The organism is Mycolicibacter sinensis, assembly GCF_001673565.1.
In the GTDB taxonomy this organism is placed as follows: Bacteria; Actinomycetota; Actinomycetes; order Mycobacteriales; family Mycobacteriaceae; genus Mycobacterium; species Mycobacterium sinense_C.
In genome coordinates this window covers 1-52,973 of record NZ_LZMF01000128.1, presented here as the reverse complement: position 1 = coordinate 52,973, position 52,973 = coordinate 1, and the positions used below count along the sequence as shown (strand labels likewise).

Sequence of the window (52,973 nt, the reverse complement as noted above, 5' to 3'; positions counted from 1 at the left end):
ATCGGCCGGGAGAACCACAAGATGGCGCTCGCCCACTACCAGCAGACCAAGAACCTGCTGGTGTCCTACTCCCAGACCGCCACCGGCCTGTTCTGAAACTGGCCGCGTAACCCGCCTCCCGAACTTCGCCAAGAAAGGAACGAAACGATGACCGACACCGTCGACACCTCAGACGTCGTCACCGAAGTCATGCAGGCCGCCGTTGTTACCGAATTCGGTGCACCCCTGCAGATTTCCACGTTGACTCTGCCCAAACCCGGCAATCGCCAGGCACTGGTAAAGCTGGAGACCACCGGCGTGTGCCACACCGACCTGCATGCGGCACACGGTGATTGGCCCGTCAAACCACAGCCCCCTTTCATTCCGGGCCATGAGGGCTGCGGCACGGTCGTGGCACTCGGCGACGGTGTCGATGATATTCAGGTCGGCGATAGGATCGGCAACGTCTGGCTGTGGTCGGCGTGCGGTGAGTGCGAGTTCTGCCGCACTGGTTGGGAGACACTGTGCGAGAGTCAGCGCAACGGCGGTTACAGCGTCAATGGCAGCTTCGGTACCTACATGCTGGTCGACACCGCCTACGCGGCACGCATCCCGGAGGGTGCCGACCCGCTGGAGGTGGCGCCGATCTTGTGCGCCGGTGTCACCGTGTACAAGGGATTGAAAGAAACGGAAGCCGGCCCCGGTGAGTGGGTGGCGATCTCGGGTATCGGTGGCCTCGGTCATATTGCCGTGCAGTACGCGTTGGCGATGGGATTGCGTGTGCTGGCCGTCGATGTGGATGACTCCAAATTGGCGCTGGCCATCGAGTTGGGTGCTGAGATCGCCCTGAACGCACGCAACGTCGATCTGGCCGTCGAGGCACGCGAGGCTACCGGCGGAGTGCACGGCGTTCTGGTCACCGCCGTGCACCCGGAGGCATTCGGTCAGGCGGTGGGACTGGTGCGGCGCGGCGGGACGATCGTCTTCAACGGTCTACCACCCGGAGACTTCCCGGCACCGATCTTTGACATTGTGCTGAATCGCTTGACCATCCGGGGCTCAATTGTCGGAACCCGACAGGACTTGGCGGAGGCCCTGGACTTTTACGCCCGGGGCCTGATCAAGCCGAAGGTGACACCCGCAAGACTCGACGATGTCAATGACATCTTCGAGCGCATGAAACGTGGTCAAATAGACGGCCGCATGGTCATCGACTTCCGAGAGGACTCATAGGTCTACAGCTCCGCTGCGTCGGCTCAGCCCGAGACAGGACCCTTTGCCCTGCGTCTGGCGGGCTTTGGCGCGGGACTGAGGCTGTGCCGAATGAACACCTGCGCGTTGGACACCAACGTGTCAACCGAGTTCCGGCGGGGATCCCACCACTCGGCACTCCAGTTGAGGGCACCGAGAATAAGCGGGTGCGCGAGTTTGGGATCGACGTCGTCGCGGATCTGGCCCTCGGCTGCCGCGGCGGTCATCAGCCGCTTCCAGATGCGGTTGTAGGCGGTGAGCTCCTTCTGCTGACGGGCTCGCAGCCGATCAGGGATCTGACCGGAGTTCCGGATGGAGGCGCGGGCATAATCGGAGAGTTCTAGTCCGTGCCGAAGGTGTATTTCGGCCGCGGTGAGGATTTGGTCCATCGGCGAGGTACCGGGCGGCAATCCATCCAGGGCTCGTTTCAGGTGGTTTCGCAGGTCATGGATGCCGCGGAACACCGTCTCCTCGATGAGATCCTCACGTGATTTGAAGTAGTAATAGATTGCGGGCGCCTGCAATTGCGCGTGTTCGGCCACATCGGTCAGCCGGGTTCCGGCGAAGCCCTTGGTGCATAGGAGGTGGGCGGTGGCGTCCAGGATGCGTGACCGGGTGCGGTCCGATTTCGACTGGTCCTTGGTGGGGGCCTTCGGCTCGCTGGGCACTGTTCGATCATATCGAGCAACGTGCGTGTTCGTGATCGCGGAAGGGCTGGCGCCGACGAATATGCGGATAGCCGCGTCATCGGGCGTCGTCTCGCTGCCCGTTCGCGAGCGGCAGCACAACCCCCTCGTGCACCACGTGGAAAGGCACGGTCGCGGTACCGATTCATCGGCATCGACTCACCAACCCGGCATATTTTTTATGATAGATTAACCAACGTGTGGCGCATCGGCGAGGACGGTTCTCGCGACATCGACCTTCGCGGTAGCGCACGAATGGAAATCAAGGGCGCCTGCGGCGGCCTTGGGCCGGCTGGGCCGCGCTTATCATCGCTCTGTGGTTCAGAGTCGACGGCGCACCGTAGCGATCAGCGAGCCCGCGGGCGAGGGCGAATCATCTTCTGAATCGATGTCGACACGCGAGCGAATTCTCGACGCGGCAGCTCATGTGCTGTCCGAAAACGGCTATGCCGGGCTTCGTCTGACCGACGTTGCTGCTGAAGCCCAGCTGCAGGCCCCTGCCATCTACCACTACTACGCCTCGCGCGACGAGTTGGTCGAGGAGGTGATGTGGTCGGGCATCGTGGGTATGCGCGAGTATGTCGCTACGGTTCTCGACGGCTTGCCCGACGGAACGCCGCCGCTGACGCGATTGCTGACCAGCGCTGAGGCGCATCTACGCCACGTGCTGCAGGCCTCGGACTACGCCAGGGCGTGGATCCGCAATGCCGGTCAGGTGCCACTGGCGATTCGTAAGCGGCAGATCGTCGAAGAGGAACGGTATGGCGAAATCTGGCGCCGACTCATCAACGATGTGGCCCGGGCGGGTCTACTGCGACCCGAGCTGGATCTGTACATCGCGCAGATGCTGGTCCTCGGCGCCCTGAACTGGGCGGTGGAATGGTGGGCACCCAGCGTCGGATCGGTCGAATCGGTTGTGGGGAACGCGAAATCCTTGATTCGCCAAGGCCTTACGAACGATTCATGACGCCAACGGTGTGCTCGGTGGCCGGTCAGCGCAGAATCAGATCTCGCACCGCCGAACTGGTGTGCGGCTGCCACAGCGCCTGCAGGGGTACCAGCAGCGGTTCCGCGAGATCGATCACCGTGACGGCGCCGTCGACGGCCGACCCCGGCGGGGCGGTGACGAACGCGGCGGCGTCCTCGGTGATCGCGGCAACCTCGGGCGGACAGCCCTGCACCCGGCTGACCCGGTACTGCGGTTCGAAGCCGGCGCGCCGGCAGGCGTTGACCAAAAAGTCGCTGTAGTACGACGCCCCGGGCGGTGCCCACAGTGCAATGAGTTCACCGGCCAGGTCGGCCATGTCGAGGTGGGTGCGCCCGGCCAGCGGATGGTCGCTGCGCACCGCGACACGCAGTGTGTCGTAACGGATCACCGTTGTGGCGAGTCGCTCCTGCGGCACTACGCCGCGACGCAGTCCCAGGTGCACGGCGCCGTCGCGGACCCCGCTGACCAACTGGTCGGGGAACATCTGCCGGACGGTGAACGAGGTGCTGGGCGCGTCGGCGATCGCGGGTTCGATCAGCGCGTAGACGTCATGGTTGGTGATCGCAGGGGAGTGGCCCACCACGAACACATCCCGTTCGGCGCTGGCCGCGGCCCGGGTGTGCTGGGTGATCGTTCGGGCCGCCGCCAACAGGGTGCGCCCCTCATCGAGCAGCGTCTGGCCCGCGGGGGTGAGCGTGATGCGCCGACCGGAGCGCATCAGCAGCGTCGCTCCGAGGTCCTTCTCGAGCTGGCGGACGGAGCTGGACAGCGCCTGCTGGGACAGATGCAGCTGGGCGGCGGCCCGGGTGAAGCCGGCGGCGTCCACGACGGCGATGAAGTGGCTCAGCCGGCGCAGATCCGGGACGGTGGACACCGACACCACCCTAGCCACAAGGAATGGTTGTCGAAAGCTCACATATCAATGTTTCCCATTTGTGGTCCCCCCGACTAACTTCGGAATCCGAGACAGGAGGGACAACCCAATGAGCAACCTTGCGGGCAAATCGGCGGTGGTCGCGGCCGGGGCCAAGAACCTGGGCGGGCTGATCAGCACCACCCTGGCGAACAGCGGCGTCAACGTCGCGGTGCACTACAACAGCGACGGCTCCGAACCCGACGCCGACAAGACCGTCGCCGCGGTGCAGGCCGCCGGCGCCAAGGCGATCAAGGTCCAGGGCGACCTGACCCGCCCGGCCAATGTCACCGCGCTGTTCGACGCCGCGGTGGACGCCTTCGGCGGGGTGGACTTCGCGGTCAACACCGTCGGCAAGGTGTTACGCAAGCCCATGCTGGAAACCACTGAGGCCGAATACGACTCGATGTTCGACATCAACTCCAAATCGGCGTATTTCTTCCTGCAGCAGGCCGGTAAGCGCCTCAACGACAACGGTTCGGTGGTGACGATCGTGACCGCGCTGCTGGGCGCGTTCACCGACGGCTACTCCACTTATGCGGGCTCCAAGAGCCCGGTGGAGCACTTCACCCGGGCGGCGGCCAAGGAGTTCGGCGCTCGGGGCATCAACGTCAACAGCGTCGCCCCCGGCCCGATGGACACGCCGTTCTTCTATCCGCAAGAGACCCCGGAGCGGGTGGAGTTCCACAAGTCGCAGGGGATGGGCAACCGGCTGACCCGGATCGAGGACATCGCGCCGTTGGTGGCGTTCCTACTCGACGGCGGGCACTGGATCACTGGCCAGACCATCTTCGCCAACGGCGGGTACACCACGCGATGACCCCGTCGAGCGGGCACAGCCCTCCGGCCCCACCTGGGGTTTTGGCGGACAACTCTGCACGCTCGCGGCAAGAAAAAATTACAGCGGGATGTTCTTGTGGCGCCCGCGCCGGGCCGGAGCCTCGGCCAGCGCCTGGGTGATCTTGCTGCGGGTGTGCGAGGGATCGATCTTCTCGTCGACGACGCCGATGTCGATGGCCGAATCCACCCCGCCGGCGATCCGCTCGTGCTCCAGGGCGAGCTCCTCGTGCAGGGCCTCGCGCTCGTGATCGGGGGCGGCGGCCAGCTTCTTCTTGTGCAGGATGCCGACCGCGGCCTTGGCGCCCATCACCGCGACCTCGGCGTCCGGCCAGGCGAACACCTTGGTGGCGCCCAGTGAGCGGGAGTTCATCGCGATGTAGGCCCCGCCGTAGGTTTTCCGGGTGACCAGCGTGACCCGCGGAACGGTGGCCTCGCCGAAGGCGTGCAGCAGCTTGGCGCCGCGGCGTACCACGCCACCCCACTCCTGGCCGACACCGGGCAGGTAGCCCGGCACGTCGACGATCACGATCAGCGGAATCCCGAACGCGTCGCACAACCGCACGAAACGGGCTGCCTTCTCAGCGCTTTCGGAGTTCAGGCAGCCGCCGAGCCGCAGCGGGTTGTTGGCCAGCACCCCGACGGTGCGCCCCGACAACCGGCCCAGCCCGACCACCATCGACGGCGCCCACTTGGCCTGGAACTCGTCGAAGGGTGCGTCTGAATCGAGCAACCTGTGCACCAGCGGGTGCACGTCGTAGGCGCGCCGCGCCGACTCCGGCAGCAGCGCGTGCAGGTCGATCTCTTCCGCCTCGGCCTTGTTGCGGTCGAAATGACCCTGCTGGCAGAACAATCCGACCAGGCGGCGGCCGCGCTCGTAGGCGTCGAGTTCGTCGTCGGCGACGATGTGGCACACACCGGACTTCTTGTGGTGGGTGTCAGGGCCGCCGAGCGCGGCCATGTCGACGTCCTCACCGGTGACGCTGCGCACCACGTCGGGGCCGGTGACGAATACCCGGCCCTCCGGGGCCATCACGATGACGTCGGTCAGCGCCGGGCCGTAGGCGGCGCCGCCGGCGGCGAAGCCCACCACCACCGAGATCTGCGGGACGTAGCCCGACGCCCGGATCATCGCCTCGAAGACCCGCCCCACCGCGTGCAGGGCGCGCACCCCCTCGGCCAACCGGGCGCCACCGGAGTGCCACAGGCCCACGATCGGGCTCTGCTCGGCGATCGCGGTGTCGTAGGCGTTGACGATGTGGTCGCAGCCCTCGATACCCATCGCACCGCCCATCACGGTGCCGTCGGTGCAGAACGCGATGGTGCGCACGCCGTTGACGGTGCCGCCGGCCGCCAGCACTCCGGAGCGGTCACGCTCGTGCAGCAGTTCCACCGTGCCGTCGTCGAAGAACGTCGACAGACGCAGCAGCGGGTCGCGCGGGTCGAGTGATTCGCCCACCGTCTCGGGAGCCATGGTCGTCATCGCGCGTCTCCTTAATTGATTCTTGTCACGCTGGGGCGACCGTTAGTACCGGCCGAAGGCGAGCGCCACGTTGTGCCCGCCGAATCCGAACGAATTGTTGATCGCGTACTGGTAGTCACCGGCGCGCGGCTTGTCGGCCACCACATCCAGGTCGATCTCGGGGTCGAGATTGGCCAGGTTGAGCGTCGGCGGGATGATCTGGTCGCGCAGGGCCAGCACGGTGAGGATGGATTCCACCGCGCCGACCGCGCCGACGGAGTGGCCCAGCGCGCTCTTCGGCGCATACACGGCCGCGTCGCCGCCGTGGGGGCCCAGCGCGTTGTTGATGGCGTGGCCCTCGGCCACGTCGCCCACCGAGGTTCCGGTGGCATGCGCGTTGACGTGGCTGATGTCGCCGGGAGTGAGGCCGGCGAGCTCGATAGCCCGCGTCATCGCCCGGCCAGCGCTCGCGCCGTCGGGGTCGGGCGCCACGATGTGGTAGCCGTCGGAGGTGATCGAGGCGCCCATGATGCGGGCGATGATGTTGGCGCCGCGGGCTTTCGCGTGCTCCTCGGTCTCGATGATCATCACCGCGGCGCCCTCGCCGAACACGAACCCGTTGCGGTCCCGGTCGAACGGGCGGCAGGCACCCGGTGGGTCGTCGTTGGTGGTCGACAGCACGATGCGCATCTGGGCGAACCCGGCGATCGGCACCGCCTCGATCCGGGTCTCCACCCCGCCGCAGATCGCGATGTCGGCCTCGCCGAGGACGATCTGCTGCCAGGCGTGCGCGATGCCCTCCGAGCCCGACGCACACGCCGAAACGGGGGTGATCACCCCGGCCTTGGCGTGCTGATCCAGCCCGACCGCCGCGGCCGCACCATTGGGCATGTACTTCTGCACGGTCAGCGGGGAGACCGCCCGCAGGCCGCGTTCCCGCATGCCGTCGTAGGCCCAGATGAGCTCTTCGGAAGAGCCCATCCCGGTGCCGATCGACACCAGCAGCCGGCGCTTGTCGACCTCGGGTGAACCGGCGTGCTCCCAAGCCCGCCGGCTGATCACGGTGGACAGCTTCTGCAGGTAGGACAGCCGACGCAGCTCGGTTCGGCTCAGTCCCTCATCGAATGCCTCGGGCGTCTCGATCAGGCGCCCACCGATGCGGACCGGCAGGTCGTATTCCTCGACGAACGGGTCGGTGAGCTCTCGAATCCCGCTCTGGCCGTCGAGCAAAGCCTTCCAAGTGGACTCTGCATCGGCGGCCAGAGCGGTCGTCATGGCAAAACCGGTGACGACGACGTTGGGTAAACCGTTGCCAGTAGCCAGTGTTGACATGGGTGTTCCGAACTCCTCTTGTGACGGGAAGTGTCAGTACCGCCCGAAGGCGAGTGCCACGTTGTGACCACCGAACCCGAATGAGTTGTTGATCGCGTACTGGTACTCGCCGTAGCGGGGCGCCCCCGCTACCACGTCCAGGCCGATCTCCGGGTCCGGCGTCTCGTAGTTCAGCGTCGGCGGGATGACCCCGTCGCGCAGCGAGAGCACCGTCAGCACCGATTCGAGCGCACCGACCGCGCCGATGGAGTGGCCCAGCGCCGACTTCGGTGCGTAGACCGCGGCGTGCTCACAGCCGGCTTCCCGGATCGCGTTCGCCTCGGCGGTGTCACCGATCGGGGTCGCCGTGCCATGGGCGTTGACGTGGTCGACGTCCTTGGCGGTCAGGCCCGCCAACTCCAGCGATCGCTTCATGGCCTGTCCAGCCCGCTTGCCGTCGGGGCCGGGAGCCACCATGTGGAAGGCGTCGGAGGTGATTCCGGCGCCCATTAACCGGGCCAGCGGCTTGGCGCCCCGGGCCTTGGCGTGCTCCTCGGTCTCGATGATCATCAGCGCACCGGCTTCGCCGAACACGAATCCGTCACGGTCCTTGTCGAACGGCCTTGACGCCTTCTCGGGCTCGTCGTTGCGGGTCGACATCGCGCGCATCATCGAGAACGCCGCGATCGGCAGCGCCTCGATCATGCCTTCCACGCCGCCGCAGACGACCATGTCGGCGTCACCCATGACGATGTGCCGCCAGGCGTGGGCGATGGCCTCAGAGCCCGACGAACACGCCGAGACCGGCGTGACCACCCCGGCGCGGGCGCCGAGGGCCAGCCCGGCGACTGCGGCCGCGCCGTTGGGCATGACCATCTGCACGGCGAGCGGCGACACCTTGCGGGGGCCGCCCTCATTCATCAGGTCATAGGTCTCGACGATCTTCTCGCCGCCGCCCAGCCCGGTGCCGATGACGACCGCCAGGCGGTCCTTGTCGACGTCCGGAGTGCCGGCGTTCGACCAGAGCCGCTCGCTGAGCAGTTTGGACATTCGCTGGACGTAGGACATGCGGCGCAGGTCCAGGCGGCCCATATGGTCGTCGACTGGGTCCTTGAGCTGACCGCCGATCTTGACCTGCAGGTCCCATTTCTCGGTGAAGTCACCGGTGAGGGTACGGATGCCGCTCTCGCCGGCCAGCAGACCCTTCCACGTGCCGTCGATGTCCGCCGCGATTGAGGTGGTGGCCTCAACGGCGGTTACCACCACATTGGGGTAACCGCCGTTGGCCGTGGAGGGCTTGGTCACTTAGCTCTCCGAACCGAACTTCTCGCGCAGGGCCGCGGCGGCCTCGGGGTTCTCGGCCTCGAGCTTCTGGATGTAGCCCACCACGTCACCCACGGTGCGCAGACCGGCCAGGTCCTCGTCGGGGATCTTCACGCCGTACTTGTCCTCGGTCTGCACGGCGATCTCCACCATGGACAGCGAGTCGATGTCCAGGTCGTCGACGAACGACTTCTCGACGGTGACCTCGCTCGGCTCGATACCGGTCACCTCTTCGATGATCTCGGCAAGACCGGCGATGATTTCTTCCTGACTAGCAGGCACTGTGATTCCCTTCGGTTGGATCCGCACGGGGTGTGCGGGGTGATTACTGCGTATCTGGTTGTGCAGGTTGGAGCGGGCTTGAAAAGGGCTAGAACTCAGGCAGCCCGTCCAGATCTGCGGGGGATTTGACGGCGTGCGTCGGGGTCCCCCGAAGTTCGCGTTTGGCGATGCCGGCCAATGTCCCCGCGGGCGGGAACTCCACGATCGCGCTGATGTCCCGGGCGCGAAGCGTCTCGGTGCACAGATCCCAGCGCACCGGCCGGGTCAGCTGTGCGACCAGGTTCTCCATTGCGGCGGCCGCCGAGGTGACGGGCTGCCCGTAGCGGTTAGACAACAGTGTAGCGGCGGGATCGGATGCTGCGACCTGCTCCGCGGCGGCGGAGTAGGCCTCCAGCGCGGGCGCCATGAACTGGGTGTGGAACGCGCCGGCGGTGGCCAGCTTACGCACCCGGGCCTTGGCGGGCGGGTCTTCGGCGAGCTTGTCCAGCGCGGTCACCGGGCCCGCCGCGACGATCTGGCCGACGGCGTTGCGGTTGGCCGGGACCAGGTCGAGCTGCTCGAGGCGGGTCAGCACCTCGGTCTCGTCGCCGCCGAGCACCGCAGCCATACCGGTGGGCTCGAGCGCGCAGGCCTTGGCCATTTCGCGGCCGCGGGTGGCGGCCAGCATGACGGCGTCGTCGGGGGAGATCACGCCCGCGATGGCGTAGGCGGCGATCTCGCCGACCGAGTGGCCGGCCACGATCACGTCCGCGCCCAGCGGGCTGTTACGGCGCTGAGACAGCTCGGCGTAGGCGAGCAGCGTCGCGGCCACCACCAGCGGTTGGGTGACCGCCGTGTCGGTGATCTCCTCGGCGGTCGCGGTGGTGCCCAACGCGACCAGATCCAGACCGCTGATCTCCGACCACGCGGCCAGCTGGCTGGCGGCACCAGGCTGTTCCAGCCACGGCGACAGCATGCCGGGAGTCTGGGATCCCTGTCCGGGAGCGAGCAACGCAATCACGTCTTTAAGAGAACATTGTGAAGCGCGGTTTGCAGGATGTCCTAGAACATGAACATTGTCTTATGTTTTTGTGGAAGTCCTACAAACGTGCCATCTGATGCGACGTGTTTGATACCTCTTCGCGACAACTGCCCGGTTGAGGACGTGCTGCTGAGCCGAACCGTACGCCCCGCCTCACCCGACCCGATGCTCGCCGGGTGCGCTCCCGCCCACCGGCGGCGTGGCGTATGTCACCGGTGCGCTGCTGAAGCTGGCATGTTGGGCCTGATTGGCCAGCCGCCCGACGGTGGCCGCCACCCGCAGCACGTAGGCGTCGCGCGGTTGGGTGGGGTCTCGCCCGGTGAAGTCGGCAATTCGTTTGAGTCGGTAACGGACGGTGTTTGGATGAACGAACAACTTCCGTGAGCACGCCTCGATCGCGCCGCCACAGTCCAGGTAGGCGTCCAGCGTCTCGGTCAGCGACGGCCCGGCCTCGGCCAGCGGCCGCATCACATCGGTGTGCAGGGCCGCGATCGCCGAGGGATCCCCGATCAAAGCCCGTTCGGGCAGCAGCTCGCGGGCCAGCACCGGCCGCGGCGCTCCGGTCCAGCCGACAACGGCGTTCATGCCGGAGATCGCCTCGCTGGCGCTGTGGTAGGCCGCGGTCAAGGTCGGTGCGGTCGGTCCGATCACCACCGGCCCGTCGGAGAACGCGCCGAGTAGGTCGGCGAAGAACTTCTGGGTCGGCGACAGCGGGCCGGACACGATCGCCACCAGCCAGGTGCCGTGCACGTCGGTCAGCGCGGCCCGGCCGTGGCGTTCGGCGACGTCGCGGACGTCCTGGCTGGCCTTTTGACCGGAGAAGGCGTCCGGGCCCGGCGGTGCGGTGCCCACCACGACCGTGGCCGGCGCGGTGGTGTCCCAGTTCAGTGCCGCCGCCCGGCTCAGCAGCTCCGGGCCGGTATCGCCGCGCACCACGGCGTCCACCACGCTGGCCTCCATCCGGGAATCCCAGGTGCCGCGAGCCTCGGCGGCGTCGGCGTAGGCGGAGGCGGCGGTGAAGGCCAGGTCGCGGCTGTACTTGAGAATGCCCACTGTCAGCGCCGTCACCTGCTCCTCGGAGCGGGCCAGTAGCGGCACGACCTCCTCGAAGAACTCCATGGTGACCCGCACCATGTCCACGGTGTGCCGCAGCGCGATGTGCCGGGTCAGCTCCTGCGGCACCAGCTCGAACGCCTGCGCGGTGTGGCTGACGTTGCCGTGTGGGTCGTGCATCCACTCGGCGAAGTTGACCACGGCGGTCTGCACCACCAGGGCGACGCTGGCGCGCTGGGAGGCCTCCAGGTCGGCGAAGAACGGCAGCCGTTCGCCCATCGCCGAGACCGCCTCGGTGGCCAAGCGGCCCGAATAGTGCTTGAGCCGGCGCAGCAGCGTGTCGGGGACGGCGCTGAGCAGGTCCAGGGTCGACCGCGGCAGGACCTGCCCACTTGGGCTGTTGTCAACCATCCCTAAAAGCTACGCCTGATTTCTGGTCACTCCCGACAACAAGCGGCGCGTGTCAAGCGACGCCCGAGTCCGACGTCTGCTCAGGCGCGGCCATCACGTCGTCGATCTGGTAGCGGTCCGCGGCCGTCGCCGCGACCGAGGCGTCGATGGACCCGTCGCGGGCCAGGGCCGCCAGCACCGCGACCACCACTGATTCGGCATCGGTGTTGAAGTAACGCCGCGCGGCCGGGCGGGTATCGGAGAAGCCGAACCCGTCGGTGCCCAGCGTGACGTAATTGCCGGGCACCCAGGGCCGGATCTGTTCGGGCACCGCGCGCATCCAGTCCGACACCGCGACAACCGGGCCGCTCGCCTCCGCCAGTGCCTGAGTCACATACGGCACCCCGGCCTCCCGGTCCGGGTTGCGCAACCGCTCGCGTTCGACGGCGACACCGTCCCGGTTGAGCTCACCCCAGCTGGTCACCGACCACACGTCGGCGGCCACATCCCAGTCGGCGGCCAGCATGTCGCCGGCCCGTAGCGCCTCGGGCATCGACACCCCGGACGCCAGGATCTGGGCGGTGTGGGATCGGGGCTCCGCGGCCTGCCGGTAGCGGTAGATACCCCGCAGCAGGCCGGCCGGGTCGAAGTCCTCCGGCTCGGCCGGTTGGACATACGGCTCGTTGTAGATGGTCATGTAGAAGTACACGTTCTCCGGGTTCGCGCCGAACATGCGCTCCAGCCCGCTTTCGATGATGTGGGCGACCTCGTAGGCGAACGCCGGATCGTAGGAGACCACCGCCGGGTTGGTGCTGGCCAACAGCAGCGAGTGTCCGTCGGCGTGCTGCAGGCCCTCACCGGTCAAGGTGGTGCGCCCCGCGGTGGCGCCCAGCACGAAACCGCGCGCCATCTGGTCGGCGGCTGCCCACAGGCCGTCGCCGGTGCGCTGGAAGCCGAACATCGAATAGAAGATGTAGATCGGGATCATCGGCTCGTCGTGGGTGGCATACGACGTCCCGACCGCAGTGAACGACGCCGTCGAGCCGGCCTCGTTGATGCCCTCATGCAGGATGTGGCCGACTTCGCTTTCCTTGTAGGCCAACATCAGTTCGGCGTCGACGGAGGTATACAGCTGCCCGTTGCGGTTGTAGATCTTCAAGGACGGGAACCATGAGTCCATCCCGAACGTGCGCGCCTCGTCGGGGATGATCGGGACTAGCCGATCCCCGATTTCCTTGTCCCGCAACAACTCTTTGAACACCCGTACGGTTGCCATGGTGGTGGCGACTTCTTGGGTGCCCGATCCCTTCTTGACCGCCGCATACGGCTTCGAGTCGGGCAGCGTCAGTGCGCGGGCCTGGGTGCGGCGGTGCGGAACGAAACCGCCGAGGCTGCGCCGGCGGTCCAGCAGATAGCGAATCTCCGGGGCGTTCTCGCCGGGGTGGTAGTACGGCGGCAGATACGGGTTGTCCTCGAGTTCGGCGTCCGAGACGGGAATTCGCATCTCGTCGCGGAAGTCCTTGAGGTCTTGCAGCCGGAACTTCTTCATCTGGTGGGTGGCGTTGCGGCCGGCGAAATAGCTGCCCAGGCTGTAGCCCTTGATGGTCTTGGCCAGGATGACGGTCGGCTGGCCCTTGTGCTCGACGGCGGCCCGGTAGGCCGCGTGGACCTTGCGGTAGTCGTGCCCGCCGCGTTTGAGGTGCCAGATGTCCTGGTCGGACAGATCCTCGACCAGGGCCTTGGTCCGCGGGTCGCGGCCGAAGAAGTGCTGACGCACATAGCCGCCGTCGTTGGCCTTGTAGGTCTGGTAGTCGCCGTCGGGCGTGACGTTCATCAGGTTGACCAGGGCGCCGTCCCGGTCGGCGTGCAACAGGGCGTCCCACTCGCGGCCCCAGACCACCTTGATCACGTTCCAGCCCGCCCCGCGGAAGAACGATTCGAGCTCCTGGATGATCTTGCCGTTGCCGCGCACCGGGCCGTCGAGGCGCTGCAGGTTGCAGTTGATCACGAAGGTCAGGTTGTCCAGGCCCTCCAGCGCGCCGACGTGCAGTAGGCCGCGGCTCTCCGGCTCGTCCATCTCGCCGTCGCCCAGGAAGCACCACACGTGCTGGTCGGAGGTGTCCTTGATGCCCCGGTCATGCAGGTAGTGGTTGAACCGGGCCTGGTAGATGGCGTTCATCGGACCCAGCCCCATCGACACCGTGGGAAACTCCCAGAAGTCCGGCATCAGCCGCGGATGCGGGTAGGACGGCAGCCCACCGCCGGGATGGCTGTGCTCCTGCCGGAAGCCGTCGAGCTGGTGGGTGCTCAGCCGGCCCTCCAGGAACGCCCGCGCATAGATCCCGGGGGAGGCGTGGCCCTGGATGAAAACCTGGTCCCCGCCGCCGGGGTGGTTTTTGCCGCGGAAGAAGTGGTTGAAGCCGACCTCATAGAGCGTCGATGACGACGCGTAGGTCGAGATATGCCCGCCGACACCGACTCCCGGCCGCTGCGCACGGTGCACCATCACCGCGGCGTTCCAGCGGATCCACCGGCGAAAGCGGCGCTCGGTGTCCTCGTCGCCGGGGAACCAGGGCTCCAGTTCGGTCGGGATGGTGTTGACGTAGTCGGTGGAGGTGAGCGCCGGAATCGCCACCCGCTGCTCGCCGGCGCGTTCCAGCAGACGCAGCATCAAGTAGCGGGCGCGGGACGGACCGGACCGGTCCAACAGTTCGTCGAAGGACTCCAACCATTCGGAGGTCTCTTCGGGGTCGATGTCGGGAAGGTAGGACGCCACCCCTTCGCGGATCACTCGTACGCGGTCGGATTCACTTGCGCCGCTTGGCTTTTTGACCGGATCTTGGCGCACGGCCTCGGTAGTCAACGCATTACTCCTTGGTTTGGAGGTCAGGACGTGTCTCCCGGCTTGTGGCCAGAACGACACCGGACCGATCGCTTCGCCGGTCTTGTCTTTTCTATCCTGCCCCACCGGGCCCGGGACCGGCGGTGGGTGAGTGACGGGTGGGGGTGGGCTGATCTCGGCATGTGACCGCCAACCCGGTAACGTCTGAAGCTGTGCTGACCGGATGGCGGACCGTCCCGCGTGGGCGGGCGCGGCGACACGCCCGGGTGGGTGCGTTGGTGGCCGGTGGAACCGCGGCAGTGGCGATGGGCGTCGTCGGCTGCACCAGCATCATCGGCGGAACGCCGGAGGCGGACACCTCGGCGGCGCCGGCGTACCGCTCCTCGGTGTCGGCGTCGGTGTCGGCCTCGGAGGCGACCTCGAGCATCCGCGAGACTCAGCGCCAGCAGTCGATGACGACCCAGGCGGTGCGCGGCGCGTGCGGCAGGTTCGCCTCGAGCAGCAGCGACGCCGTCGACACCGTGAACAAGTACGTGGAGGCGTTCAACAGCGGCGGTGACATCCCCGGAACCGCCGGGCCCGCGGTCGAGGCGCTCAACCACAGCGCCGACGAGGTGTCCGGCGCCATCAACGAGAAGCTGTCGACGGACCTCAAGGACGCGTTCACCACCTATGCCGACGCCGCCCGCGGCGTGGCGACCGCGATTTCGTCCAAGGCGCCGGTCTCGGTGTACAACGCCCGCAAAGACGAGCTCAACCGGGCCCGGGAGAAGGGGATGCAGCTGTGCCGAGCCTTCTGAGGTCACCGATCATTTCGGACCCGGCTGTGCAACGATGATGCGCAACACTCAGCACGGTGAAAGTCGAAGGAGGTCACACGGTGGTCGCGGCGGATAACGCCCCGAACTTCGCCCGCAAATTGGGCATAGAAAACAAGCAGTTGGTCCAGGAGTTCGGCTGGGACGACGACGCCGACGACGACATCCGTGTCGACGTCGAAGAGGCCTGTGGCAGTGAACTGCTCGATGAAGACACCGACGAGGTGGTCGACGTCGTGCTGCTGTGGTGGCGCGACGGCGACGGAGACCTGGTGGACACCCTGATGGACGCGATCACCGCGCTGGCCGACGACGGCGTGATCTGGGTGCTGACGCCCAAGACCGGCAAGTCCGGCCATGTTCAGCCCGCCGAGATCGCGGAGGCGGCGCCGACCGCCGGGCTGATGCCGACCTCGTCGGTCAATCTCGGCGACTGGAGTGCCAGTCGATTGGTTCAACCCAAATCGAGGACGGGAAAGCGTTGATGTTGGAAGTGGGTACCGAAGCTCCTGATTTCACCCTCAGGGACCAGGATCAGCAGCAGGTCACCCTGAGCGGTTACCGCGGTGAGAAGAACGTTTTGCTGGTGTTCTTCCCGCTGGCCTTCACCGGCATCTGCCAGGGGGAGCTGGACCAGTTGCGTGACCACCTGCCCACCTACACAGGCGACGACAGCGTGGCTCTGGCCATCTCGGTGGGCCCGCCGCCCACCCACAAGATCTGGGCCACCGAGAGCGGGTTCCTGTTCCCGGTGCTCTCGGACTTCTGGCCGCACGGCGCGGTCAGCCAGTCCTACGGGGTGTTCAACGACGACACCGGCTTCTCCAACCGCGGCACCTTCGTCATCGACAAGTCCGGGATCATCCGGTTCGCCGAGATGAAGGCGCCTGGCGAGGCCCGCGACCAGCAGCTGTGGGTCGACGCTCTCGCGGCGTTGAAGGGGTAGTTCTCCACCGTTTTCCCCGCGAGATTGCGCTGATGCAGCGTTTTCACCATTTTTTCCGGCATCAGCGCAATCTCGCGGTTTTGGGCGCCCGCCATCATGGCGGGTAACCTGCCCGAGGCAGGGCGCGTAGCTCAGTGGTAGAGCTCTGGTTTTACACACCAGCGGTCGGCGGTTCGATACCGTCCGCGCCCACAGCGTGGTTTGACGTCGTCGTGGACGGTCAATGCAGCGCCTATGACCACCTCTCCCTTGCCGCCAGACGAAGGTTCGATCCCACCTCCGGCTCCGGAAACGCCCGGCGCGGCTCCGACCGGCACATCGGGCGTACCCCCTGCGACCGGCTCGCGGCTGACGCCGGCGGGCCGGCCGGGGGTATCACCAGGGCTGATGCTCTGGGTGGGACTGGCCGTGCTGGTCGTGATCATCATCGTCTTGATCGTGCTCACGGCCTGACACCCGCGTAAGGCCGCACTCAGTGCGAATGCGCGTGACCCGCATCCTCGAGACCGGCCTGATGCACGTGCCGATGGCTATGTGCCGTCCCGTCCTCGTGGGTGTGTTCGTGTTCGTGCTCGACGTGGTCGTGCTCATGGGTGTCGTGAACGTGTTCGTGCGTTTCCCCGCTGTGGGTGTGCTCGTGCGAATGCGGCGCGTCATGGCCGTGGTTGTGGTGCGACATGGCTGCTCAGCTCCTTTGTTCGATGATTCGTTGCCCCAGCGCGGGCAACGCCTGGCCGGCAGCGGCCGGCAGGTTGTTGGCGCCACGGTGATGTGGCGGCACTCCGGGTCCGGCGTGCTCGGCGTTGAAGACGGCGTCGGTGACCAATTGGCAGACGTGCTCGTTCTCCATGCTGTAGAAGACCGTGGTGCCTTCCCGGCGAGTGCGCACCAGCCGTGCCATCCGGAGTTTCGCCAGGTGCTGTGAGACCGACGGGGCCGGTTTGCCGACGTGTTCGGCGAGTTCGTTGACCGACATCTCGCGGCTGGTCAGCGCCCAGAGCACCTGCACCCGGGTGGCGTCGGCCAGCATCCGGAAGACCTCGACGATCAGGCCCACCTGATCGTCGGGCAGCCGGTCGGCCGGACCAGTATCTGCATGCATACGCAAATAATAGATCTTCGGGGCGGTGGGGTGTCAACCCTCGGCCCGTTCCGGGGCTCTCGGTAGTCTCCAGCGACAACCCGTCAGCGCAGTAGCAGAGGTAAGCCGATGTCGACGCACGAATTGCGCCACCCCATCCATTCCGGGCATCTGACCGTGGGCGCCCTCAAGCGCAACAAGGACAAACCGGTGCTGGCCCTCGGCGACACCACGCTGACCGGCGGCCAGCTCGCCGAGCGCATCAGCCAATACATTCAGGCCTTCGAGGCGCTCGGCGCCGACACCTGTGGCCTGCTCTCGCTGAACCGCCCCGAGGTGCTGATGATCATCGGCGCCGGGCAGACCCAGGGCTATCGGCGCACCGCCCTGCACCCGCTGGGGTCGCTGGATGACCACGCCTACGTGCTGGCCGACGCGGGGGTCAGCACGCTGATCATCGACCCGACCCCGGCCTTCGTGGAGCGCGCCCTCGGCCTGCTCGACAAGGTGCCCTCGCTGCGACAGGTGCTGACCATCGGGCCGGTGCCACCGGAGCTCGACGGGAAGGCGGTCGACCTGGCCGCCGAAGCCGCCAAATTCGAGCCGCAGCCACTGGTGGCCGCCGATCTGGCCGCAGACCACATCGGCGGGCTCACCTACACCGGCGGGACCACCGGAAAACCGAAGGGAGTCATCGGCACCGTCGCGTCCATCACGGCGATGACGACCATTCAGCTCGCCGAGTGGGAGTGGCCGGAACAGCCGAAGTTTTTGATGTGTACTCCGCTGTCGCATGCCGGCGCGGCGTTTTTCGTGCCGACCATCGTCAAGGGCGGCCAGCTGGTGGTGCTGACCAAGTTCGATCCGGCCGAGGTGCTCCGCGTGATCGAGGAGCAGAAGATCACCGCCACCATGCTGGTGCCGTCGATGATCTACGCGCTGCTGGATCACCCGGATTCGCACACCCGCGACCTGTCCTCGCTGGAGACGGTGTACTACGGCGCCTCGGCGATGAACCCGGTACGGCTCCAGGAGGGCATCGACCGGTTCGGGCCGATCTTCGCCCAGTACTACGGTCAGTCCGAGGCGCCGATGGTGATCACCTATCTGGCCAAGGGGGACCACGACCAGAAGCGACTCACCTCCTGTGGCCGTCCGACGCTGTTCGCGCGGGTGGCGCTACTGGGCGAGGACGGCGCTCCGGTGGCCCAGGGCGAGGTCGGCGAGATCTGTGTGTCCGGGCCGCTGCTCTCGGGCGGCTACTGGAATCTTCCGGAGGCCACGGCCGAGACGTTCAAGGACGGCTGGATGCACACCGGCGACCTGGCTCGTGAGGATGAAGACGGTTTCTACTACATCGTGGACCGCACCAAAGACATGATCGTCACCGGCGGGTTCAACGTGTTTCCCCGCGAGGTCGAGGACGTCATCGCCGAGCACCCGTCGGTGGCTCAGGTGTGCGTGATCGGCACCCCCGACGAGAAGTGGGGCGAGGCGGTGACCGCGGTGGTGGTGTTGCGTGCCGGTGTCGACACCGGTGCCGCGGCCATCGCCGCGATGACGGCCGAGATCCAGTCCGCGGTCAAAGAGCGCAAGGGCTCGGTCCAATCACCCAAGCAGGTCATCGTCGCGGAATCGCTGCCGGTGACCGCGCTGGGTAAGCCGGACAAGAAGGCGGTGCGCGCCCAGTTCTGGTCCGGCGCAGCCCGTTCGGTCGGCTGAGATCAGCCCAGCGCCTCAGCCAACTTGCGCCACTGTGCACGCGGGAAGGCGCGCGGGTCGGCATCCAGCAGCTGCACACAGACGTGGTCGGCTCCGGCGTCTCGGTGCTCGGTGATCCGGCTGGTGATGGTCTCTGGGCTGCCCCAGGCGATGAGCGCGTCGAAGAGCCGGTCGCTGACTCCCACGATGTCGTCTTCGGAGAATCCCGAGCGCAGCAGGTTGTTGGCGTAGTTGGGCAGTGCCAGGTAGGAGCCCAGCCACTTGGTGCCGATCACGCGTGCCTCGTCACGGCTCGAGCACAAGATCGCGGTCTGCTCGGGCAGCAGCAGGGGGCCGTCGCCCAGTTGCTCGCGGGCGAACCGGGTGTGCTCGGGGGTGGTCAGGTAGGGGTGGGCGCCGCGGCTGCGGGCTGCGGCCAGCTCCAGCATCTTCGGACCCAGTGCGGCGAGCACCCGGGACCCGGCCGGGACGGGGGCCTCGGCGGCGTCCAGACCGTCGAGGAAGGTGGTCATCGCCCGCAGCGGCCGGCGGTAGCGCCCGGGATCCCCGGCGTCGATCAGCGGGGCATGGCTGACACCGATGCCGAGCAGGAACCGATCACCGTGGGCCGCGGTCAGCGATGCGTAGGACGCCGCGACGTCGGCCGGAGCATGCATCCACAGGTTCAGGATTCCGGTGGCGATGACCGCCTGCCGGGTGGCCGACAGCAGGTTTTCCACCGAGTCGAACACCGGGCCGCCGACGTCGGGGATCCATAGTGCGCCGAAGCCCAATTCCTCCAGCTCGGCGGCCGCCTCGGCGGCCTCGCCCTGATCGCCGTAGCGCAACGGCGCACTCCAGATTCCCACACCCGTGATGTTCACCATGACCCCAGGATGGCATGGCGCCGACGCGCTAGACGACGGGCATGCCGTAGCGGGCCCGAAAACGCATGTCCCACAGGTACGCCCGATAACCCAGCACCCAGACCTGGTGGGGGATCAGCCGATCGGCCACTCGCAGCCCCGACAGTAGCCATTCGAACCGGCGTTGCTGCGACGTCGACCAGTCCAGCTGCATCAGCTGGCGGAACTCCGCGGGCAAGAACCCGGTTGTCGCGAACAAGTTGAGCGGGCCGGCCAGCCGCAGCGGCCAGGGCAGGAACACCATCGACGCCACCCCCCGCAGATGCGCACGCACCGGGGGATCGATGCGCAGCTCGTGCAGCGAGTGCTTCCAGTACTCGTCGAACGCCGCGCGGTCCTTCGGCCACATCTCATCGCGCACCTGCAAGGTGGTGCCCAGCTTCTTGGCGTCGGCGTAGATCGCATCCGCGGCTGCGTCGTCGAGCGGGCCGTGCAGGATCTCGTGCTGGTCGACGAAGTAGCGGTATAGGCAGGCCGCCACCCACAGTTGCAGCTCGGGGTCGAACGCGTTGTAGCGCACCGGGCTTTCTGGCGTGGAACGAACCTGCCGGTGGGCGGTGTCCACGGCGGCGCGGTAGAGCGCGCGGTCGTTCTCGCTGCCGATGGCGGCGACCGCCAGGTAGGTGCCGGTGGTGCGGGCCCGCTTGAACGGATGCTTGTACACGTTGCCGTTGTCCACCCGGCTTTCCTGCACGCCGTAGCCGACCCCGGGCAGCGAGAGCTGCATGATCACGTTGGCGGCCGGCATCAGCAGCGCAGCGGGATTTAGCAGGTCGACGATCCTGGTGGTTCGTCTCATGGCAGCCCCATGGCTGGAGTATGCCCGAATACCGGGGCCGATACGCCGCACTTAGGCGGTTGGTGACGCGGCGCCGGCGATGATCAGCGCCGGCGGCCGTACCGGTCGGCGAGCTTCTGCTCGACGGTCATCGGCGGCGCGGGCTCATCGGCGTCGGGGTCCTCGGCGGCCTGTTCGTCGAGAGCCCTCTCCGACCGCCGGGCGCGTATCTCGGCGTACGCGAAGTAACCCAGTCCGATCGGGGCGAGGATCCCGAACGCGATCCACTGGATCCCGTAGGACAAGAACGGCCCGTTATCGCGGCGCGGCAGCGCGATCAATCCCAGCCCGCCCGGCTGGTCCTCCACCAGCTGCAGGTAGGAGCCGGTGAGTGGAACCCCGGTGAATGCCGCGACCTGTTCGGTGTTGATCGCATACACCTGACGGAAACCGTTCTCGCTGAACGGTTTCTTGCCCGGAATCGTCTCCTGCGGATCCCGCAGCCGCGCGGTGATGGTGACCTGCTCATCCGGTGGCGGCGGGATCTGCGGCATCCGCGAGCCGCCGTCGTCGGTGCGCACATAGCCGCGGTTGACCAGTACGGTCGGCCCGCCGCGGACCGCGAACGGCGTCAGCACCTCGAACGCCGGCACCCCCTCGACCAGCCGCAACCGCACCAGCACCTGCGCCTCGGCAAGGTAGTGCCCGGTGGCGCTCACCGGCCGCCACTGATCATCCGGCGCCGACGAATCCTGGTGCGGCAACAGCGTTGTCAGCGGCACCGGCTCCGTGGTCAGCGCGTGTTCGAGCTGGCTGTTGGCCCGCGACGTGGTGGTGTTCTTGCCCAGCTGCCAGGGCGCCAGCACGGTGAAACACAGGTAAGCGAAGGCCAGCACCACCACCGCCACGGCCAGCCAGCTCGGGCGCAGCAGGAAGCCCAGCCGCCGCATCAGCCGCCCTCGCCGCCCGCCAGCTGCGCGTCGACCCAATCGTGCAGGCCCGGCAGTGCGGCCGCGATGACGTCAAAAGCCCGCTGGAAATCGTCGTGGCCGCCGTAGTAGGGATCCTCGACGTCGGGGACGGCCGCTCCCGAACGCGGATCGAAGGAACGCAGCATCCGGATCCGCTCAGCGGGAACCCCGAGCCCGCGAAGCCAGCCGACGTGGTTGCGCCCCAGCGCGACTACCAGATCGGCCGACATGTGGTCGGCGTCGACCTGGGCGGCGCTGTGCTCCACCGGATAGCCGTGGGCGAGCAGCACCCGATTGGTGCGCTCGTCGGCGCCCTTTCCGGTGTGCCAATCCGCGGTCCCGGCGCTGGTGACGCGCACCGCATCACCCAGGCCACGCTGCGCAAGCTCATGGGCGAACATCTTCTCGGCCATCGGGGAACGGCAGATGTTGCCGGTGCAGACGAACGTGACATGCAATGCCGGCTCAGACACCGAGCACCTCCCGCAACTCGGCGACGGTCTGGACGCGGGCGGCCGGACCCGTCTCGGCGTCGTCGTAATCGGCCTGCCCGTAACCCCAGCCGACCAGCACCGTATCGATACCGTGCGCGGCCGCCCCGTCGACGTCGTGGCGCCGGTCGCCCACCATCAGCACCCGGTCCGGCAGCGGCGCCAGCTGCTCCAGCGCGTGGGCCAGCACGTCGTACTTGGCCGCGCGGCTGCCGTCGACGCTGGCGCCGGCGACCACGTCGAAAAACCCGTCGAGCCCGAAGTGGGCCAGGATCTTGCGTGCGGTCGGCTCGACTTTGGAGGTGGCCACCGCCAGCCGCACGCCGGCGGCCCGCAGGTCGGTCAGCAGCGCGGTGACGCCGTCGAACATGGTGTTCATCCGCCAGCCGCGGCTGGTGTAATCGGCGCGGTAGGCGGCGATCGCCGCGTCGGTCTGTTCGCCGAGGCCCATCGCGGCCAGCGTGTGGTGCATCGGCGGGCCGACGAGCCACTGGGCCAGATCGCCGCCGGGCACCGGCGCCCCGATGTGGTCCAGCGCGTGGCGGAAGCTGGCGACGATCCCGGCGGCGGAGTCGGTCAAGGTGCCGTCCAGGTCGAAGATCACCAGCTCGGCGGTGGCAGTGGTCGTGCGCGTCACGAGCCCATTGTCCCCGACGTGCGCGGCGAGCCCGCCGGGTGGCGCACTACTGTCTTGAAGTGTGACTGCGCGGCTGGCTGACGTCATCGACGTGCTGGACGCCGCCTACCCGCCGGAGCTGGCCCAGTCCTGGGATTCGGTTGGGCTGGTTTGCGGCGATCCGGACGAGCTGGTGAGCTCGGTGACGGTCGCCGTCGACGCCACCGCCGCGGTGGTCGATGAGGTTCCCGACGGTGGCCTGCTGCTGGCCCATCATCCGCTGCTGTTGCGCGGGGTGGACACCGTGGCGGCGAGCACAGCCAAGGGAGCCCTGATCCACCGGCTGATCCGTTCCGGACGTGCCTTGTTCACCGCTCACACCAACGCCGACGCGGCCAACCCCGGGGTATCGGATGCTCTGGCCGAGGCGCTGGGGCTGACCGTGGAGTCCGTGCTGGAACCGGCGCCGAGTGCGCCCGACACCGACAAGTGGGTGATCTACGCCCCGACCGAGCACGCCGAGGCGGTGCGGGCCGCGGTGTTCGCCGCCGGGGCGGGGCACATCGGTGACTATGCGCAATGCAGCTGGAGCGTGACCGGCACCGGGCAGTTCCTGCCCGGCGACGGGGCGGCGCCCACGATCGGCCAGGTGGGCGCGGTGGAGCGCGTCGCCGAGGACCGCGTCGAGGTGGTGGCGCCGGCCCGGTTCCGCGGCCGGGTCCGTGCGGCGCTGCTGGCTGCGCACCCCTACGAGGAGCCGGCGTTCGACGTCTTCGCGTTGCAGCCGCTACCGGCCGGTGTCGGGATCGGCCGGATCGGCACCTTGGCAGCGCCGGAGCCGCTGAGCGCCTTCGTCGCCCGGGTCGCTGCCCGGCTGCCCGCCACCTCATGGGGGGTGCGCGCGGCGGGGGATCCGGATCTGCCGGTGTCGCGGGTCGCGGTCTGTGGCGGTGCCGGAGACTCGCTGCTGGATGCGGCGGCCAAGGCCGACGCCGAGGTTTTTCTCACCGCGGATCTGCGCCACCACCCGGCCGACGAGCACTCCCGACGGTCACCGGTGGCGCTGGTCGACGTGGCGCACTGGGCCAGTGAATACCCCTGGTGCGCGCAAGCCGCCGACGTGCTCCGTTCGCACTTCGGTGCGGCCGTGCCGGTGCGCGTCAGCGCGCTGCGCACCGACCCCTGGAACCTCGCTTGCGAAGGAGACCGGCAATGAAGGCCGAAGTGGCACAGCAACGTTCGCTGCTGGAATTGTCGGAGATCGACGCCGAACTGTCCCGGCTCGCGCACCGGGCCGGTCATTTGCCCGAACAGCAGGACCGGATGCGCATCCAGGCCGACCACACCACCGCCTCCGACCGGATGGCCGCGCTGGAACTGGCGTTGGAGGACTTGGACGCCCAGGCCGCCCGCTTCGAGTCGGAGATCGACGCGGTGCGCCAGCGCGAGGACCGTGACCGCGCCCTACTGGACTCAGGGCAGGTCAACGCCAAGCAGGTCACCGACCTGCAGCACGAGCTGGAGACGTTGCAGCGCCGCCAGGCCAGCCTGGAGGATTCGCTGCTGGAGCTGCTGGAGCAGCGCGAGCAATTGCAGGCCCAGGCGACCGCCGAGTCGGCCGTGATCGACGGACTGGCCGCCGACCTGGCCCGGGTGCAGCAGACGCTGGACACCGCCTCGGGGGAGATCGAGGCCACCCGCGCCCAGCGTGCGGCGAGCCGCGAGCAGCTGGCCGCAGCAATCGACGCCGAGCTGCTGGCGCTCTATGAGCGGCAGCGCGCATCCGCCGGCGTCGGTGCCGGACCGCTACGGGGCGGCCAGTGCGGGGCCTGCCGGATCGAGATCGACCGCGGCGAGCTGGCGCGGATCTCGGCGGCTCCGCCGGAGGAGGTGCTGCGCTGTCCGGAGTGCAGTGCGATCCTGCTGCGGGTCAAGGACTTTGGTTAGTGCGGCGCCGATGAAGGTCGTGGGATGAAGGTCATCGTCGAAGCCGACGGCGGGTCGCGCGGCAACCCGGGGCCGGCCGGCTACGGAACGGTGGTGTGGTCCGCGGATCGCGCCGAGGTGCTGGCCGAAGCTCGGGAGTCGATCGGCACGGCCACCAACAATGTCGCCGAATACCGTGGCCTGGTCGCCGGTCTGACCGAGGCGGCACGGTTGGGCGCCGCCGAGGTCGCGGTGTTCATGGACTCCAAGCTGGTGGTCGAGCAGATGGCCGGACGGTGGAAGGTCAAGCATCCCGACCTGATCACCCTGCATCGGCAGGCCCGCGAATTGGCCGCGAAGTTCGACCACGTCCGCTACAGCTGGATTCCGCGGGAGAAGAACTCGCACGCCGACCGGCTGGCCAACCAGGCGATGGACGCCGCGGCCGCGTTGGCCGGTGCTGAGCCGGCTTCGGCCGAGCCCGTGAAACCGGTCCAGGAGAAGCCCGAAAAGCCTTCACCGCCAACGGCGCCGGGCTGGACGGGCGCAACAGGAACGCCCACCCGACTTTTGCTGCTGCGGCACGGGCAGACCGAACTGTCGGTGCAGCGCCGCTACTCCGGACGGGGCAACCCGCCGCTGACCGACACCGGTCGGGCGCAGGCCGATGCGGCGGCACGCTATCTCGCTGGGCGCGGCGGCATTTCGGCGGTGATCAGTTCGCCGCTGCAGCGCTGTTATGACACGGCCACCGCGGCGGCCAAGTTGCTGCACCTAGACGTGACCGTCGACGAGGACCTGACCGAAACCGACTTCGGGGCCTGGGAGGGGCTGACTTTCGCCGAGGCGGCTGCACGCGACCCGGAATTGCACCGGCGGTGGCTGAAGGACACCTCCACGCAGCCACCGGAGGGGGAGAGCTTCGATGCGGTGCAGCAGCGGGTGGCACGGGCGCGCGACCGGATCGTCGCCGAACACCGCGGTACCACCGTGTTGGTGGTGTCGCACGTGACCCCGATCAAGACCGTCCTGCGCCTGGCGCTGGACGCCGGTCCGGCGATCCTCTACCGGCTGCACCTGGATCTGGCGTCGCTGAGCATCGCCGAGTTCTTCGCAGACGGGCCCGCTTCGGTGCGGCTGGTGAACCAGACGGCCTATCTCTAGTCGGCCTCAATCGTGCAGGTGCACTCGTTCACCGTGGGCGCCGAAGAGCATGATCGCCTCGGCGGGCCCGTCGACCGCACCGAACCAGTGCGGGGTCCAGGTGGAGAATTCGACGGCCTCGCCCGGGCCGATCAGGAAGTCGTCGTCGCCAAGCACCAGTCGCAGGCGCCCGGACAGCACGTACATCCACTCGTGGCCCTCGTGCACCGGTAACTCGGCCGGGCGGCGGCGCCGCACGCTGACCCGGATCTTGAAGGCGTGCAGACCACCGGCCGGCCCGTGCCGGGTCAGCGGCCAGTAGGTGATGCCATGGTGGGTCTGCGAGGCACCCCGCACCCGCGGGTCGGGGCGTTCAGGGGCGCGCAGCAACTCGTCGGTGGTGACCGCGAGGGCCTCGGCCAGCCGGGGCAGATGATCGAGCGCCAAGCGCCGTTTGCCGGACTCCAGGCGGCTCAGCGTGGAGACGTCGATGCGGGCGCGAGTGGCCACGTCCTCCAGCGTCAGGCCCTGCTGCGTGCGCAGCTCGCGCAGCCGTCGCCGTACCCGCAGATCGACACCGCTTTCCTCGTCATTTGCCGACATGGCAAATCAGCTTGCCAGCAGATGGCGGGGCCGTGCAATGTCAGATGTACATCGCCGGGTCGATGTAGGACGTCGGGTCCACGCCGGGTTCGCGCTGGTTCTCGGTGCGGGCGCGCACCACCGCGGGAATTCCGGTGGCGATCGAATTCCCCGGCACGTCATGAGTGATGACCGCATTGGCGCCGATCGCGGAATCGTCGCCGATTCGTAACGGCCCCAGCACTTTTGCGCCGGCGCCGATGGTCACCCTGTCACCTACCGTAGGGTGCCGTTTGCCCCGCTTCAGCGAGCGGCCGCCGAGCGTCACCCCGTGGTAGAGCATCACGTCGTCGCCGATCTCGGTGGTCTCGCCGATCACGACGCCCATACCGTGGTCGATGAAGAACCGCCGGCCGATGGTTGCGCCTGGATGGATCTCGATCCCGGTGGCCAGACGGGTGGCCTGGGACAGCAGCCGGGCGACGCCGCGCAGTGCCGGCCGGGACCAAAGCCGGTGTGCCACACGGTGCGCCCAGATAGCATGCAGACCCGAATAGACCAGCGCATTCTCCACGTCCCCACGTGCCGCCGGGTCGTGCGCGCGCGCGTTGCGCAGGTCTTCGCGGATAGCCGATAGCAGGCTCATTGAGTGGTCATTCCCTGATGTGCTCGAACAGCGGTGTGGAGATGTATCGCTCGCCGAAGTCGGGGATGACCACGACGATGAGCTTGCCGGCATTCTCGGGGCGTTTGGCCAGTTCCAGAGCGGCCCAGACATTTGCACCCGCAGAGATTCCACCGAGGATGCCTTCGTCGGTGCCGAGCTCGCGGGCCACCCGAATGGCGTCCTCGAATCCGACATCGATGATCTCGTCGTAGACGTCCCGGTCCAGCACCTCGGGTACGAAATTCGGCCCGAGGCCCTGGAGCTTGTGCGGCCCGGGGTCGCCGCCGTTGAGAATCGCGGACTCCTTGGGCTCGACGCCGACGATCTTGACCTCGGGCTTGCGTTCTTTGAGGGCGTGGCCCACCCCGGTCAGCGTTCCGCCGGTGCCGATGCCGGCGACGAAGACGTCGACGGCGCCCGCGGTGTCCGTCCAGATCTCCTCAGCGGTCGTCGTCGCATGGATCTGCGGGTTGGCGGGGTTGGCGAACTGATCGGCGGCGACGGCGTTGTCGGTGTCGGCGATGATCTGCTTGGCCTTGGCCACCGCGCCGGACATGCCCTCGGCGCCGGGCGTCAAGACGATCTCGGCGCCGAAGGCGCGAAGCATCACCCGGCGTTCGGTGGACATCGTGTCCGGCATGGTGAGGATCACCTTGTACCCGCGTGCCGCACCGACCATCGCCAGCGCGATGCCGGTGTTGCCGCTGGTCGCTTCGACGATGGTGCCGCCGGGCCGCAGTTCACCGGATCGCTCGGCAGCATCGATGATCGCCACCCCGATGCGGTCTTTGACGCTGCTGGCCGGGTTGTAGAACTCCAGCTTGGCCACGACCTGGGCGCCGAGCCCGTCGGTCACCCGGTTGAGCCGCACAAGCGGGGTGTGCCCGACCAGTTCGGCGACGTTGTCGTAGATCCTGCCCATAAGAGACCTTATCTCTCGCTGCTCGTCCGGTACTTCGTGGCTACGCCCGAATAGACCCACTCAACGATGCTAGGAGTCGGGTTCGCTGTGGCGGCGGACGGGCCAGAAGAACGACTCGCCTCGCACCGGCGTGGGCGCTGTCACGCCGGTCGACCGGCACCCGGCGGACTTGCCCAGTTGGCAAATCGCCTTGCCAATTCTGCCGGCTGGCCTGCAGGCTCGGATGCATGAACGAAATCTGGGACTGCATCGTGGTGGGCGGCGGGGCGGCCGGGCTGAGCGCGGGCCTGGTGCTGGGCCGCGCCCGGCGCAAGACATTGGTGATCGACGCGGGGGAGCAGAGCAACCTGACCGCACCCGGCATCGGCGGTTTGTTGGGGCACGACGGCCGCCCACCCGCTGAGCTGTACGCGCTCGGCCGCCGCGAGCTCGCCTCCTACGGTGTACAAGTCCACGCCGCCGAGGTGGCCGACGTCGGCCGCGTCGACGGGGTTTTCGCCGTGCACCTGGCCGACGGGGCCAGCCAGCGGACCCGCCGGGTGCTGCTGGCCACCGGCATGGCCTACTTGCCGCCGGAGTTGCCCGGCTTGGACAGCCTATGGGGCCGTTCGGTTTTCCACTGCCCGTTCTGCCACGGCTGGGAGGTGGCCGACCAGCCGCTGGCGGTACTGGCTGGTGGCGACCGGGCGGTGCATCTGGCGCTGTTGTTGCGGTGCTGGAGCGACGACATCGTGGTGCTCTGCGACGGTTCCGCCGATCTCGACGACGCAGGCAGAACCCGACTGGCCGGTGCCGGCATCGAGGTCGACGAGCGGCCGGTAGCGGCGCTGGAGGCAGCTGATGGTGAATTGGCGGCGGTGGTGTTCGCCGACGGCAGCCGACTGCCGCGCCGCGGGCTACTGGTCGCGACGGGCCTGCGGCAGCGGGATCAGCTCGCCGAGCGGCTCGGCGTGGACATCACCGGACCCGGCCCCGCCGCCGAAGACCCGGTCAACGTGGATCCGCTGTGTCGCACCTCGGTTCCCGGGGTGTTCGCCGCCGGGGATCTGACCGGGGAGATGCCACAGGTCGCCGCAGCCGTCGCTGCAGGCTCTCGGGCCGCAGCGGCGGTGGTGCAGAGCCTGGCGGCCGAAGATTACGGCTTACCGCTGCCCGGGAGCGTCGAGCGATGACTGAGCCGGTGCAGGACGCCCGGGAGTTCTGGGAGCAGTTCTACGGCGGCGATGAGCGGATATGGAGCGGGCACGTCAACGCCCACCTCGCCGAGGTCACCGCTGATCTGGCGCCGGGCCGGGCGCTGGACCTGGGTTGCGGTGAGGGCGCGGATGCGGTCTGGCTGGCCGAGGACGGTTGGCAGGTGGTCGCCGTCGACGTCTCCGACAACGCGTTAAGGCGAGCGCGGACCGCGGCGGCACAACGAGATGTGTCCTCACGCATCCGCTTCGAGCGCCACGACCTGTCCACCAGCTTCCCCGCCGGCCGGTTCGACCTGGTCTCGGCGCAGTTCCTGCACTCCCCGGCGCGGCTGGACCGCGAGACGGTGCTGCGTCGCGCCGCCGATGCCGTGGCGGTGGGTGGGCGGCTGCTGATCGTCGATCACGGCGCCGCGCCGCCGTGGGCAGGTGAGCAGGCTCACGAGCATCACTTCGCCACGGTCGACGAGGTCCTGGCGGGGTTGGCGCTCGACGACAAGCAGTGGGAACGGCTGCGGGCGGAGACCGTCGAGCGCGACGCGGTCGGGCCCGACGGGCAGGCCGCCACCCTGATCGACAACGTGATCTTGCTGCGACGGCAGGTTGGTCACCCGGCGTCGTGAAAGATCAGACCCAGTGCATAACGCTCGCCGGAGCGGATGGCCGAGACGCCATGGCGCACCGGCGCCGTCGACCAGCCGCGGGTGGAGCGCACCGGCCGGTCGCGGGTGGTGAACACATAGCCGTGCCCTTGCGGCAATTGCGTTGCAGTGCCCCGGGATTGGGCTCGCGGACGCTGTTCGACCAGCAGGAATTCGCCGCCGGTGTAGTCGGTGGCCGGGTCGCTGAGGTTGATCACCACCTGCAGTGGAAATACCAGCTCGCCATAAAGGTCCCGGTGCAGTGCATTCCAATCACCTTGACCGTAACGCAGCATCAGTGCGGTGGGTTTGGTCTGCCCGGCCCGGTGGCAGCGATCCAGCCATTCGTCGAAGTCGTCCGGCCAGGGTGCCTCTCGCCGCAGTCGGGCCGCCCAGTCCCGGGCGATCGGCAGCAGGTGCGGATACAGCGCCCGCTTGAGGTGATCGACGGGTTCGGGCATCGGTGCCGCGAAGTAGCGGTACTGGCCGGACCCGTACCGATGGCGCTGCATGTCGACGGTGGCGCGGAAGCGCTCATGGTCGGAGTAGACACCGCGTAGCCGCGCGGCCTCTGACACCGTCAGCAGCCGGGGTAACAGCGCGCCGCCGCAGTCGTCGAGCTCGGCGGCGATGGCGTCCCAGTCGCCGGCGTCCACCCGCCGCCGCCACGGTGTTGTCGCGTGTGCTCCCACAGCGTCATCATGCCGGTTGGCCTGCACCGACGCTTGCCGGTACGGTGATCAGCGCGGACGAGTTGGCCGGGCGGCCGCGGCTCGCCACAAGCGGGTCGAGGAAAGTCCGGACTTCACAGAGCAGGGTGATTGCTAACAGCAATCCGAGGTGACTCGCGGGATAGTGCCACAGAAAACAGACCGCCACCGTGAGGTGGTAAGGGTGAAACGGTGCGGTAAGAGCGCACCAGCGTCCCGGGTGACCGGGGCGGCTCGGTAAACCCCACCCGAAGCAAGGCCAAGAAGACCGCACTACGGTGCGGTCGCGCAGGTGTTCGAGGGCTGCTCGCCCGAATCTGCGGGTAGGCCGCTTGAGGTACCCGGCGACGGTGTGCCCAGATGGATGGTCGCCGCCGCACCGCGTAAGCGGTGCGGAACAGAATCCGGCTTACAGGCCAACTCGTCCGCCCTGCAACGTTGACCGGCGGGTTTAGCCCTTTTGTTGATTGCGGCGTTGCGCTGGAGTGGTGGCGGTCGGCGGAGCCTGTCCGACCCGGTGCGCACCGGCTCGGGCGTGGAGAACGCCTCAGGGATGTCCAACGGCGGGTTGGCCGGGGGGCGTTGGCTAACCCGCTTGGTGCGAATCTGCTCTGCCATGGCGTGCCCTTCCTCCGCGGAGAGGCGCCGGACAGCCCGCCCAGGGTTCTGCGCGGCGGTCGGTTCGGGTTCGGGCGGGGGCGTCATGCGGAGCAGACTAGCTATGAAATCCCTTGCGGGGGAGTTGCTTTGCCCCCCGGGGCAAGCGAAATTCCGCCAAGTGCAGCACCGAGGGTGCGCGCCACGGTGTGCGGACGGTTCGGAACGGCCACTGCTGCATATTCCAGGGGCTGCGTGGTGGACTGCGGGAGAGAGCATTGCGGGTTAACTTGTCGTCCATGACGAACGAAGAACAACTCCGGCGGATAGCCCGGGACGTATTTCCGGACTGGTCGCGGCCGCCCAGGATCGTGGTTGAGCAGATCGGCGAGCTGGTTAGGCGATGGCCGGTTGAAGGCTTCGCCCGCGAGACGTTGCCAGATCAGCAGCGCCGTCTTGTGTGGATCGACAGGCACGCGATCGGACAGCTGGACTACATCGCGGACGCTGCGGAGGAGCAGGATCTGGTTGCGCTGATCCGCCCGCTGAGCCAGATCACTGGGGTCGACGTCAACGCCTATGGTTCGGCGGACGCTTTCGGGCAGCGAACGTATCGGCGCGCCATGGTGGTGCGCTTTGCATCCGGGAATCCGATTGAGGTCGACACGACCCAACACGCGAACGACAGCCATCGTGGTAACGCCGACCGGTTCATCGATCGGGTACTGGACGCACTGGCGGGCATATCCGCCGGGGAATAGCCCGATTCAAATGCTTTTTGACACAGCGTATTTCGTTGGTTGATCTGTGCCGCTGGGCCGGGTGGCGGCGCTGCCGTGCGGCATTCACTCCGGGAACACAATCCGGTTTACCGGCCGGCTCGTCCGCCTAGATCGCCCGGTTCATGGGGCGGTCCCAGTTTCGCCTCTCCTCCGTCGAGTCTCACTGAACCGCTCGGTCGAGCTTGCGTAGCGCGGGCCGCAACTTCGCCCGGCTCTGCGCGGCGAGGTCGGCCTCGCGGGCATACAGCAGCCCGTAGGTGAAGGTGTCCTGGCCGGCGGCCGCCGCGGCGTCGGCCTGTTGAAGCAGATGCGCCCGGCTGACCACGCTGTCCTGGTGGTCGCCGAGCAGGCTCTGAATCGTCTTCGCCCGTTTGGCGATCTTCTTCTTATCCGCGGCTGCGGCGGCGTAGCGCAGCCGCTTGGCGGCCTTGCGGATCCGGTGCAGCGCCGCGTCGCGGTCGGCGGCCGTCTTGGCGGCCTTGGCCGCCTTGCGCAGCCGCCGGTAGGCGATGTCGACGGTGGCGTACTGCTCGGCGGCAGGTGCGCTGATCAGATCGTCGAGGTCGTCGAGCAGCCGGAAGTAGCGCGGGGAGCGCATCGCGGCCAGGCTGCGCCGTCGTCCCGCCTGATAGCGGCGCAGCGAACCGCCGACCAGCCGTTCGCCGACCGGCCCACGGAGCAGCTCAGGCCTCAGCTCGTCGAGCGCCTGCTGATAGCGCTGGGCCAGGACCTCGGCGTCGCGGGCGACACCGAGCACCGCACCCAATTCCTGCAGTTCGCCGAGCAGCCGGGCGTGGGCCGACTCCTCGCCGTGCAACAGGCTGCGGATCCGTCGGATCGTCACCCGCATCTGATGAACCGCATCATCGGCGTCGGCACGCATTGCGCGATCCCAGACCAGCAGTTGCTCGATCTGCTCGGCCAGCGCCCGATGCAGGCGGTCGGTCGGGTGCGCGGGCACCGCCGGCGCTCCGAGCACCCGGGCCAGTTTGGAGCCGTAGCCGGCCGGCTCGGCGCCGGTGTCGAGCAGCCGGTGGCTCAGCCAGTCCAGCAACTCGAGGTCCCCGCAGCCCAGTTCCAGTTCCCATTCCCGCCAGTGCTGTTCGGCTTGCTCGTGCTCGGAGCCTTCGGCCGACGCGGTGACCTGGTCGTCGCAGAACTCAGCCAGCACTTCACCCCGATCGTCGCGCAGCACCACCACACTGCGGGCGGTACAGATTCGTGCCACGGGTGCCAGCGGCCGATCCCTGACGATCGCCGTCACCACGTCGAGCAGTTCGTCCGGAATCTTCGGGCCCAGGGGTGCGCGCACCTCGGTGCGGGTGTCCGGCCCGGCCGGAAGTTTCAGGTGCCAGCCGGCGTCGGAACCGCCGGTGCGCCGGCGCAATGTGACTCGTCGGGCCGCCAGGTCGTGGCCGGGTGTATCGAAGTACACCGCCGCCAGGGCCTGTTCCGGCAACTGCTCAACTCGGGCGACCCCGGCGATGCCGTCGAAGGACGGCGAGATGGCCGACGCGTCAACGTCGAATTTGCGTTCCACCTCGCGATATTGAGCGGGGTTCGGGTCGGTTGCCGACACGCCTCCAGCCTGTCACATCCCGACCGCCCGGACACCGCGTTCTCAAAGCAGTCGGCCTAGAAGCAGTGCTCCTCGGCGGGAAACGTCCCGGCAGCCACCTCGTCGGCGTATTGCGTTGCCGCGCGACGTAATTCAGCTCCCACATCGCCGAAGCGCTTGACGAATCGGGCGGTTTTGCCGGTGGTCATACCGGCCATGTCCTGCCACACCAGAACCTGGGCGTCGCAGTTGGGGCCGGCGCCGATCCCGACAGTGGGAATGGTCAGCTTGCCGGTGATCTGGGTGGCCAGCTCGGCCGGCACCATCTCCATTACCACCGCGAACGCGCCCGCTTCGGCCACGGCGATCGCGTCGGCGATGGTCTGCTCGGCGGCATCACCGCGACCCTGCACCCGGAAGCCACCGAGGGTGTTGACGCTTTGCGGGGTGAATCCGATGTGGGCCATCACCGGGATGCCGGCGGCGGTCAGCGTCGCGATCTGGTCGGCCACCCGCTCCCCGCCTTCGAGCTTGACCGCGTGCGCGCCGCCCTCCTTCATGAAGCGGGTGGCGGTGGCCAGCGCCATGGCCGGGCCGCCCTCATAAGAGCCGAACGGCAGGTCGGCGACCACCAGCGCGTGCGGGGCGCCGCGGACCACCGCGCGGACCAGCGGGATCAGTTCGTCGATGGAGATCGGCACGGTGCTGTCGTAGCCGTAGACCACGTTGGCGGCCGAGTCACCGACCAAGAGCACCGGAATGCCGGCGTCGTCGAAGATTCGGGCGGTGGAGTAGTCGTAGGCCGTGAGCATGCCCCACTTGCGGCCCTCGGCCTTCATCTGTTGCAGATGGTGAACGCGGGTCTGCGGAGCAATACGGACAGGCTCGGGCGAAGCGCCATAGACGTGCTCAGACATCGTTGTCCCTCGAAGTGGTCGGGTCGATCCTCGAAGCCCATGCCGGGTCCCCGGGTCGTCTGACATCAGCCAGTGTGCCACCTGCGGCGGTGCAGCTGAACCGACAGGTGGAGTGCATTTCCTCACACCCGATCCGTCACACCGGCCTACGATCGGCGACATGCAGTGGCTCAGCGGACTCGACGCCAGCTTCCTCTACCTGGAGACGCCGCAACAGCCCCTGCATGTCTGCTCGATCCTGGAGCTGGACGCCGCCACCATGCCGGGCGGCTACAGCTTCGACCGGCTCCGCGACGAACTCGCGCAGCGCATCACCGCGATGCCGCAGTTCCGGGAAAAGCTCGCCGACAACCCGCTCAACCTCGACCACCCGGTCTGGGTGGAGGACCGCGACTTCAACATCAACCACCACGTGCACCGCATCGGGCTGCCGCCGCCGGGCGGGCGGGTGGAGTTGTCCGAGATCGCCGGACACATCGTCTCGCTGCCGCTGGACCGCACCCGGCCGCTGTGGGAGTCGTGGGTGATCGAGGGGCTCGACGGGACCGACGCGGCCAAGGGCGGCCGCATCGCGGTGCTGACGAAGATGCACCACGCCGGCGTCGACGGGGTCACCGGTGCCAACATGCTGTCCCAGATGTGCAGCACCGAGGTCGACGCGCCGCGCCCGGAGCCGGTCGAGGGCGCCGGCGACGCCAGCGGGCTGGCGATCGTGGCAGGCGGGCTGGCCCGGTTTGTGAGCCGGCCCCTGAACCTGGTCAACGTGCTGCCGCGCACCGTGTCGTCGGTGGCCAAGACGGTGCAGCGGGTGCGTACCGGCGAGACGATGGCCGCGCCGTTCGCCGCGCCCCAGACCGCGTTCAACGCCAATGTGAGCGGCCACCGCAACGTCGCCTACACCCAGCTCGATCTGGAGGACGTCAAGAAGGTCAAGGACCATTTCTGCGTCAAGGTCAACGACGTGGTGATGGCCCTGGTGTCGGGGGCGTTACGGCAGTTTCTGAGCGCCCGTGGCGAGCTGCCGGAGTCGTCGCTGGTGGCCATGGTGCCGGTATCGGTGCACGGCAAGTCCGACCGTCCGGGCCGCAACCAGGTGTCTGGGATGTTCTCCCGGCTGGAAACGCAGATCGCCGACCCGGTCGAGCGGCTCAAGGCCATTTCCGAGGCCAACGCGGTGGCCAAGCAGCACAGTTCGGCCATCGGTGCGACCCTGTTGCAGGACTGGTCGCAGTTCGCCGCGCCGGCGGTGTTCGGTGTCGCGATGCGGGTCTATGCCAAAAGCCGGCTCACCTCCGCCCGCCCGGTGCACAACGTGGTGGTCTCCAACGTCCCGGGCCCGCAGATGCCGTTGTACTACCTGGGCTGCGAGATCGCCGCGATGTACCCGTTGGGACCGATCTTCCACGGCTCGGGGCTGAACGTGACCGTGATGTCGTTGAACGGGCACCTCAACGTCGGGGTGATCAGCTGTCCCGAGCTCCTGCCGGACCTGTGGGAACTCGCCGATGACTTCGACCTGGGCATGAGGGAACTGGTCGACGCCACGCGCTGAGCGCCCGGTGTCCGGCTGCGCCCAGCTGTGCATGGCAGCATGTGGTGTCATGACCCCGCCGACCCGCCGCGACAGGATCGCGCGTACCACCCTGACCTGCCTCGCGATCGCGGTGGTGGTCCTGACGGTCGGCAGTTGCACCCGGATGACGCAGGGCCACGCGGTGCTGGCCGCGCCGCGGGTCGGCCAGCCGGTCCAGTGGGACAAGTGCCGGTTCACCGCCGACACCAACATCAAGGTGCCCGACGACGCCCAGTGCGGATTCATCGCGGTGCCCGTCGACTACGCCAAACCGCAGGGCGACGTCGCGCGGCTTGCCATGATCCGATTCCCGGCGACCAGGGACAAGATCGGCTCACTGGTGATCAACCCGGGCGGCCCGGGCGAATCGGGGATCGAAACCGCCGTCAGCCTGGTCTCGACGCTGCCGCGCAAAGTCCGCGAGCGCTTCGATCTCGTCGGGTTCGACCCGCGCGGGGTGGCGTCGTCGCGACCGGCGGTCTGGTGCAACTCCGATAAGGAGAACGACCGGCTGCGAGCCCTCAACCAGGTTGACTACAGCCCGGCGGGCGTGGAGCGCATCGAGAACGAGACCAAGGACTACGTCGCACGCTGCCTGGAGAAGACCGGCAAGGAGTTCTTGGCCAATGTCGGCACCGTCAACGTCGCCCGCGACCTCGACGCGATCCGGGCCGGCCTGGGCGACGACAAGCTGACCTACCTGGGCTACTCCTACGGCACCCGGATCGGCTCGGCCTACGCCGAGGCCTATCCGCAGAACGTCCGGGCGATGATCCTCGACGGCGCCGTTGACCCGAACGCCGACCCGATCGAGGAGGACCTGCGCCAGGCGCAGGCCTTCCAGGGGGCGTTCGACGACTTCGCGGCGGACTGCGCCAAGGAACCGGAGTGTCCGCTGGGAACCGAGCCGGACAAGGCCGTCGACGTCTATCACAGCCTGGTCGACCCGCTGGTGGACAAGCGCGCCAAGACCAAGGATTCGCGTGGGCTCAGCTACAGCGACGCCATCGTCGGCACCATCATGGCGCTGTACTCGCCGACGTTCTGGACGCACCTCAACGACGGCCTGTCGGATCTGGCCGACGGGCGCGGCGACATCATGCTCGGACTGGCCGACCTGTATATGCGCCGTGACGCCAACGGCCACTACACCAACGCCACCGACGCCCGGGTGGCGGTCAACTGCGTCGACCAGCCGCCGGTCAGCGACCGCGCCAAGGTGATCGACGAAGACCGGCGCTCGCGTGAGATGGCGCCGTTCATGAGCTATGGGAAGTTCACCGGCGACGCGCCGCTGAGCACCTGCGCGTTCTGGCCGGTACCGCCGACCACCGAGCCGCACACCATCTCGGTACCCGACCTGGCCCCGACGATGGTGGTGTCCACCACCCGCGACCCGGCCACCCCCTATCAGGCCGGTGTGGATCTGGCCAAGCAGCTGCGCGGAGGTCTGCTGACGTTCAACGGAACCCAGCACACGGTGGTGTTCCAGGGCAACGAATGCGTCGACGGCTACGCCACGCGTTACCTGGTCGACGGCACATTGCCGCCAACCGATGCGAAGTGCTGACCGCTGATACGCTTCGCGGTATGGACCGTCAGAAGGAGTTTGTGCTCCGCACGCTGGAGGAACGCGACATCCGCTTCGTCCGGCTCTGGTTCACCGACGTCCTCGGATACCTGAAGTCGGTCGCGATCGCGCCGGCCGAGCTCGAGGGCGCGTTCGAAGAGGGCGTGGGCTTCGACGGTTCGGCGATCGAGGGCTTCGCCCGGGTCTTCGAATCGGACATGGTCGCCCACCCCGACCCGTCCACGTTCCAGTTGCTGCCATGGACCTCGGACAACGGCCGGCAGTACTCGGCCCGGATGTTCTGCGACATCACCATGCCCGACGGCTCCCCGGCCTGGGCGTCGTCCCGGCATGTGCTGCGCCGGCAACTGGCCAAGGCCGGTGAGCTGGGCTTCGCCTGCTACGTGCATCCCGAGATCGAGTTCTTCCTGCTCGAGCCCGGCCCCTACGACGGGACGACACCGGTTCCGGCCGACGACGCCGGCTATTTCGACCAGGCGATCCACGGCTCGGCCGCCAACTTCCGCCGGCATGCGATCGAGGCGCTGGAAACCATGGGCATCTCGGTGGAGTACAGCCACCACGAGAACGCGCCGGGCCAGCAGGAGATCGACCTGCGCTACGCCGACGCGCTGTCGATGGCCGACAACGTGATGACCTTCCGCTACCTGATCAAGGAGATTGCGCTCAAGGAAGGGGTGCGGGCGTCGTTCATGCCCAAGCCGTTCCGGGAGCACGCCGGTTCGGCCATGCACACCCACATGAGCCTGTTCGAGGGGGAGGTCAACGCCTTCCACAGTCCCGACGACCCCTTGCAGCTGTCGGCCACCGCCAAGTCGTTCATCGCCGGAATTCTCGAGCACGCCAATGAGATCAGTGCCGTCACCAACCAGTGGGTCAACTCCTACAAGCGGTTGATCCACGGCGGGGAAGCGCCCACCGCGGCGTCCTGGGGTGCCTCCAACCGCTCAGCGCTGGTGCGGGTACCGATGTACAGCCCGCACAAGACGTCGTCACGGCGCGTCGAGGTGCGCAGCCCGGACTCGGCGTGCAACCCCTACCTGACGTTCGCGGTGCTGCTGGCCGCCGGCCTGCGCGGGGTCGAGAAGGGCTACGAACTGGGCCCGGAGGCCGAGGACAACGTGTGGGCGCTGACGCCCGAAGAGCGCCGCGCGATGGGCTACCGCGAATTGCCCGGCACCTTGGAGCGCGCCCTGGGCGAGATGGAGAACTCCGAGCTGGTCGCGGAAGCGTTGGGGGAGCAGGTTTTCGACTTCTTCTTGCGTAACAAGCGCCAGGAGTGGGCGAACTACCGCAGCCACGTGACCCCCTACGAGCTGCAGAACTACCTGGCCCTCTGACCCGGACGGTCGTGACCTACCCCGGAGCGCAGCGCCGCAAGCTGCCCAGCGTCGGGAGGCTCGGTTTGGTCGACCGCTACGCCGCGGCGGACCTGACCCACCTGGGTTGGTACAGCTCCTACAACCAACCGACCGTCGACGTGCTCTGGGCACTGTCGCGGGCCCCCGACGCCGACGTCGCGCTGCGCACGCTGGTCCGGTTGTCGGAGGCGCCGGGAATCGACTGGGACGAGCTGAGCGCGGCGCTGCTGGCGGATCGCGGTCTGCGCGGGCGGCTATTCGGGATACTGGGATCCTCCTTGGCGCTGGGGGATCACCTGATCGCCCACCCGCAGTCCTGGAAGCTGCTGGCGAGCCCGGAGGGCACCGACGACTACACGCTGACCCTGCCGTCGGCGGGTGCGCTGCGTGCCATGTTCGCCGAGCGCGTCGCCGAGATCACCGACGGCGCCTACGTCGAGGGGCTGCGGGCGCTGTATCGCGACCGGTTGCTGGTGTTGGCGGCGCTGGATCTGGCGCCGGCCATCGAGAGCCTGCCAGAACTGCCGTTCGTGACCGTCGGTGCGCACCTGTCCGATCTGGCCGACGCCGCGCTGGGGGCTGCGCTGCAAGTGGCCGAGAGGACGGTGTGCGGCACCCACGACGCCGCCGCCGTGCCGAGGCTGGCCGTGATCGCGATGGGCAAATGCGGTGCGCGGGAACTGAATTACGTCAGTGATGTCGACGTCATCTTCGTCGCCGAGGAGGCCGACGCGGTGAGCAGCCGGGTCGCCGGCGAACTGATGCACGTGGCCGGCGAGGCGTTCTTCGAAGTAGATGCCGGGCTGCGGCCGGAGGGCCGGCACGGTGCGCTGGTACGGACCTTGGAGTCCCACATCGCCTACTACCAGCGCTGGGCCAAGACTTGGGAGTTTCAGGCGCTGCTCAAGGCGCGCCCCGCCGCCGGTGACGCCGAACTGGGCCGAGCCTACGTCGACGCGCTGCTGCCGATGGTCTGGACCGCCTGCGAGCGTGAGGATTTCGTCGCCGACGTCCAGGCGATGCGCCGCCGGGTGGCGCAGCTGGTTCCCGCCGAGATCCGGGATCGCGAGATCAAGCTCGGCCCCGGGGGGCTGCGCGACGTGGAGTTCGCGGTGCAACTGCTCCAGCTGGTGCACGGCCGCAGCGACGAGTCGTTACACGTGGCGTCCACCGTCGACGCGCTGGCCGCATTGGGCGCCGGCGGCTACATCGGCCGGGAGGACTCGGCGACCCTGACCGCGTCGTATGAGTTCCTCCGGCTGCTCGAACACCGGCTGCAGCTGCAGCGGCTCAAGCGCACCCACATGCTGCCGCCGCCCGACGACGACGAGGCGTTGCGCTGGCTGGCCCGCGCCGCCCACGTCCGGCCGGACGGTCGTCACGACGCGCTGGGGGTGCTGCGCGAGGAGCTCAAAGCCCAGAACATGCGGGTATCGCGGCTGCACGCCAAGCTGTTCTATCAACCGCTGCTGGAAGCGGTCGGCCCCGCGGGCCTCGAGCTGGCCGGCGGCCTGACCCCCGGCGCCGCCGAACGACAGCTGGCTGCACTGGGCTACGAAGCGCCGCAGAACGCCCTGACGCATCTGGCGGCGCTGACCAATCAGAGCGGCCGCCGCGGCCGGGTGCAGACGGTGCTGCTGCCCAAGCTGCTGTACTGGCTGTCGGACACGCCCAATCCCGACGCCGGGCTGCTGGCCTACCGCCGGCTCAGCGAGGCGATGGCCACCCACCGCTGGTATTTGAGCACGTTGCGTGACAGCAGCGCCGTCGCCAAGCGGTTGATGCGAGTGCTGGGCACCTCGGCGTACATCCCGGAACTGTTGATGCGCGCACCCGACGTCATCCAGGCCTACGGCGACGGCCCGGCCGGACCGAAGCTGCTCGACTCCGAGCCGGACGCGGTGGCGCGGGCACTGATCGCCTCGGCGGCCCGCTACGCCGACCCGGTCCGCGCGATCGCCGCCGCGCGCAGCCTGCGCCGCCACGAATTGGCCCGCATCGCCTCGGCGGACCTGCTCGGCATGCTCGAGGTTCGCGACGTCTGCAAGGCGCTGACCGCGGTGTGGGTGGCGGTGCTGCAGGCCAGCCTGGACGCGATCATCCGGGTCAACCTGCCCGGCGACGAGGGCGAGTCGGCGCCGGCGCGCATCGCCGTCATCGGCATGGGCCGGCTCGGTGGTCGCGAACTGGGTTACGGCTCGGACGCCGACGTGATGTTCGTCTGCGAGGCCAATGAGGGGGTCACCGACACCGACGCCGTGCGCTGGGCGACCTCGATCGCCGAACAGGTCCGGGCGCTGCTGGGCACCGCCAGTGTCGACCCTCCGCTGCAGGTCGACATCAACCTGCGGCCGGAGGGCCGCAACGGCCCGCCGGTGCGCACCCTGGCCTCCTATACCGCCTACTACGACCAGTGGGCGCAGCCGTGGGAGATCCAGGCGCTGCTGCGGGCGCACTGGGTCGCCGGTGATGCGGACCTGGGCCGGCGGTTTCTGCTGATCGTCGATGAGACCCGGTATCCGGCCGGCGGGGTGTCCGGCGATGCGGTGCGCGAGATCCGCCGGGTCAAGGCGCGCGTCGACGCCGAACGGCTGCCGCGGGGCGCGGACCCCAACACGCACACCAAGCTGGGCCGGGGCGGGCTGGCCGACGTCGAGTGGACCGTGCAACTGCTTCAGCTGCGCCACGCCCACCGGGTCCCGGCGCTGCACAACACGTCGACGCTGGAGACCCTGGACGCCATCGCCGCGGCCGGGCTGCTCGAGGAAGACGACGTGGACCGGCTCCGGCAGGCCTGGCTGACCGCGACCCGGGCCCGCAACGCGCTGGTGCTGGTTCGCGGCAAACCCACCGACCAGCTGCCGGGGGCAGGGCGCGCGCTCAACGCGGTAGCGGTGGCCGCCGGCTGGCCCGACGGTGACGGCGGTGAGTTCCTGGATAACTACCTGCGGGTGACGCGCCGGGCGAAGGCCGTGACGCGCAAGGTATTCGGAGATTAGAGGAGAACATCTGTGGTGGATTTCGGACCGGGCTCGAACGTGCCCACGATCAGCGCCGACGAGAGCGCGCTGCTTTCCCAGCGCTATGGGCCGCTGGCGCAGGCGGTACGTGAGCTGATCGATGCCACCATCCGCACTCAGGCCGACGACTCCACCATCCGGGAGGTGACCACTGCGGTGCGCCAGATGACCGAGCGGCTGCATGCCGGGATCCTCAGCGAGTCACCGGGATTGCGTTACGTCGTCGACGGGCGGCCGCTGGCGTGGGGCAACGCCGTGGTGGGCCTGCGCAATCCGATCGCCCCGCCGTTGGTGATCGAGCACGGCGAGAACGGTCACTGCTGGAGCGACTTTCATCTCGGCGCGGCTTACGAGGGTCCGCCGTCGCTGGTCCACGGCGGCGTGAGCGCGCTGGTGCTCGACCATCTGCTCGGTGAGGCGGCCAGCGAAGGACTGACCAAGCCGCTGTTTACCGGCACCATCACCGTGAAGTACCTGCGCGGCACACCACTGGGGCCGCTGCGCGCGGAAGCCTCGGTGTACCGCCGGGAGCGCATCAAGACGTATGCCCGCGGTCATATCGCCGACGCGTCCGGGGTCACGGTCGAAGCCGAAGGCGTATTCATCATGCCGGCCTGGGCGCGCGACGTGGTGGATTGAGCCCGGGGACACACTCTCTGGACCACGGGCCGATAAAAGACCCAATAGTGGACGAAACCGCAACTGTGGACAACCGAAGCAATCGGCCGGTTCGGAAAACCAGTGAATTGTTCCGAACATCTGTTACGGTTTTTCTTTGGAAACGTTCATGTCGGGGCGGCTGAAGCGTATCGGCGGCTCGGCACAACAGAGGGGGCAGGGAGATGTCTGGTCGCGTCCACCGCTGTGGTGTTGGAGCCGGCTTGATCGGTGGGACGGTAGCGGCTGCCTTGACGATCGGGCTGGGCGGCGCCCACGCCGATGCCGCCGATCAGCTCGCCGGTATCGCCGTCGCCGGCAGCAGCGCCGATTCGACCGACCTGTTGAGCATCGCCGGCACGAATTTTCTCGACGCCAAAGACATCCTTACCGGGATCGACAGTTCGGACCTGTCCGGCGACCTGCTGTCCGCGGTTGAGGCACTCCATCGCCTGCCGGACCTGCTGGGCAGGACGGTAACCCTATTGGACGGCCATCTGGTGCCGGCCGAAACGAGCATCCTCGAGAATTCCGGCTCCCTGTCGGAGTTGATCGACCAGTTGTTCTTCGCGCCGCTCAACCAGCAGTGGGAGAACGCCAGCGATTCCATCCTCAGTGCCACCCAGGCGTTCGACACGGCGATCGGGGACGGCTCACTGTCGGATGCGATCTCGGCTCAACTCCAGATAATCGGGGTCGACTTCTTCCAGATTATCCCGGCGGCGATCGCGTCCATCCCCGTCGTGTGGATCGGCAGCCTCTTCGACGACGCGATCGATGCGTCGGACCTTTTCAACCTCGCGTTCTGAGTGTCTCGACTCAGCAGTCGTAGTACAGCGCGAACTCGTAGGGGTGCGGGCGCAGATTGATCGGCGTGATCTCATGGTCCCGCTTGTAGCGGATCCAGTTCTCGATCAGATCCGGAGTGAAAACGCCGCCCTCTGTGAGGTATTCGTGGTCGGCTTCCAGGTTGTCCATCACCTGGGCCAGCGTGGCCGGGGCCTGCGGGATGTCGGCGGCCTCGTCGGGCGGCAGTTCGTAGAGGTCCTTGTCGACCGGGGCGGCCGGCTCGATCTTGTTTTTGATGCCGTCGATGCCGGCCATCAGCATGGCGGCGAACGCCAAATAGGGGTTGCCCGAGGAGTCCGGGCAACGGAACTCCAGCCGCTTGGCCTTCGGGTTGGTGCCGGTGATCGGGATGCGCACGCACGCGGAGCGGTTGCGCTGGCTGTAGACCAGGTTGATCGGCGCCTCGTAGTGCGGCACCAAGCGCTTGTAGGAGTTGATGGTGGGGTTGGTGAACGCCAGCAGCGACGGGGCGTGGTGCAGGATGCCGCCGATGCAGTGACGCGCCATGTCCGACAGCCCGGCGTAACCGGCCTCGTCGTAGAACAGCGGATCGCCGTCCTTCCACAGCGACAGGTGGACGTGCATGCCCGAGCCGTTGTCGCCGAAGAGTGGTTTGGGCATGAAGGTGACGGTCTTGCCGTGCGCCCAGGCGGTGTTCTTGATGATGTATTTGAACAGCATCAGGTCGTCGGCGGCGTGCAGCAGCGTGTTGAACCGGTAGTTGATCTCGGCCTGCCCGCCGGAACCGCACTCGTGGTGTCCGCGCTCCAGGGTCAGGCCGGCGTTGGCGAGGTTGGTGGTCATGGCGTCGCGCAGGTCGACGTAATGGTCGTTGGGCGCCACCGGGAAGTAGCCGCCCTTCGGGCGGGTCTTGTAGCCGCGGTTGACACCGCCGCCGATCTCGGTCGGCGAGCCGGTGTTCCACCAGCCCGAATCGGAGTCGACCTCATAGAAGGTGCCGTTCATCTGCGAGTCGAAGCTCACCGAGTCGAAGATGTAGAACTCGGCTTCGGCGCCGAAGTAGGCGGTGTCGGCGATGCCGGTGCTGGTGAGGTAGCTCTCGGCTTTGCGGGCGATGTTGCGCGGGTCCCGCGAATAGGGCTCGCGGGTGAACGGGTCGTGCACGAAGAAGTTCAGGTTCAGGGTCTTGGCCGCCCGGAACGGATCGATCTGCGCGGTGGAGAAGTCCGGCAGCAGCATCATGTCCGACTCGTGGATGGACTGGAAGCCGCGGATCGAGGAACCGTCGAAGGCCAACCCGTCCTCGAACACCCTCGAGTCGAGGGTGGACGCCGGAATCGTCAGATGCTGCATCATGCCCGGCAAGTCGCAGAACTGGATGTCGATGTACTCCACGTTCTCATCGGCCACGAGTTTGAGAATGTCGTCGGCCGTCTTGTCGGTCACAGAAGTGTTCTCCTCCGCTGGTAGCCCCGGTCGGGCCCGGGGTTGCCGCTGCTGAGGTTACGCAACGACGACAGGACCCGCCGAAGCCGGGTCGGGTTCCAACCCGCTTATCGTAGGGGGCATGAGCCGCACCTTCTCATCGTGGCTGTCCGGGCCGGAGTCGGCCGGACCGCAGCCCTCCGACAGCGCCCCGGGGGAGGCCCTGGGTCTGCCGCCCAGCGGCCCCGGCTCGTTGGCTTCGACGGGGCGTCGGGTGCTGGCCCTGGTCGTCGACTGGCTGGTGGCCTACGGGATCGCCGGCCTGGGCCTGGCGCTGGGCGTGGTGAGCCAGGAACTGCTGGCGACCGCGGTGCTGGCCATCTGGGTGGTGCTCGGGGCGGCTGCGCTGCGGCTGTTCGGCTTCACACCGGGCCAGTACGCCTGCGGGCTGCGGGTGATCCCGGTGGACGGCGCCGGCCCGGGAGTCGGGATCGTGCGCGCCGTGGTCCGTGGGCTGCTGATCGCGCTGGTGGTCCCGGCGCTGTTCACCGACGCCGACGGCCGCGGCCTGCAAGACCGGGCAACGGCGACCGCCGTGGTGCGCAGCCGCTAGCGCCGGCGCACCGCGCGCTGCACACCGCGCATCTTCGCCCCAGCCGGCATCGGCCCCTTCGGCATCGCCGCGGTTCCGGTCCGCGAACCCAGCGCGGCCAGCCGCGATTCCAGGGAGTCCATCTGCTTGGCCGAGATGTTGGCCGGGAGTTTGGTCAAAAATCGTTCCAGCTTGGCCAGCGGAACCTCGCCGTCACCGGCACCCACTACCACGTCGTAGATCGGAACGTCTCCGACCAGCCGGGCGGTGCGTTTCTTCTCTTGGGCGAGCAGTGGTTTGAGCCGGGAGGCCGAGCCCTCGGCGACAAAGATGATGCCGGGCCGTCCGATCACCCGGTGCACGGCGTCGAGCTGGCCGGTGGCGGCCACCCCGGGGGTGACCCGCCACTTGCCGCGCAGATTGTCCAGCGCCCACGCCGCCGCACCGGCCTGCCCCTCGGCCTTGCGGTACACCGACCGCTGGGCGCGGCGGCCGAAGATCACGAACGCCACCAGCGCACCCAGCAGTACGCCGAGCGGAATCGTCGTCACCTTGGCGAAGGTGCCGCCGTTGAGCGCCAGCGCGGTGGTGACCCCGACGACCAGCACGAAGGCGCCGATCATGTAGGGCAGTAGCCGCTTGTCCTCTTTGCGCTGCAGCTGGAAGGCCTGCCACAGCTGGGTGCGGCGCTCTTTGCCGGCTGCCTTGCGGGTGGCTTTGGCCGCCGCCCGGGCAGCCTTGTTCTCGGCGGAGGTGCGCGGTCTGGGCATAGCTACCAAGGATACGCAGCCCCGACCGCTGTCAGCCGTGGGCTGCGATCCCGTTCAGCTCGGCGCGACGAGCCATGGCCTGTTTGTAGAGCCGGCCGGCTCGGTACGACGAGCGAACCAGCGGACCCGACATCACCCCGGCGAACCCGAGCTCCTCGGCATACCGGGCGTGCTCGACGAACTCCTCGGGCTTGACCCACCGGTCGATCGGGTGGTGCCGTTCGGAGGGGCGCAGGTACTGGGTGATGGTGACCAGCTCGGCGCCGGCCTCGTGGATAGCGGCGAGCGCCTCCCGGATCTCCTCGGGGGTCTCGCCCATGCCCAGAATGAGGTTGCTCTTGGCGACCAGACCGGCGTCACGGGCCTGGGTCAACACGCTCAGGCTGCGCTCGTAGTTGAAGCCCGGCCGGATCAACCGGAAGATGCGGGGCACGGTTTCGACGTTGTGCGCCAGCACTTCCGGGCGCGTTTCGAATACTTCGCCCAGCAGGTCGGGTCGCCCGCCGAAGTCCGGGATCAGCAGTTCGACACCCGTTGACGGGTTGAGGGCCTTGATGGCCCGCACCGTCTCGGCGTAGAGCCAGGAACCCTGGTCGGGCAGATCGTCGCGGGCCACACCGGTGACCGTCGAGTACCGCAGGCCCATCGTCTGCACGCTCTCGGCGACCCGGCGCGGCTCGTCGCGGTCCAGCTCGGGGGGCTTACCGGACTTGATCAAGCAGAACGAGCAGTTGCGGGTACAGACCTCGCCGCCGATCAGGAAGGTGGCTTCCCGGTCCTCCCAGCATTCGTAGATGTTGGGGCAGCCCGCCTCCTCGCACACCGTGTGCAGCTTCTCCTGCTTCACCAAGACCTTGAGCTCGGTGAAATTCGGCCCCATCCGGGCGCGGGTCTTGATCCACGGCGGTTTGCGCTCGATCGGCGTCTCGGCGTTGCGTGCCTCAGCACGGCTTAACCTACGGCCTTCTTCGACGGCGCTCACCGGGTCGATGTTACGCGCGGCTCGAGATGGTCGCGTACCGGCAGCACACCGTCGAGCGCGTCGACGACCGCGCCGGCGACCGCTCGCCGGACATCGTCCACGCTGGTCACAAAGCCCAACTCCGCGGACAACGACGTCACGCCCGCGTCGGTGATCCCGCACGGCACGATCGAGCCGAACGCACTGAGGTCACAATCACAATTGAGCGCGAACCCGTGCAGCGTGGTCGCGCGGGCCACCCGTACGCCGACCGCCGCGACCTTGCGAGCGGGACGGACACCGTCGGCCGGCAACCACACGCCGGACCTGCCGTCGACCCGAACGGTATTGAGGCCCAAGGTGTTACACACCTCGATGAGTGATTCCTCAAGGCGCCGTACGTAGTTGACCACGTCCAGCGGTTCGGTCAGGCCGATCACCGGGTAGCCCACCAGCTGGCCGGGGCCGTGCCAGGTGATCTTGCCGCCGCGGTCGGTATCGACCACCGGCGTGCCGTCCACCGGGCGCTCATGCGGCTCGGTGCGCCGACCGGCGGTGTAGACGGGCGGATGCTCCAACAGCAACAGCGTGTCCGGGCCACCGGCCACCCTGGCGTCGGCCAGGTCACGCTGCAGCTGCCAAGCGGTGCCGTAGTCGACGGTGCCGAGTTGGCGCACATCCAGCGGCGCGGTGCTGGACCGGATGGACCTCATGCTCGCAGGCTACCCGGGGCTAAAGCGGGGTAGGGCGGGCGGTGGCGTAGCTGAGCGCCTGGCCGATGGTGTTGTGCCGGAATTGGAAGCCGGCCTGCTCCAACGCGGCCGGAATGGCGCGCTGACCGGTGAGCAGTCCCTCGTCGGCAAGTTCGCCGAAGGCGGCCCGGGCGGCGAACCCGGGCAGCAGCAGCGGTGCCGGCCGGTTCAGCGTCCGGCCGAGCGCGGCGGTGAACTCGGCGTTGGTGACCGGGGCCGGCCCGGTCAGGTTGACCGGACCGGTGATCGCCGACTCGGCCAGGGCGAACCGCAGCGCCCGGATTTCGTCGTCGAGGCTGATCCAGGACATGTATTGGCGGCCACTGCCCAGCCGGGTGCCCAGCCCCAGCGAGAACAACGGACGCAGCCGGCCCAAGAGCCCGCCGGAACGGGCCAGCACCAGGCCGGTGCGGGCCAGCACGACCCGGGCGCCGGCGTTCCGGGCGGTGTCGGTCGCCGACTCCCAGTCCTGTGCGAGCCGGGCCAGAAACCCCTCGCCGGCCGGGGCGGACTCGTCGACCGTGCGGGCGCCGGTGTCACCGTAGAAGCCGACCCCGCTGGCGTTGATCAGCACCGGCACCTGGGCCTCGGCCACCGCCGCCGACAGCACTTCGGTGGGGGTGATCCGGCTGTCGCGCAGGGTCTGCTTGAACGCCCCCGACCAGCGGCGGTCACTGATGCCGATGCCGCACAGATTGACCACCGCGTCGACTCCGGCCAGGGCGTCCACGTCGATGTCGCCGGCCTCGGGATCCCAGCGCAGCTCCCCGGCGTTGGCCGGTGCCCGGCGCACGATCCGAAGCACCCGATGGTCGGCGGCACGCAGGGCCGACACCAGAGCGGAACCGATCAGCCCGGACGACCCGGCGATCGCGACGATGGGGTTGCCCACAGCTGAAACCTCTTGCCGCCCTTCCCAAAGCTCCTAGACCGCTACAGCCCCAGCTCTGCCTCGAACGCGCCTTCTTCGAGGCGGTTCTTGATCGTGGTCACGAACCTGCCGGCGTCGGCGCCGTCGATCAAGCGGTGGTCGTAGGTCAGCGGCAGGTAACAGATCGACCGGACCCCGACCGACTCGTTGCCGGCCTCGTCGACGACGACGCGCGGCCGCTTGACGATGGCCCCGGTGCCGAGCATGGCAGCCTGCGGCGGAACCAGGATCGGGGTATCGGTCAGCGCGCCCTGGCTGCCGATGTTGGTGATCGTGAAAGTGCCCCCGGACAGTTCGTCCGGTTTGAGGCCGCCCGACCGCGCCCGGTCGGCGATGTCGGTGATGGCCCGGGCCAAGCCCGCCAGCGACAGGTCGCCGGCGTTGTGGATCACCGGGGACAACAGACCCTGCTCGGTGTCCACCGCGAAGCCCAGGTGCTCGGCGTCGAAGTAGGTGATCTCACGGGCGTCCTCGTCGTAACTGGCGTTGACGTTCGGGTGTGCCTTGAGCGCGTCGATCACCGCACGGGCGATGAACGGCAGGTAGGTCAGGTTGACGCCCTCACGCTCGGCGAAGTCGGCTTTGGCTCGGGCCCGCAGCGCCACGATCTTGGTCATGTCGACCTCGTGGGTCTGGGTGAGCTGAGCGGTGGCCTGCAGGGATTCGCGGGTCTTCTTGGCGGTGATCTGCCGGATCCGGTTGGCCTTGGCCGTGGTGCCGCGCAGGTGCGCCAGCGCCGAGACCGGGGCCGGCGTCGGGGCTGCCGCGGGTGCCGGGGCCGAGCGACGCTCGGCGGCCGGTGCTTTCTGCTTCTCCGCAAAGGCCAGCACGTCCTGCTTGCGGATCCGCCCGCCGACTCCGGTGCCGGTGACCCGGCTCAGGTCGACGTTGTTGTCGGTGGCGAGCTTGCGCACCAGCGGGGTGACGTACGGCGTGGCGTCGGTGCTGGGGGAGGACTGCGCCGCGGGCTCGGCTTCGGGTTCGGGCTTGGGTTCGGGCCGCGCTGCCGGCTCTGGCTTCGGTTCGGGCTTCGGCTCTGGCTTCGGCTCGGGTTTGCGCTCGGCCTGCGGCTCCGGCTCCGGCTCCGGCTCGGGTGCCGGTGCGGGCTCTGCTTTCGGGGCGGCCTGCGACGCCGAACCGATCTTGGCCAGTTCGCCGCCGACCTCGACGGTGGCGTCCTCTTTGGCGGTGATCGACAGCAGGGTGCCGGCCACCGGCGAGGGGATCTCGGTGTCGACCTTGTCGGTGGAGACCTCCACCAGCGGTTCGTCGACCTCCACCGAATCACCGACCTGCTTCAGCCAGCGCGTCACGGTGCCCTCGGTGACCGATTCGCCCAACTCGGGCATGAGCACCGGGGTGCCGCCATCGCCCGATTCCGCCGCCGCAGGCTTGGACGCAGCGGGCTCAGGCTCAGGCTCAGGCTCGGCCGGTTCGGACTCCGCAGCAGGCTCGGGCTCCGCAGCGGCAGGCTCTTCGGCCGGCTGGGCTTGCTCCTCGGCACTTCCGGAGCTTTCGCCGGCGTCGCCGATCAGCGCCAACTCGCCGCCGACCTCGACCGTGGTGTCCTCCTCGGCGACGATCTTGGTCAGCACGCCCGACACCGGCGCTGGGATCTCGGTGTCGACCTTGTCGGTGGAGACCTCCAGCAGTGGCTCGTCGGCCTCGACGGTGTCGCCCTCCTTCTTGAGCCAGCGGGTCACGGTTCCTTCGGTGACGCTCTCACCGAGTGCTGGCATCTGGACTGAGAACGCCATCGCTGTTGACTCCTCGATCGGTCGGTCGCTGCACGTCGTCCCATGAATACCACGTCAGTGGTGAGGAGGGGCGGTGCCCAGGTGGACTGTCGAAAACCATCCTGTCATTGCGCCATCGCGCGCACACACCGAGGTGGCGGTCGGGCGGTTCTCGACGCAGTCTGCTAAACCACCGTTGCCGCCGCTGACACGTCATTAATATCTCGCGGGTGCCCGCTGAGCAGATCGCCGAGGCTTGTGAGCTGTGGACCGGCTTCGACATATCGATCGTGGCCCGTAACTATGCGCAACTGGCAGGTCTGCTGGCCGGTTTCGCGTTCGTCGTCATCAATCTAGTGCTGGATCGTGCGTATCGGCGTCGTACCGACGGTGTTCCGGACGCACGCGAGGTCGAGCATGAAACCCTCACCGGCGTCGCACTGATGAACGCATTCCTCGGGCTGTTCCTGGCTGCGGCGCAATACAGTCTGCTGTCGGGCGAACAGGGTTGTGCGGTGACCAGCGGGCGTGCCACGTCCGCGGAACTGTTGGGCGGCATATCTTTTGTGGCCGCGCTCTACATCCTGCTGTACGCCATCGTGCAATTCGTCTCGGGTGCCGCCGGCGCACTGATCAGACACTGCGTGTTCATCGTGGCGGTCCTGGTCCCGCCGATCGCGGTGTTCTTCGTGGAAGCGACGTTGACCGACTTGGCGCTCTCGCTCGGTGATCCGCAGACGCGTCGGCCGTTGCAGCCGCTGTGGGATCAGGCCAACCAGTTGTCGCTGCCCATCACGGCGGTCGTCGGGGTCGTCTGCGCGCTCGGATGGTTCCTCGGGCGCCGGCGACGGCGTAGCGAATCGCCGATCGGGCCCATGGCTGGGCGCATCCGGACGGCGTTTCCGTATTTGAGCACCGTCGTCATCATCGCGGCGATCGTTCGCGCCATGGCGGCGCTGCCGAAAACCGATGTGACAGCCCACCTCAGCTCGACAGAAGCCTGGGTATGGGTCGTCGTTTTCGCCGTGTTGATGCTGATTCAAAGTGCTGCGCTGTCTTTTCAACAAGGGGTGGAAACCCCGTACCGCCCCGCGCAGCACACCGGGAGCGCAGACGACAGCGCCTGACTCGCGGCGGGGCGTTATCCGTTTGCGGCGATGTCCTCCAACACCGCGAACATGGTCCGGGTCGGCACGCCGGTGCCGCCTTTGACGGTGTAGCCCCACGCGCCGGCGGTGTTGTAGGCCGGGCCGGCGACGTCGATGTGTGCCCAGGCCACCCCGTCGGCCACGAACTCACGCAGGAACACCCCGGCGACCAGCATCCCGGCGAAGCGCTGCCCGCTGACGTTGGCGAGATCGGCGACCGTCGACTTCAGGTCTTCTTTGAGCTCGTCGGGCAGGGGCATCGGCCAGCCGTTCTCGCCGACGGCCTGCGAGATCGCCGCCACCCGATCGCGGAACTCGTCGCTGCCCATCACCCCCGGGGTGCGCGAGCCGAGCGCCACGGTCTGTGCACCGGTCAGCGTCGACGTCTCGATCAGGTAGTCCGGGTCGTCCTCACACGCCCGCACGATCGCGTCGGCCAGGATCAACCGGCCCTCGGCGTCGGTGTTGAGCACCTCGACGGTGGTGCCGCCGTACTGGGTGAGCACATCGCCGGGACGCTGCGCAGTGGACGACGGCATGTTCTCGGCCATCGGCACGGTCGCGATCACCTCGATCGGCAGCCGTCGCCGCGCGGCCAGCACCACGGTCGCGATCACCGCAGCGGCCCCGCCCATGTCGGAGGTCATGTGGTGCATCGAGGCGGCCGGTTTGATCGAAATGCCACCGGTGTCGAAGGTGATGCCCTTGCCGACCAGCGCCACCCGCTTGGTTGACGTCGCCTCCGCGGGCCGGTGGATCAGCCGCACCAGTCGCGGCGGGCGCGCGGAGCCCTTGCCGACACCGATCACCCCGCCGTAGCCGGCGTCGGTGAGTTCCTGCTCGTCGAGCACCTCGACGTCCAGGCCGGCGGCTTCCCCCAACGCGCGGGCCCGCTCGGCGAATTCAGCCGGAAACAGGTGACTCGGCGGGGTGTTGACGAAGTCGCGCGCGGTGGCGACCGCGGCGGCGACGTCGGCGCCGTGGCTCGCGCGCGTCTCGGCGTCGCCCGCGGCGCAGACCACGGTGACGGCTTGCAGACCCGGATCTTTCGGGGCGGTCTTGTCGGTGCGGAACGCGGTGAAGCGGTAGCCGCCCAGCAGCAGACCCTCGACGGCGGCGGCCACCACATCCTCATCGGGCTCGCCGGGCAACCCGGCCAGCGTGCTGACCGTCGGACTGGGCAAGGCTCGCGACTCCTGGCCCGCCGATCTGGTCCGGCGCGCCGCAGGCACGGCGGCACGCTCGCTGAACGGCACCGCCGAGGTGGTCAGCACGCTGGCCGGGTTGCCCGGCGAGCCCGATGAGGATGTGGTGGCCGCCGCCGTCGAGGGTCTGCTGCTGG

50 protein-coding genes, 1 tRNA gene, 1 other RNA gene and 1 pseudogene are annotated in these 52,973 nt (G+C 68.1%); 24 read left to right on the top strand and 29 right to left on the bottom strand.

Annotated features, from left to right (window positions below; all coding sequences use genetic code 11):
- Positions 1-147 precede the first annotated feature (147 nt).
- Complete coding sequence (gene adhP / locus A5648_RS18440; RefSeq protein ID WP_065025927.1) at positions 148-1,212, top strand: alcohol dehydrogenase AdhP; 1,065 nt, start codon at positions 148-150, stop codon at positions 1,210-1,212.
- A gap of 23 nt (positions 1,213-1,235) precedes the next feature.
- Here the strand turns inward: adhP and A5648_RS18435 are convergent, their stop codons facing one another.
- On the bottom strand, positions 1,236-1,898 hold the full coding sequence (locus tag A5648_RS18435; RefSeq protein WP_207511758.1) for a TetR/AcrR family transcriptional regulator: 663 nt from the start codon (positions 1,896-1,898) through the stop codon (positions 1,236-1,238).
- A 406-nt stretch (positions 1,899-2,304) separates the two neighbouring features.
- On the opposite strand from A5648_RS18435, the gene A5648_RS18430 reads away from it, so the two are divergent.
- Complete coding sequence (locus A5648_RS18430; protein ID WP_082966576.1) at positions 2,305-2,883, top strand: TetR/AcrR family transcriptional regulator; 579 nt, start codon at positions 2,305-2,307, stop codon at positions 2,881-2,883.
- 25 nt (positions 2,884-2,908) lie between these two features.
- On the opposite strand, the gene A5648_RS18425 is transcribed toward A5648_RS18430, so the two are convergent.
- Positions 2,909-3,784 (bottom strand): LysR family transcriptional regulator, encoded by an 876-nt coding sequence (locus A5648_RS18425; RefSeq protein WP_065025926.1) that lies wholly within the window; start codon positions 3,782-3,784, stop codon positions 2,909-2,911.
- A 103-nt stretch (positions 3,785-3,887) separates the two neighbouring features.
- Between A5648_RS18425 and A5648_RS18420 the strand changes: the two genes are divergently transcribed.
- Positions 3,888-4,637 (top strand): SDR family oxidoreductase, encoded by a 750-nt coding sequence (locus A5648_RS18420; RefSeq protein ID WP_065025925.1) that lies wholly within the window; start codon positions 3,888-3,890, stop codon positions 4,635-4,637.
- 78 nt (positions 4,638-4,715) lie between these two features.
- Here the strand turns inward: A5648_RS18420 and A5648_RS18415 are convergent, their stop codons facing one another.
- The 7 genes from A5648_RS18415 to aceE form a co-directional block, all read right to left on the bottom strand.
- Positions 4,716-6,137, bottom strand: a complete 1,422-nt coding sequence (locus A5648_RS18415; protein ID WP_065025924.1) for an acyl-CoA carboxylase subunit beta — start codon at positions 6,135-6,137, stop codon at positions 4,716-4,718.
- Positions 6,138-6,179: 42 nt separating this feature from the next.
- On the bottom strand, positions 6,180-7,448 hold the full coding sequence (gene kasB, locus A5648_RS18410) for a 3-oxoacyl-ACP synthase KasB (RefSeq protein ID WP_065025923.1): 1,269 nt from the start codon (positions 7,446-7,448) through the stop codon (positions 6,180-6,182).
- A 33-nt stretch (positions 7,449-7,481) separates the two neighbouring features.
- Entirely contained in the window at positions 7,482-8,732 is a 1,251-nt protein-coding gene (gene kasA / locus A5648_RS18405) for a 3-oxoacyl-ACP synthase KasA (protein ID WP_065025922.1), read from the bottom strand.
- On the bottom strand, positions 8,733-9,032 hold the full coding sequence (gene acpM, locus A5648_RS18400; protein ID WP_024440584.1) for a meromycolate extension acyl carrier protein AcpM: 300 nt from the start codon (positions 9,030-9,032) through the stop codon (positions 8,733-8,735). It abuts the gene before it with no gap.
- Positions 9,033-9,120: 88 nt separating this feature from the next.
- Positions 9,121-10,032, bottom strand: a complete 912-nt coding sequence (locus A5648_RS18395; protein ID WP_082966575.1) for an ACP S-malonyltransferase — start codon at positions 10,030-10,032, stop codon at positions 9,121-9,123.
- 174 nt (positions 10,033-10,206) lie between these two features.
- The gene (locus tag A5648_RS18390; protein ID WP_065025920.1) at positions 10,207-11,517 is read right to left on the bottom strand and encodes a PucR family transcriptional regulator; all 1,311 of its coding nucleotides are present in this window, start codon (positions 11,515-11,517) and stop codon (positions 10,207-10,209) included.
- A gap of 52 nt (positions 11,518-11,569) precedes the next feature.
- Positions 11,570-14,359: a pyruvate dehydrogenase (acetyl-transferring), homodimeric type gene (gene aceE, locus A5648_RS18385; protein ID WP_065025919.1), complete on the bottom strand. Its 2,790-nt coding sequence runs from the start codon at positions 14,357-14,359 to the stop codon at positions 11,570-11,572.
- Positions 14,360-14,550: 191 nt separating this feature from the next.
- On the opposite strand from aceE, the gene A5648_RS18380 reads away from it, so the two are divergent.
- From A5648_RS18380 to A5648_RS18365, 4 genes are all read left to right on the top strand, one after another.
- Positions 14,551-15,138, top strand: coding sequence for a hypothetical protein (locus A5648_RS18380; protein WP_065025918.1), 588 nt, complete (start codon positions 14,551-14,553; stop codon positions 15,136-15,138).
- An 80-nt stretch (positions 15,139-15,218) separates the two neighbouring features.
- Positions 15,219-15,641 carry a DUF3052 domain-containing protein gene (locus tag A5648_RS18375; RefSeq protein WP_064855277.1) on the top strand — a complete coding sequence of 141 codons (423 nt, stop codon included), beginning with the start codon at positions 15,219-15,221 and terminating at the stop codon, positions 15,639-15,641.
- Complete coding sequence (locus A5648_RS18370; protein ID WP_065025917.1) at positions 15,641-16,102, top strand: peroxiredoxin; 462 nt, start codon at positions 15,641-15,643, stop codon at positions 16,100-16,102. Before A5648_RS18375 ends, A5648_RS18370 begins: the two co-directional genes overlap by 1 nt.
- 120 nt (positions 16,103-16,222) lie before the next feature.
- A tRNA-Val gene (locus A5648_RS18365) sits at positions 16,223-16,294 on the top strand.
- Between the two features lie 280 nt (positions 16,295-16,574).
- Here the strand turns inward: A5648_RS18365 and A5648_RS18355 are convergent.
- Positions 16,575-16,781: a zinc transporter Slc39a7 gene (locus A5648_RS18355; protein ID WP_065025915.1), complete on the bottom strand. Its 207-nt coding sequence runs from the start codon at positions 16,779-16,781 to the stop codon at positions 16,575-16,577.
- 6 nt (positions 16,782-16,787) lie between these two features.
- Positions 16,788-17,204, bottom strand: coding sequence for an ArsR/SmtB family transcription factor (locus A5648_RS18350; RefSeq protein ID WP_065025914.1), 417 nt, complete (start codon positions 17,202-17,204; stop codon positions 16,788-16,790).
- A 108-nt stretch (positions 17,205-17,312) separates the two neighbouring features.
- Here A5648_RS18350 and fadD8 point away from each other — a divergent pair, with 108 nt between their 5' ends.
- Complete coding sequence (fadD8, locus tag A5648_RS18345; protein WP_065025913.1) at positions 17,313-18,905, top strand: fatty-acid--CoA ligase FadD8; 1,593 nt, start codon at positions 17,313-17,315, stop codon at positions 18,903-18,905.
- Between the two features lie 2 nt (positions 18,906-18,907).
- Here fadD8 and A5648_RS18340 read toward each other — a convergent pair whose 3' ends face one another.
- From A5648_RS18340 to A5648_RS18320, 5 genes are all read right to left on the bottom strand, one after another.
- On the bottom strand, positions 18,908-19,768 hold the full coding sequence (locus A5648_RS18340; RefSeq protein WP_065025931.1) for an LLM class F420-dependent oxidoreductase: 861 nt from the start codon (positions 19,766-19,768) through the stop codon (positions 18,908-18,910).
- A 31-nt stretch (positions 19,769-19,799) separates the two neighbouring features.
- Positions 19,800-20,609, bottom strand: coding sequence for an oxygenase MpaB family protein (locus tag A5648_RS18335; protein ID WP_065025912.1), 810 nt, complete (start codon positions 20,607-20,609; stop codon positions 19,800-19,802).
- An 83-nt stretch (positions 20,610-20,692) separates the two neighbouring features.
- Positions 20,693-21,538 carry an SURF1 family cytochrome oxidase biogenesis protein gene (locus A5648_RS18330; RefSeq protein ID WP_065025911.1) on the bottom strand — a complete coding sequence of 282 codons (846 nt, stop codon included), beginning with the start codon at positions 21,536-21,538 and terminating at the stop codon, positions 20,693-20,695.
- On the bottom strand, positions 21,538-22,032 hold the full coding sequence (locus A5648_RS18325) for a low molecular weight protein-tyrosine-phosphatase (RefSeq protein ID WP_065025910.1): 495 nt from the start codon (positions 22,030-22,032) through the stop codon (positions 21,538-21,540). The genes A5648_RS18330 and A5648_RS18325 overlap by 1 nt, the downstream gene beginning before the upstream one ends.
- Entirely contained in the window at positions 22,025-22,687 is a 663-nt protein-coding gene (locus A5648_RS18320) for an HAD hydrolase-like protein (protein WP_065025909.1), read from the bottom strand. The genes A5648_RS18325 and A5648_RS18320 overlap by 8 nt, the downstream gene beginning before the upstream one ends.
- Positions 22,688-22,748: 61 nt before the next feature.
- Between A5648_RS18320 and A5648_RS18315 the strand changes: the two genes are divergently transcribed.
- Genes A5648_RS18315 through A5648_RS18305 form a run of 3 tightly spaced genes read left to right on the top strand, consistent with a single transcriptional unit; the run spans position 22,749 to position 25,756 of the window.
- Positions 22,749-23,882, top strand: coding sequence for a Nif3-like dinuclear metal center hexameric protein (locus tag A5648_RS18315; protein ID WP_065025908.1), 1,134 nt, complete (start codon positions 22,749-22,751; stop codon positions 23,880-23,882).
- Positions 23,879-24,613 carry a zinc ribbon domain-containing protein gene (locus tag A5648_RS18310; RefSeq protein ID WP_065025907.1) on the top strand — a complete coding sequence of 245 codons (735 nt, stop codon included), beginning with the start codon at positions 23,879-23,881 and terminating at the stop codon, positions 24,611-24,613. The genes A5648_RS18315 and A5648_RS18310 overlap by 4 nt, the downstream gene beginning before the upstream one ends.
- 24 nt (positions 24,614-24,637) lie before the next feature.
- Entirely contained in the window at positions 24,638-25,756 is a 1,119-nt protein-coding gene (locus A5648_RS18305) for a bifunctional RNase H/acid phosphatase (RefSeq protein WP_065025906.1), read from the top strand.
- A gap of 6 nt (positions 25,757-25,762) precedes the next feature.
- On the opposite strand, the gene A5648_RS18300 is transcribed toward A5648_RS18305, so the two are convergent.
- From A5648_RS18300 to cysK, 3 genes are read right to left on the bottom strand one after another with little or no spacing between them, the layout of a single operon-like run.
- Positions 25,763-26,338: a helix-turn-helix domain-containing protein gene (locus tag A5648_RS18300; RefSeq protein ID WP_065025905.1), complete on the bottom strand. Its 576-nt coding sequence runs from the start codon at positions 26,336-26,338 to the stop codon at positions 25,763-25,765.
- Between the two features lie 40 nt (positions 26,339-26,378).
- Positions 26,379-26,963, bottom strand: a complete 585-nt coding sequence (gene epsC / locus A5648_RS18295; protein WP_065025904.1) for a serine O-acetyltransferase EpsC — start codon at positions 26,961-26,963, stop codon at positions 26,379-26,381.
- A gap of 7 nt (positions 26,964-26,970) precedes the next feature.
- Positions 26,971-27,906 (bottom strand): cysteine synthase A, encoded by a 936-nt coding sequence (cysK, locus tag A5648_RS18290; protein ID WP_065025903.1) that lies wholly within the window; start codon positions 27,904-27,906, stop codon positions 26,971-26,973.
- A gap of 227 nt (positions 27,907-28,133) precedes the next feature.
- Between cysK and A5648_RS18285 the strand changes: the two genes are divergently transcribed.
- Positions 28,134-29,078 carry an NAD(P)/FAD-dependent oxidoreductase gene (locus A5648_RS18285; RefSeq protein ID WP_065025902.1) on the top strand — a complete coding sequence of 315 codons (945 nt, stop codon included), beginning with the start codon at positions 28,134-28,136 and terminating at the stop codon, positions 29,076-29,078.
- Positions 29,075-29,722, top strand: a complete 648-nt coding sequence (locus A5648_RS18280) for a class I SAM-dependent methyltransferase (RefSeq protein ID WP_082966573.1) — start codon at positions 29,075-29,077, stop codon at positions 29,720-29,722. Before A5648_RS18285 ends, A5648_RS18280 begins: the two co-directional genes overlap by 4 nt.
- On the opposite strand, the gene A5648_RS18275 is transcribed toward A5648_RS18280, so the two are convergent.
- Positions 29,707-30,432: a 2OG-Fe(II) oxygenase gene (locus tag A5648_RS18275; protein WP_065025929.1), complete on the bottom strand. Its 726-nt coding sequence runs from the start codon at positions 30,430-30,432 to the stop codon at positions 29,707-29,709. The two genes, A5648_RS18280 and A5648_RS18275, sit on opposite strands and share 16 nt — an antisense overlap.
- 58 nt (positions 30,433-30,490) lie before the next feature.
- Here A5648_RS18275 and rnpB point away from each other — a divergent pair.
- An RNA gene (gene rnpB, locus A5648_RS18270) (RNase P RNA component class A) lies at positions 30,491-30,878 on the top strand.
- 468 nt (positions 30,879-31,346) lie between these two features.
- The gene (locus A5648_RS18265; protein ID WP_082966572.1) at positions 31,347-31,808 is read left to right on the top strand and encodes a hypothetical protein; all 462 of its coding nucleotides are present in this window, start codon (positions 31,347-31,349) and stop codon (positions 31,806-31,808) included.
- Between the two features lie 181 nt (positions 31,809-31,989).
- Here the strand turns inward: A5648_RS18265 and A5648_RS18260 are convergent, their stop codons facing one another.
- The gene (locus A5648_RS18260) at positions 31,990-33,408 is read right to left on the bottom strand and encodes a CYTH and CHAD domain-containing protein (protein ID WP_065025900.1); all 1,419 of its coding nucleotides are present in this window, start codon (positions 33,406-33,408) and stop codon (positions 31,990-31,992) included.
- 56 nt (positions 33,409-33,464) lie between these two features.
- Entirely contained in the window at positions 33,465-34,304 is an 840-nt protein-coding gene (panB, locus tag A5648_RS18255) for a 3-methyl-2-oxobutanoate hydroxymethyltransferase (protein WP_065025899.1), read from the bottom strand.
- A 160-nt stretch (positions 34,305-34,464) separates the two neighbouring features.
- Here panB and A5648_RS18250 point away from each other — a divergent pair, with 160 nt between their 5' ends.
- The 6 genes from A5648_RS18250 (at position 34,465) to A5648_RS18225 (ending at position 43,315) form a co-directional block, all read left to right on the top strand.
- Positions 34,465-35,856 carry a WS/DGAT/MGAT family O-acyltransferase gene (locus A5648_RS18250; RefSeq protein WP_065025898.1) on the top strand — a complete coding sequence of 464 codons (1,392 nt, stop codon included), beginning with the start codon at positions 34,465-34,467 and terminating at the stop codon, positions 35,854-35,856.
- A gap of 49 nt (positions 35,857-35,905) precedes the next feature.
- Positions 35,906-37,447, top strand: a complete 1,542-nt coding sequence (locus A5648_RS18245) for an alpha/beta hydrolase (RefSeq protein ID WP_065025897.1) — start codon at positions 35,906-35,908, stop codon at positions 37,445-37,447.
- Between the two features lie 20 nt (positions 37,448-37,467).
- Positions 37,468-38,808 (top strand): type I glutamate--ammonia ligase, encoded by a 1,341-nt coding sequence (gene glnA, locus A5648_RS18240; RefSeq protein WP_065025896.1) that lies wholly within the window; start codon positions 37,468-37,470, stop codon positions 38,806-38,808.
- A complete protein-coding gene (locus tag A5648_RS18235) occupies positions 38,805-41,828 on the top strand; it encodes a bifunctional [glutamine synthetase] adenylyltransferase/[glutamine synthetase]-adenylyl-L-tyrosine phosphorylase (protein ID WP_065025928.1) in 3,024 nt (1,007 codons plus the stop codon). The genes glnA (A5648_RS18240) and A5648_RS18235 overlap by 4 nt, the downstream gene beginning before the upstream one ends.
- 15 nt (positions 41,829-41,843) lie before the next feature.
- Positions 41,844-42,488: a PaaI family thioesterase gene (locus tag A5648_RS18230; RefSeq protein WP_082966578.1), complete on the top strand. Its 645-nt coding sequence runs from the start codon at positions 41,844-41,846 to the stop codon at positions 42,486-42,488.
- 269 nt (positions 42,489-42,757) lie between these two features.
- Positions 42,758-43,315 (top strand): hypothetical protein, encoded by a 558-nt coding sequence (locus A5648_RS18225; RefSeq protein WP_065025894.1) that lies wholly within the window; start codon positions 42,758-42,760, stop codon positions 43,313-43,315.
- Positions 43,316-43,325: 10 nt separating this feature from the next.
- Here A5648_RS18225 and glnA (A5648_RS18220) read toward each other — a convergent pair whose 3' ends face one another.
- Positions 43,326-44,762, bottom strand: coding sequence for a type I glutamate--ammonia ligase (gene glnA, locus A5648_RS18220; RefSeq protein ID WP_065025893.1), 1,437 nt, complete (start codon positions 44,760-44,762; stop codon positions 43,326-43,328).
- Between the two features lie 121 nt (positions 44,763-44,883).
- On the opposite strand from glnA (A5648_RS18220), the gene A5648_RS18215 reads away from it, so the two are divergent.
- Positions 44,884-45,354 (top strand): RDD family protein, encoded by a 471-nt coding sequence (locus A5648_RS18215; RefSeq protein ID WP_065025892.1) that lies wholly within the window; start codon positions 44,884-44,886, stop codon positions 45,352-45,354.
- On the opposite strand, the gene A5648_RS18210 is transcribed toward A5648_RS18215, so the two are convergent.
- The 5 genes from A5648_RS18210 to sucB are packed head-to-tail and all read right to left on the bottom strand — an operon-like array spanning position 45,351 to position 50,504.
- On the bottom strand, positions 45,351-46,103 hold the full coding sequence (locus tag A5648_RS18210) for a DUF4191 domain-containing protein (RefSeq protein ID WP_065025891.1): 753 nt from the start codon (positions 46,101-46,103) through the stop codon (positions 45,351-45,353). The genes A5648_RS18215 and A5648_RS18210 overlap by 4 nt on opposite strands.
- A gap of 31 nt (positions 46,104-46,134) precedes the next feature.
- The gene (locus tag A5648_RS18205) at positions 46,135-47,094 is read right to left on the bottom strand and encodes a lipoyl synthase (protein WP_165607370.1); all 960 of its coding nucleotides are present in this window, start codon (positions 47,092-47,094) and stop codon (positions 46,135-46,137) included.
- Positions 47,082-47,777: a lipoyl(octanoyl) transferase LipB gene (lipB, locus tag A5648_RS18200; RefSeq protein ID WP_065025889.1), complete on the bottom strand. Its 696-nt coding sequence runs from the start codon at positions 47,775-47,777 to the stop codon at positions 47,082-47,084. Before lipB ends, A5648_RS18205 begins: the two co-directional genes overlap by 13 nt.
- A gap of 19 nt (positions 47,778-47,796) precedes the next feature.
- On the bottom strand, positions 47,797-48,708 hold the full coding sequence (locus tag A5648_RS18195; protein WP_065025888.1) for a TIGR01777 family oxidoreductase: 912 nt from the start codon (positions 48,706-48,708) through the stop codon (positions 47,797-47,799).
- A gap of 41 nt (positions 48,709-48,749) precedes the next feature.
- Entirely contained in the window at positions 48,750-50,504 is a 1,755-nt protein-coding gene (sucB, locus tag A5648_RS18190) for a 2-oxoglutarate dehydrogenase, E2 component, dihydrolipoamide succinyltransferase (protein ID WP_065025887.1), read from the bottom strand.
- 209 nt (positions 50,505-50,713) lie between these two features.
- Between sucB and A5648_RS18185 the strand changes: the two genes are divergently transcribed.
- Positions 50,714-51,610: a hypothetical protein gene (locus A5648_RS18185; RefSeq protein WP_065025886.1), complete on the top strand. Its 897-nt coding sequence runs from the start codon at positions 50,714-50,716 to the stop codon at positions 51,608-51,610.
- Between the two features lie 14 nt (positions 51,611-51,624).
- Here A5648_RS18185 and A5648_RS18180 read toward each other — a convergent pair.
- Positions 51,625-52,836, bottom strand: a pseudogene (locus A5648_RS18180) (leucyl aminopeptidase); the annotation flags it as partial.
- On the opposite strand from A5648_RS18180, the gene A5648_RS24735 reads away from it, so the two are divergent.
- On the top strand, positions 52,793-52,973 hold a 181-nt coding region (locus A5648_RS24735; protein WP_275080651.1), incomplete at its 3' end, for a M17 family peptidase N-terminal domain-containing protein. The pseudogene A5648_RS18180 and the gene A5648_RS24735 overlap by 44 nt on opposite strands.

Coding starts and splice junctions, on each gene's coding strand:
- adhP (WP_065025927.1), top strand. CDS start 148: ATGACCGACACCGTCGACACCTCAGACGTCGTCACCGAAGTCATGCAG.
- A5648_RS18430 (WP_082966576.1), top strand. CDS start 2,305: ATGTCGACACGCGAGCGAATTCTCGACGCGGCAGCTCATGTGCTGTCC.
- A5648_RS18420 (WP_065025925.1), top strand. CDS start 3,888: ATGAGCAACCTTGCGGGCAAATCGGCGGTGGTCGCGGCCGGGGCCAAG.
- A5648_RS18415 (WP_065025924.1), bottom strand. CDS start 6,137: ATGACGACCATGGCTCCCGAGACGGTGGGCGAATCACTCGACCCGCGC.
- kasB (WP_065025923.1), bottom strand. CDS start 7,448: ATGTCAACACTGGCTACTGGCAACGGTTTACCCAACGTCGTCGTCACC.
- A5648_RS18390 (WP_065025920.1), bottom strand. CDS start 11,517: ATGGTTGACAACAGCCCAAGTGGGCAGGTCCTGCCGCGGTCGACCCTG.
- A5648_RS18370 (WP_065025917.1), top strand. CDS start 15,641: ATGTTGGAAGTGGGTACCGAAGCTCCTGATTTCACCCTCAGGGACCAG.
- A5648_RS18355 (WP_065025915.1), bottom strand. CDS start 16,781: ATGTCGCACCACAACCACGGCCATGACGCGCCGCATTCGCACGAGCAC.
- A5648_RS18350 (WP_065025914.1), bottom strand. CDS start 17,204: ATGCATGCAGATACTGGTCCGGCCGACCGGCTGCCCGACGATCAGGTG.
- fadD8 (WP_065025913.1), top strand. CDS start 17,313: ATGTCGACGCACGAATTGCGCCACCCCATCCATTCCGGGCATCTGACC.
- A5648_RS18335 (WP_065025912.1), bottom strand. CDS start 20,609: ATGAGACGAACCACCAGGATCGTCGACCTGCTAAATCCCGCTGCGCTG.
- A5648_RS18330 (WP_065025911.1), bottom strand. CDS start 21,538: ATGCGGCGGCTGGGCTTCCTGCTGCGCCCGAGCTGGCTGGCCGTGGCG.
- A5648_RS18310 (WP_065025907.1), top strand. CDS start 23,879: ATGAAGGCCGAAGTGGCACAGCAACGTTCGCTGCTGGAATTGTCGGAG.
- A5648_RS18305 (WP_065025906.1), top strand. CDS start 24,638: ATGAAGGTCATCGTCGAAGCCGACGGCGGGTCGCGCGGCAACCCGGGG.
- A5648_RS18300 (WP_065025905.1), bottom strand. CDS start 26,338: ATGTCGGCAAATGACGAGGAAAGCGGTGTCGATCTGCGGGTACGGCGA.
- epsC (WP_065025904.1), bottom strand. CDS start 26,963: ATGAGCCTGCTATCGGCTATCCGCGAAGACCTGCGCAACGCGCGCGCG.
- cysK (WP_065025903.1), bottom strand. CDS start 27,906: ATGGGCAGGATCTACGACAACGTCGCCGAACTGGTCGGGCACACCCCG.
- A5648_RS18285 (WP_065025902.1), top strand. CDS start 28,134: ATGAACGAAATCTGGGACTGCATCGTGGTGGGCGGCGGGGCGGCCGGG.
- A5648_RS18280 (WP_082966573.1), top strand. CDS start 29,075: ATGACTGAGCCGGTGCAGGACGCCCGGGAGTTCTGGGAGCAGTTCTAC.
- A5648_RS18265 (WP_082966572.1), top strand. CDS start 31,347: ATGACGAACGAAGAACAACTCCGGCGGATAGCCCGGGACGTATTTCCG.
- panB (WP_065025899.1), bottom strand. CDS start 34,304: ATGTCTGAGCACGTCTATGGCGCTTCGCCCGAGCCTGTCCGTATTGCT.
- A5648_RS18250 (WP_065025898.1), top strand. CDS start 34,465: ATGCAGTGGCTCAGCGGACTCGACGCCAGCTTCCTCTACCTGGAGACG.
- A5648_RS18245 (WP_065025897.1), top strand. CDS start 35,906: ATGACCCCGCCGACCCGCCGCGACAGGATCGCGCGTACCACCCTGACC.
- glnA (WP_065025896.1), top strand. CDS start 37,468: ATGGACCGTCAGAAGGAGTTTGTGCTCCGCACGCTGGAGGAACGCGAC.
- A5648_RS18215 (WP_065025892.1), top strand. CDS start 44,884: ATGAGCCGCACCTTCTCATCGTGGCTGTCCGGGCCGGAGTCGGCCGGA.
- A5648_RS18210 (WP_065025891.1), bottom strand. CDS start 46,103: ATGCCCAGACCGCGCACCTCCGCCGAGAACAAGGCTGCCCGGGCGGCG.
- lipB (WP_065025889.1), bottom strand. CDS start 47,777: ATGAGGTCCATCCGGTCCAGCACCGCGCCGCTGGATGTGCGCCAACTC.
- sucB (WP_065025887.1), bottom strand. CDS start 50,504: ATGGCGTTCTCAGTCCAGATGCCAGCACTCGGTGAGAGCGTCACCGAA.